At 70.6% G+C, this 55,752-nt stretch carries 52 protein-coding genes (2 of these 52 running past the window's edge); 22 read left to right on the plus strand and 30 right to left on the minus strand.

Annotation, left to right across the window (positions count from 1 at the left end):
• The 3 genes in view from RIC31_RS13610 to petA are tightly spaced (at most 16 nt apart) and all read right to left on the minus strand, a layout consistent with a single transcriptional unit that may run on beyond the window.
• Window positions 1-654 carry the 5' portion of a cytochrome c1 gene (locus RIC31_RS13610; RefSeq protein ID WP_350108232.1) on the minus strand. 126 nt of this gene lie to the left of the window's left edge, so only the first 654 of its 780 coding nucleotides appear in the window; it begins with the start codon at window positions 652-654; its stop codon lies off the left edge, out of view.
• Window positions 654-1,907, minus strand: a complete 1,254-nt coding sequence (locus RIC31_RS13615) for a cytochrome b (protein WP_350108235.1) — start codon at window positions 1,905-1,907, stop codon at window positions 654-656. Before RIC31_RS13615 ends, RIC31_RS13610 begins: the two co-directional genes overlap by 1 nt.
• Before the next feature lie 16 nt (window positions 1,908-1,923).
• Window positions 1,924-2,454: a ubiquinol-cytochrome c reductase iron-sulfur subunit gene (gene petA / locus RIC31_RS13620; RefSeq protein ID WP_350108238.1), complete on the minus strand. Its 531-nt coding sequence runs from the start codon at window positions 2,452-2,454 to the stop codon at window positions 1,924-1,926.
• 182 nt (window positions 2,455-2,636) lie between these two features.
• On the opposite strand from petA, the gene RIC31_RS13625 reads away from it, so the two are divergent.
• Window positions 2,637-3,104 (plus strand): tRNA (cytidine(34)-2'-O)-methyltransferase, encoded by a 468-nt coding sequence (locus RIC31_RS13625; RefSeq protein WP_350108241.1) that lies wholly within the window; start codon window positions 2,637-2,639, stop codon window positions 3,102-3,104.
• A 160-nt stretch (window positions 3,105-3,264) separates the two neighbouring features.
• Here RIC31_RS13625 and RIC31_RS13630 read toward each other — a convergent pair whose 3' ends face one another.
• The 4 genes from RIC31_RS13630 to soxR form a co-directional block, all read right to left on the minus strand.
• Entirely contained in the window at window positions 3,265-3,816 is a 552-nt protein-coding gene (locus RIC31_RS13630) for a cytidine deaminase (protein ID WP_350108244.1), read from the minus strand.
• Window positions 3,813-4,280: a phosphoribosyl-AMP cyclohydrolase gene (gene hisI / locus RIC31_RS13635; RefSeq protein WP_350108247.1), complete on the minus strand. Its 468-nt coding sequence runs from the start codon at window positions 4,278-4,280 to the stop codon at window positions 3,813-3,815. Before hisI ends, RIC31_RS13630 begins: the two co-directional genes overlap by 4 nt.
• Complete coding sequence (locus RIC31_RS13640; protein WP_350108250.1) at window positions 4,277-5,452, minus strand: M20 family metallopeptidase; 1,176 nt, start codon at window positions 5,450-5,452, stop codon at window positions 4,277-4,279. The genes hisI and RIC31_RS13640 overlap by 4 nt, the downstream gene beginning before the upstream one ends.
• Window positions 5,453-5,547: 95 nt before the next feature.
• On the minus strand, window positions 5,548-6,009 hold the full coding sequence (soxR, locus tag RIC31_RS13645) for a redox-sensitive transcriptional activator SoxR (RefSeq protein ID WP_350108253.1): 462 nt from the start codon (window positions 6,007-6,009) through the stop codon (window positions 5,548-5,550).
• A gap of 74 nt (window positions 6,010-6,083) precedes the next feature.
• On the opposite strand from soxR, the gene RIC31_RS13650 reads away from it, so the two are divergent.
• Window positions 6,084-6,662, plus strand: coding sequence for an NADPH-dependent FMN reductase (locus RIC31_RS13650; RefSeq protein ID WP_350108256.1), 579 nt, complete (start codon window positions 6,084-6,086; stop codon window positions 6,660-6,662).
• Window positions 6,659-7,507, plus strand: coding sequence for an arylamine N-acetyltransferase family protein (locus RIC31_RS13655; RefSeq protein ID WP_350108259.1), 849 nt, complete (start codon window positions 6,659-6,661; stop codon window positions 7,505-7,507). Before RIC31_RS13650 ends, RIC31_RS13655 begins: the two co-directional genes overlap by 4 nt.
• Before the next feature lie 3 nt (window positions 7,508-7,510).
• Here RIC31_RS13655 and RIC31_RS13660 read toward each other — a convergent pair whose 3' ends face one another.
• Window positions 7,511-8,512 (minus strand): apurinic/apyrimidinic endonuclease family protein, encoded by a 1,002-nt coding sequence (locus tag RIC31_RS13660; RefSeq protein WP_350108262.1) that lies wholly within the window; start codon window positions 8,510-8,512, stop codon window positions 7,511-7,513.
• A 5-nt stretch (window positions 8,513-8,517) separates the two neighbouring features.
• Window positions 8,518-9,468 (minus strand): phytanoyl-CoA dioxygenase family protein, encoded by a 951-nt coding sequence (locus RIC31_RS13665; RefSeq protein WP_350108265.1) that lies wholly within the window; start codon window positions 9,466-9,468, stop codon window positions 8,518-8,520.
• Window positions 9,469-9,778: 310 nt separating this feature from the next.
• Here RIC31_RS13665 and RIC31_RS13670 point away from each other — a divergent pair, with 310 nt between their 5' ends.
• Both RIC31_RS13670 and RIC31_RS13675 read left to right on the plus strand, forming a co-directional pair.
• Window positions 9,779-10,837, plus strand: a complete 1,059-nt coding sequence (locus RIC31_RS13670; RefSeq protein ID WP_350108268.1) for a LacI family DNA-binding transcriptional regulator — start codon at window positions 9,779-9,781, stop codon at window positions 10,835-10,837.
• A 158-nt stretch (window positions 10,838-10,995) separates the two neighbouring features.
• Window positions 10,996-11,871 (plus strand): HAD family acid phosphatase, encoded by an 876-nt coding sequence (locus RIC31_RS13675; RefSeq protein WP_350108272.1) that lies wholly within the window; start codon window positions 10,996-10,998, stop codon window positions 11,869-11,871.
• Between the two features lie 159 nt (window positions 11,872-12,030).
• Here RIC31_RS13675 and RIC31_RS13680 read toward each other — a convergent pair whose 3' ends face one another.
• From RIC31_RS13680 to RIC31_RS13690, 3 genes are all read right to left on the minus strand, one after another.
• A complete protein-coding gene (locus RIC31_RS13680) occupies window positions 12,031-13,233 on the minus strand; it encodes a CaiB/BaiF CoA transferase family protein (RefSeq protein WP_350108275.1) in 1,203 nt (400 codons plus the stop codon).
• Entirely contained in the window at window positions 13,230-14,189 is a 960-nt protein-coding gene (locus tag RIC31_RS13685) for a hydroxymethylglutaryl-CoA lyase (protein WP_350108278.1), read from the minus strand. The genes RIC31_RS13680 and RIC31_RS13685 overlap by 4 nt, the downstream gene beginning before the upstream one ends.
• A gap of 111 nt (window positions 14,190-14,300) precedes the next feature.
• Entirely contained in the window at window positions 14,301-14,999 is a 699-nt protein-coding gene (locus tag RIC31_RS13690; protein ID WP_350108281.1) for a putative 2OG-Fe(II) oxygenase, read from the minus strand.
• Window positions 15,000-15,258: 259 nt separating this feature from the next.
• On the opposite strand from RIC31_RS13690, the gene RIC31_RS13695 reads away from it, so the two are divergent.
• A complete protein-coding gene (locus RIC31_RS13695) occupies window positions 15,259-15,609 on the plus strand; it encodes a hypothetical protein (RefSeq protein WP_350108284.1) in 351 nt (116 codons plus the stop codon).
• Between the two features lie 15 nt (window positions 15,610-15,624).
• Here the strand turns inward: RIC31_RS13695 and RIC31_RS13700 are convergent, their stop codons facing one another.
• The 3 genes from RIC31_RS13700 to RIC31_RS13710 all read right to left on the minus strand — a co-directional run bounded on the left by RIC31_RS13700 (window position 15,625) and on the right by RIC31_RS13710 (window position 19,357).
• On the minus strand, window positions 15,625-16,584 hold the full coding sequence (locus tag RIC31_RS13700) for a D-2-hydroxyacid dehydrogenase (RefSeq protein ID WP_350108287.1): 960 nt from the start codon (window positions 16,582-16,584) through the stop codon (window positions 15,625-15,627).
• A gap of 110 nt (window positions 16,585-16,694) precedes the next feature.
• Window positions 16,695-18,506, minus strand: a complete 1,812-nt coding sequence (locus tag RIC31_RS13705; RefSeq protein ID WP_350108290.1) for an adenylate/guanylate cyclase domain-containing protein — start codon at window positions 18,504-18,506, stop codon at window positions 16,695-16,697.
• 11 nt (window positions 18,507-18,517) lie between these two features.
• Window positions 18,518-19,357, minus strand: coding sequence for a ferritin-like domain-containing protein (locus RIC31_RS13710; RefSeq protein WP_350108293.1), 840 nt, complete (start codon window positions 19,355-19,357; stop codon window positions 18,518-18,520).
• 189 nt (window positions 19,358-19,546) lie between these two features.
• On the opposite strand from RIC31_RS13710, the gene RIC31_RS13715 reads away from it, so the two are divergent.
• Window positions 19,547-19,945: a type II toxin-antitoxin system RelE/ParE family toxin gene (locus RIC31_RS13715; RefSeq protein ID WP_350108296.1), complete on the plus strand. Its 399-nt coding sequence runs from the start codon at window positions 19,547-19,549 to the stop codon at window positions 19,943-19,945.
• 19 nt (window positions 19,946-19,964) lie between these two features.
• Entirely contained in the window at window positions 19,965-20,306 is a 342-nt protein-coding gene (locus tag RIC31_RS13720) for a helix-turn-helix domain-containing protein (protein ID WP_350108299.1), read from the plus strand.
• Between the two features lie 17 nt (window positions 20,307-20,323).
• Here RIC31_RS13720 and RIC31_RS13725 read toward each other — a convergent pair whose 3' ends face one another.
• From RIC31_RS13725 to RIC31_RS13745, 5 genes are all read right to left on the minus strand, one after another.
• Complete coding sequence (locus tag RIC31_RS13725; protein ID WP_350108302.1) at window positions 20,324-22,468, minus strand: acetate--CoA ligase family protein; 2,145 nt, start codon at window positions 22,466-22,468, stop codon at window positions 20,324-20,326.
• 208 nt (window positions 22,469-22,676) lie between these two features.
• Entirely contained in the window at window positions 22,677-23,591 is a 915-nt protein-coding gene (locus RIC31_RS13730; protein WP_350108305.1) for an amidohydrolase family protein, read from the minus strand.
• Between the two features lie 286 nt (window positions 23,592-23,877).
• Window positions 23,878-25,203: an MFS transporter gene (locus tag RIC31_RS13735; protein ID WP_350108308.1), complete on the minus strand. Its 1,326-nt coding sequence runs from the start codon at window positions 25,201-25,203 to the stop codon at window positions 23,878-23,880.
• A gap of 77 nt (window positions 25,204-25,280) precedes the next feature.
• Window positions 25,281-25,559: a metal-sensing transcriptional repressor gene (locus RIC31_RS13740; protein WP_350108311.1), complete on the minus strand. Its 279-nt coding sequence runs from the start codon at window positions 25,557-25,559 to the stop codon at window positions 25,281-25,283.
• 135 nt (window positions 25,560-25,694) lie between these two features.
• Window positions 25,695-26,177, minus strand: a complete 483-nt coding sequence (locus RIC31_RS13745; RefSeq protein ID WP_350108314.1) for a YchJ family protein — start codon at window positions 26,175-26,177, stop codon at window positions 25,695-25,697.
• Between the two features lie 141 nt (window positions 26,178-26,318).
• On the opposite strand from RIC31_RS13745, the gene RIC31_RS13750 reads away from it, so the two are divergent.
• The 3 genes from RIC31_RS13750 to RIC31_RS13760 all read left to right on the plus strand — a co-directional run bounded on the left by RIC31_RS13750 (window position 26,319) and on the right by RIC31_RS13760 (window position 29,509).
• Complete coding sequence (locus tag RIC31_RS13750; protein ID WP_350108317.1) at window positions 26,319-27,158, plus strand: universal stress protein; 840 nt, start codon at window positions 26,319-26,321, stop codon at window positions 27,156-27,158.
• A gap of 304 nt (window positions 27,159-27,462) precedes the next feature.
• On the plus strand, window positions 27,463-28,869 hold the full coding sequence (locus tag RIC31_RS13755) for a M20/M25/M40 family metallo-hydrolase (RefSeq protein WP_350108321.1): 1,407 nt from the start codon (window positions 27,463-27,465) through the stop codon (window positions 28,867-28,869).
• A gap of 4 nt (window positions 28,870-28,873) precedes the next feature.
• Window positions 28,874-29,509: a 2'-5' RNA ligase family protein gene (locus RIC31_RS13760; protein ID WP_350108324.1), complete on the plus strand. Its 636-nt coding sequence runs from the start codon at window positions 28,874-28,876 to the stop codon at window positions 29,507-29,509.
• A gap of 6 nt (window positions 29,510-29,515) precedes the next feature.
• Here the strand turns inward: RIC31_RS13760 and RIC31_RS13765 are convergent, their stop codons facing one another.
• Window positions 29,516-30,514, minus strand: coding sequence for a hydroxyacid dehydrogenase (locus RIC31_RS13765; RefSeq protein ID WP_350108327.1), 999 nt, complete (start codon window positions 30,512-30,514; stop codon window positions 29,516-29,518).
• A gap of 156 nt (window positions 30,515-30,670) precedes the next feature.
• Between RIC31_RS13765 and RIC31_RS13770 the strand changes: the two genes are divergently transcribed.
• The 3 genes from RIC31_RS13770 (at window position 30,671) to RIC31_RS13780 (ending at window position 32,516) form a co-directional block, all read left to right on the plus strand.
• Window positions 30,671-31,444: an SDR family NAD(P)-dependent oxidoreductase gene (locus RIC31_RS13770; RefSeq protein ID WP_350108330.1), complete on the plus strand. Its 774-nt coding sequence runs from the start codon at window positions 30,671-30,673 to the stop codon at window positions 31,442-31,444.
• Window positions 31,445-31,642: 198 nt separating this feature from the next.
• Window positions 31,643-32,008 carry a hypothetical protein gene (locus RIC31_RS13775; RefSeq protein WP_350108333.1) on the plus strand — a complete coding sequence of 122 codons (366 nt, stop codon included), beginning with the start codon at window positions 31,643-31,645 and terminating at the stop codon, window positions 32,006-32,008.
• 4 nt (window positions 32,009-32,012) lie between these two features.
• Window positions 32,013-32,516, plus strand: coding sequence for a hypothetical protein (locus RIC31_RS13780; RefSeq protein WP_350108336.1), 504 nt, complete (start codon window positions 32,013-32,015; stop codon window positions 32,514-32,516).
• Here RIC31_RS13780 and RIC31_RS13785 read toward each other — a convergent pair.
• The 4 genes from RIC31_RS13785 to RIC31_RS13800 all read right to left on the minus strand — a co-directional run bounded on the left by RIC31_RS13785 (window position 32,397) and on the right by RIC31_RS13800 (window position 38,450).
• Entirely contained in the window at window positions 32,397-33,176 is a 780-nt protein-coding gene (locus tag RIC31_RS13785) for a hypothetical protein (RefSeq protein ID WP_350108339.1), read from the minus strand. The genes RIC31_RS13780 and RIC31_RS13785 overlap by 120 nt on opposite strands.
• 260 nt (window positions 33,177-33,436) lie before the next feature.
• A protein-coding gene (prfB, locus tag RIC31_RS13790) for a peptide chain release factor 2 (RefSeq protein WP_350108342.1) occupies window positions 33,437-34,571 on the minus strand; the annotation gives its coding sequence in 2 pieces (ribosomal slippage) (window positions 33,437-34,501 and window positions 34,503-34,571; 1,134 coding nt in all).
• 49 nt (window positions 34,572-34,620) lie between these two features.
• A complete protein-coding gene (locus RIC31_RS13795) occupies window positions 34,621-37,068 on the minus strand; it encodes a penicillin-binding protein 1A (protein ID WP_350108345.1) in 2,448 nt (815 codons plus the stop codon).
• Between the two features lie 164 nt (window positions 37,069-37,232).
• Window positions 37,233-38,450 (minus strand): N-acetylmuramoyl-L-alanine amidase, encoded by a 1,218-nt coding sequence (locus RIC31_RS13800; protein WP_350108348.1) that lies wholly within the window; start codon window positions 38,448-38,450, stop codon window positions 37,233-37,235.
• Between the two features lie 604 nt (window positions 38,451-39,054).
• Between RIC31_RS13800 and RIC31_RS13805 the strand changes: the two genes are divergently transcribed.
• Window positions 39,055-41,754 (plus strand): Rne/Rng family ribonuclease, encoded by a 2,700-nt coding sequence (locus RIC31_RS13805; RefSeq protein WP_350108351.1) that lies wholly within the window; start codon window positions 39,055-39,057, stop codon window positions 41,752-41,754.
• Between the two features lie 212 nt (window positions 41,755-41,966).
• Here RIC31_RS13805 and RIC31_RS13810 read toward each other — a convergent pair whose 3' ends face one another.
• Together RIC31_RS13810 and RIC31_RS13815 are read right to left on the minus strand one after the other, a co-directional pair.
• The gene (locus tag RIC31_RS13810; RefSeq protein WP_350108354.1) at window positions 41,967-43,127 is read right to left on the minus strand and encodes a pyridoxal phosphate-dependent aminotransferase; all 1,161 of its coding nucleotides are present in this window, start codon (window positions 43,125-43,127) and stop codon (window positions 41,967-41,969) included.
• A 4-nt stretch (window positions 43,128-43,131) separates the two neighbouring features.
• Complete coding sequence (locus RIC31_RS13815) at window positions 43,132-44,685, minus strand: gamma-glutamyltransferase (protein ID WP_350108357.1); 1,554 nt, start codon at window positions 44,683-44,685, stop codon at window positions 43,132-43,134.
• A 100-nt stretch (window positions 44,686-44,785) separates the two neighbouring features.
• Here RIC31_RS13815 and RIC31_RS13820 point away from each other — a divergent pair, with 100 nt between their 5' ends.
• The gene (locus RIC31_RS13820) at window positions 44,786-46,159 is read left to right on the plus strand and encodes a M48 family metalloprotease (RefSeq protein ID WP_350108359.1); all 1,374 of its coding nucleotides are present in this window, start codon (window positions 44,786-44,788) and stop codon (window positions 46,157-46,159) included.
• Between the two features lie 56 nt (window positions 46,160-46,215).
• Window positions 46,216-46,977 carry a DsbA family protein gene (locus RIC31_RS13825; RefSeq protein WP_350108362.1) on the plus strand — a complete coding sequence of 254 codons (762 nt, stop codon included), beginning with the start codon at window positions 46,216-46,218 and terminating at the stop codon, window positions 46,975-46,977.
• Between the two features lie 6 nt (window positions 46,978-46,983).
• Here RIC31_RS13825 and RIC31_RS13830 read toward each other — a convergent pair whose 3' ends face one another.
• Both RIC31_RS13830 and maiA read right to left on the minus strand, forming a co-directional pair.
• Window positions 46,984-48,255 (minus strand): MFS transporter, encoded by a 1,272-nt coding sequence (locus RIC31_RS13830; RefSeq protein ID WP_350108365.1) that lies wholly within the window; start codon window positions 48,253-48,255, stop codon window positions 46,984-46,986.
• A gap of 9 nt (window positions 48,256-48,264) precedes the next feature.
• Window positions 48,265-48,912, minus strand: a complete 648-nt coding sequence (gene maiA, locus RIC31_RS13835) for a maleylacetoacetate isomerase (protein WP_350108368.1) — start codon at window positions 48,910-48,912, stop codon at window positions 48,265-48,267.
• A 213-nt stretch (window positions 48,913-49,125) separates the two neighbouring features.
• On the opposite strand from maiA, the gene RIC31_RS13840 reads away from it, so the two are divergent.
• Entirely contained in the window at window positions 49,126-49,923 is a 798-nt protein-coding gene (locus RIC31_RS13840) for a sulfotransferase family protein (protein ID WP_350108372.1), read from the plus strand.
• On the opposite strand, the gene RIC31_RS13845 is transcribed toward RIC31_RS13840, so the two are convergent.
• Window positions 49,920-50,735, minus strand: coding sequence for a phytanoyl-CoA dioxygenase family protein (locus RIC31_RS13845; protein ID WP_350108375.1), 816 nt, complete (start codon window positions 50,733-50,735; stop codon window positions 49,920-49,922). The genes RIC31_RS13840 and RIC31_RS13845 overlap by 4 nt on opposite strands.
• A 196-nt stretch (window positions 50,736-50,931) precedes the next feature.
• Here RIC31_RS13845 and RIC31_RS13850 point away from each other — a divergent pair, with 196 nt between their 5' ends.
• The 4 genes from RIC31_RS13850 to RIC31_RS13865 form a co-directional block, all read left to right on the plus strand.
• Window positions 50,932-51,744, plus strand: a complete 813-nt coding sequence (locus RIC31_RS13850) for an FkbM family methyltransferase (RefSeq protein ID WP_350108378.1) — start codon at window positions 50,932-50,934, stop codon at window positions 51,742-51,744.
• A 160-nt stretch (window positions 51,745-51,904) separates the two neighbouring features.
• A complete protein-coding gene (locus tag RIC31_RS13855) occupies window positions 51,905-53,773 on the plus strand; it encodes a carbamoyltransferase C-terminal domain-containing protein (RefSeq protein WP_350108381.1) in 1,869 nt (622 codons plus the stop codon).
• A 25-nt stretch (window positions 53,774-53,798) separates the two neighbouring features.
• A complete protein-coding gene (locus tag RIC31_RS13860) occupies window positions 53,799-54,620 on the plus strand; it encodes an FkbM family methyltransferase (protein WP_350108384.1) in 822 nt (273 codons plus the stop codon).
• Window positions 54,621-54,754: 134 nt separating this feature from the next.
• A protein-coding gene (locus RIC31_RS13865) for a class I SAM-dependent methyltransferase (RefSeq protein ID WP_350108387.1) crosses the window boundary here: on the plus strand, window positions 54,755-55,752 show its 5' portion. 307 nt of this gene lie beyond the right edge of the window; the window shows 998 of its 1,305 coding nt (coding positions 1-998); the start codon lies at window positions 54,755-54,757; the stop codon falls past the right edge of the window.

Below are 55,752 nucleotides of genomic sequence, written 5' to 3' on the forward strand. Positions count from 1 at the left end.
CAGGAAGGCGGAGACGTCCTTGGCCTGCTGGGCGATGGTCGCCGGGGTGCCGTCGCCGTAGGTCACGCCGTCCGGGAACAGCGGCGGCGGCATGGCGATCTGGTGCCCGGCGAAGCCGGTATTGTAGTACATGCCGTCCGGGACCTTCATGTCGGCCGGCGCGTCCTTGTAGCCGGTCAGCAGGCCGTACAGGTAGTCGGCCCCGCCGACGCGGGCATCAACGATCAGCGACAGGTCCGGCGGCAATGCGCCCCCGTTCGCGGCCCGCGCCGCGTTGTCGTTGGCGAACGGGCTGACGAACCGGTCCGACGGCTTGCCCGGCCGCTCGAACATCTCGCCCTCGTCGTTCGGGCCGTCCGTCACCTGCTTCTCGGCCGCGATCGCCTTGATCTCGTCCTCGCCGTAGCCGAGGTCGGCGAGATTGCGGTAGGCGACGAACTTGAGCCCGTGGCAGCTCGCGCAGACGTTCTGATAGACCTGGAGACCGCGTTGCAGGGATGCCCGGTCGAAGGTTCCGAACACGCCCGAGAACGACCAGTCCTGCGCCTCGATGTGGAGTTCGCCGGCGGCCTGGGCGGGACCCGAGAGGGCCGCCACGGCCAGGGCGGAAGCGACCAGTCCGGCGCCCGCCAGCGTCTTGATGCGCGCGATCATCAGACCTTCTCCCTCGGGGCCGCGGTCGCGCCGGCGAACCCGGCGCCGCCGCCGGTTACCGGCTCGCTGATCGATTTCGGCAACTGCCGCGGGGTCTCGAACACCGAGAGCAGCGGCAGGATCACCAGGAAGTGGATGAAGTAGTAGGCCGTGGCCAGCCGGGAGGCGAGCACGTACCAGCCCTCCGGCGGCTTGCCGCCCAGATAGGTCAGCGCCACCACGTCGATCACCAGGATCCAGAAGAAGATCTTGAAGATCGGGCGGAACTGGCCGCTGCGGACCGGCGAGCGGTCGAGCCAGGGCAGGATGAACAGGACGGCGATGGCGCCGAACATGAACAGCACGCCGCCGAGCTTGTCCGGGATCGCCCGCAGGATCGCGTAGAACGGCAGGAAGTACCATTCCGGGACGATGTGCGCCGGGGTCACCAGCGGGTCGGCCGGGATGTAGTTGTCCGGATGGCCCATGAAGTTCGGCGCGAAGAACACGAAGGCCGCGAACGCGATCAGGAACACACCAAGGCCGAACGCGTCCTTCACCGTGTAGTACGGATGGAACGGGATCTGATCCTTCGGTCCCTTGACGTCGATGCCGAGCGGGTTGTTCGAGCCGAAGCGGTGCAGCGCCACCAGATGCAGCACGACCACGCCGACGATCACGAACGGCAGCAGGTAGTGCAGCGAGAAGAACCGGTTCAGGGTCGCGTTGTCGACCGCGAAGCCGCCCCACAGCCAGGTCACGATGCTTTCGCCGACCACCGGGATCGCCGAGAACAGGTTGGTGATGACGGTGGCGCCCCAGAAGCTCATCTGGCCCCACGGCAGCACGTAGCCCATGAACGCGGTCGCCATCATCAGCAGCATGATGACCACGCCCAGCATCCACAGCAGTTCGCGCGGCGCCTTGTAGGAGCCGTAGTACAGGCCGCGGAAGATGTGGATGTAGACCACGATGAAGAAGAAGCTGGCCCCGTTCATGTGGATGTAGCGGATCAGCCAGCCGTAGTTCACGTCGCGCATGATGCGTTCGACGGAATCGAAGGCGTAGTCCACATGCGGGGTGTAGTGCATCGCCAGCGTGATGCCGGACACCAGCATGATGACCAGGGCGATTCCGGCGAGCGACCCGAAGTTCCACCAGTAGTTCAGGTTCTTCGGGGTCGGGTACTCATGCAACTCGTGGTGCATGAAGCTGAAGATCGGCAGCCGGTGATCGATCCAGCGCACGATCGGATTGTCGAATTTCGCGGCCATGGTGCGTCGCCCTCCCTCAACCGATCCGGACGACGGAGTCGGAGATGTACTGGTACTCCGGCACCGGCAGGTTCAGCGGCGCGGGGCCCTTGCGGATCCGGCCCGAGGTGTCGTAGTGCGACCCGTGGCACGGGCAGAACCAGCCGCCGTAGTCGCCGCGCGGGTCGGAGGGCTTCTGGCCGAGCGGCACGCATCCCAGATGGGTGCAGACGCCGACCACGATCAGCTGCTCCGGCTTCAGCGCGCGGGCACCATCGGCCTGCGGGTCGCGCAACTCGGACAGCGGAACCGCCCGGGCCTCCTCGATCTCGGCCGGCGTGCGATGACGCACGAACACCGGCTTGCCGCGCCACTTGACGGTGACCGCCATGCCCTCGGCGACCGTCGAAGTGTCGAACTCGATCGACGCGAGCGCCAGCACATCGGCGGCCGGGTTCATCTGATCGATGAACGGCCAAGCCACGCACGCCGCCCCGACGGCGCCGACAGCGGTCGTCGCGACATACAGGAAGTCGCGTCGGGTATCGCCCTGATGGGTGTCAGCCATGGTCCTCCAACCCTCAAACGGTCGCCCCCGGACGACCCTGACTCTGTTCTGTATACGGACCGGAGGCCCGGACCAACGCGACGCGCTGTCGCAATCCGGTCGGCGCACCCGCCCCGTGCCGCTTCGCTATACCGCACGGCCCGGAGGTTTGCAAAGCGTCGCGCCACGGTTATTAGCGGCATATGCGCCTCGTGCTGTACGAACCCGACATCCCGCAGAACGCCGGCACCATCCTCCGGCTCGCCGCCTGCCTGGGCGTCGGCGTCGACGTCGTCGAGCCCTGCGGCTTCGTCTGGTCGGAGCCGCGCCTGCGGCGGGCCGGCATGGACTACCTGGAATTCGCCGAGGTCGTCCGGCACCGGTCGTGGGGCGCGTTCCTGACAGATCGGCAGCCCGGACGGCTGGTGCTGCTGACGACGCGCGGTGCCGTGCCGTTGCCGGCGGCACGCTTCGAGGCCGGCGACCACCTGGTACTCGGCCGCGAGAGTGCCGGCGTTCCGGACACCGTGCACGGGGCGGCGGACCTGGCGGTGAGGGTGCCGATGACGGCCGGGGCCCGGTCCCTGAACGTGGCGGTCACCGCCGGCATCGTGCTGGCCGAGGCCCTGCGCCAGACCGGGGGATGGCCGGGAACATGGCCGGGAACATAGCGGTTTCAGCCGAGGCGGCGGGTGGGTTCCGGATGAGCCGCGCCGGGCGCGTCTCTCCGGAATGACGAAAGGGGCTCTGAATCTGTCGTCATTCCGGAGCGGGTCGCCGCAGGCGGAGCGCATCCGGAACCCACCCGCCGCCGCTGCTTCCCAGGCCGGTCTACCGGTCCAGCCGGAACGGGTAGGGCAGCAGCCGCTCCAGGTCGAGGATCTCGCCGAGCGCGTCCTCGTCGCCGGAGTCGATCAGCACCAGCGACGGCGGCGCGTCGGTGGCGAACTCGGCGAAAACCTGCCGGCAGGCCCCGCAGGGCGAGCGGTCGGCGATCCGGGCGTGCAGGGCCTGCACGCACGACACCGCCAGCACCGAGATCCGCCGGAATCCGGCCGAGGCGGCCTGGGTGATGGCGGTACGCTCGGCGCAGATCGTCCCGCCATAGCTCGCGTTCTCCACGTTGGCGCCGGTGAAGACCCGGCGCTCGGGATCGTCGGCCATGACCAGGGCGGCCCCGACGGTGAAGCCGGAATACGGCGCGTGCGCCCGTGCCGCCGCCGCCCGCGCCATGTCGCGCAGATGCGCCAACTCCGCCGGGTCGACCGTCACCCGGCGCTCCGGGATCGCGCGCGACGGCACGGTCAGCCGGCCGAGCGGGGTCTCGGTCACCGCCGCCGTCCGCGCCACCGCCGGCAGGGTCAGCTCGATCTTCGCGCTCACGACCCGCTCCCGTACACCTTTCCGGGATCATACGCCTTCGGTTCCACAACCTCCAGCCGCACGCCGCCGGCCCCGTCCGATGCCACCCGCCGGAAGAAGCAGGCCCGGTAGCCGACATGGCAGGCCCCCGGCCCCTCCTGCTCGACCAGCAGCAGCACCGCGTCCTGATCGCAGTCCAGCCGCACCTCGCGGATCCGCTGGACATGGCCGCTGGTGCCGCCCTTGCGCCAGATCTCGCGGCGAGAGCGCGACCAGTAGTGCGCCTCGCCGGTCTCGATCGTGGCCTTCAGCGCCGCGGCGTTCATCCAGGCCATCATAAGCACGGTGCCGCTGTCGGCGTCGGCGGCGATCGCCGGGATCAGCCCGTCGGCGTCGAACTTCGGCGCCAGTGCCGTGCCTTCCTCGATCTCGGCATGGCTGCCGCGCGCCGCGAACTCGGCCTTCACCGCGGGCGGGGGCGTCATTTCAGTCCCGCCAGCAGTTCGACCCACATGCCGGCCCGCGGCGCCAGCGACGACAGGTAGATCTGCTCGTGCAGGGTATGCGCACCCTCGCCGTCGGCCCCGAGGCCGTCCAGGGTCGGGATCCCCAGCGCCGCGGTGAAGTTGCCGTCCGAGCCGCCGCCGGTGAGCGCGGTCGCCTGCAGGTCGAGGCCGCTCCTGGCGGCCAGCGCCCGGGCCTGCTCCAGCAGCGCGTCGATCGCCGGGGTGCGCTCATAGGGCGGGCGGTTCATGCCGCCGGTGGCGGTCACCGTCACGTCCGGGTCGCGCGCCACCCGGTCCAGGATCCTGGCGGTCATCTCCTCGCCGTCGGCGGCGGTGACCACCCGCAGGTCGATCTCGGCGCGGGCGTCGCGCGGCACCACGTTGACGCCGGTGCCGGCACTGACCAGGCCGACGTTCGTGGTGATGCCGCGGGCATAGTCGGTGTAGCCCTCGATCTCCAGGATGTGGTGGGCCAGTTCCCTGACCGCGCTGCGGCCGTCCTCGTGGCGGGCGCCGGCATGCGCCGGCCGGCCGGTGATCGTCAGCTCGAACCGGCCGACGCCCTTGCGGGCCGCCACCACCTTGCCGCCGTCGCGGGCCGGCTCGGTGACCAGCACGTATTTCGCCTTCAGCGCCTCGCGCTCGATGATCTCGCGGCTGGTCGGGCTGCCGACCTCCTCCTCGGAGACGTACAGGAAGCTCACCTGCATGCCGTGGGCGCGGCCGAGCCGCTTGAGGTGGCGCCAGGCGTAGTACGGCAGATAGGCGCCGGCCTTCATGTCGTAGATGCCGGGGCCGAACACCCGGTCGCCCTCGCGGCGGATCGGGTTGGTCTCGTCCTTGGTGCCGAACGGGTGCACGGTGTCCATGTGCGACAGCACCAGGATCGACGGCTCGCCCTCCTTCCAGTCCGGCGAGCGCACCAGCACATGGTCGCCGAAGCCGTCGCGGCCGGGGATCCGCTCGACCGTGCAGCCGACCTCGGACCACACCGCCTGCACCTTGTCGGCGAGCTTGTCGACGGCGTCGCCGTGATAGGTCGGGGTCTCGACCTCGACCCAGTCGAGGATGCCCTCGAGGATCTCCTCGGCGTCGATACGGGGCTCGTTCTCGCGGGCCAGGGAATCGCGGGGTTGGGCCGCGTCGGTCATCGGTGTGCTCCGGGTCGCATGGTCGATAGGAAGGAGCGGCATATTAGGGGCCGGCTTCCGGCATCGGCAAGGCGCCGGCCGGTGCAGCGCTGCGCTTACTTCGCCTCCAGCAGCCGAGGCCCCGGACCCTGTTCGGACAGCACGTCGTCGGGATTGCGCAGCGGGCAGGCGCCGACCGACAGGCAGCCGCAGCCGATGCAGAGGTCGAGCAGGTCGCGCAACCGGGTCAGGCCGCGGATGCGGGCGTCGAGATCGCCGCGCCAGCGGGTCGACAGAAGCTGCCAGTCCTCGGTGGTCGGGGTGCGGTCGTCCGGCAACTCGGCGAGCGCCGCCTTGATCTCGGCGAGCGGGATGCCGACTCGCTGGGCGGCCTTGATGACCGCGACCCGCCGCAGCACGCCGCGCGGATAGCGGCGCTGGTTGCCGGCGGTCCGCTCGGCGGCGATCAGCCCCCTGGCCTCGTAGAAGTGCAGCGCCGACACCGCCACGCCGCTGCGCGCCGCGACCTCGCCGACCGTCAGCGGCTTGCGGACCTGTTCGCCGGAAATTTTCCCCATGCCCCTTGACCTCAACTATGGTTGAGGATCCATATGCCTCGGCTCATGGCAAAGGACAACCGGGAGCACCATCCATGAGCCAGACCATCGACATCGCCCTGATCTACGGCAGCGCCCGCGAGGGGCGCCTCTGCGACAAGGTCGCCGGCTGGGCGGCGGCCCGGATCGAGCGGGCGGGCGGCTTCGCGGTCGACGTCCTCGACCCGATCGACGCCGACGTGGCCCGCGGCGTCGACGGCAGGGACCCGGACGCCCGCGCCGCGCTGCGCGCCCGCATCGGCCGGGCCGACGGTTTCGTCGTGGTCACGCCGGAATACAACCACTCCTATCCCGCGCCCCTGAAGGCGCTGATCGACGCCGGCAAGCAGGAGTGGGAGACCAAGCCCGTGGCCTTCGTGTCCTACGGCGGCGCCTCGGGCGGCCTGCGCGCGGTCGAGCACCTGCGCAACGTGTTCGCCGAGTTGCACGCGGTCGGCATCCGCGACGGCGTCGCCTTCGCCAATGCCTGGAGCCAGTTCGACGAGGCCGGCGCCCTGCGCGCGCCGGAGGGTGCCCAGAAGGCGGCGGCGCTGATGCTGGCCCGGCTCGGCTGGTGGTCCCGGTCGCTGCGCCGAGCCCGCGACGAAAGCCCCTATGCGGAGGCGGTGGCGTGAACGCCGGGCCGCAGACGCGGGAGTCCGTTGACCTCACCCGCTACTTTGCCCGGATCGGCTTCGCCCCGACCGGAGTCGACGGCAAGCCGCCGGCCGACACCGCGACCCTCGCGACGCTGCACGGGCTGCACACGGCGTCGATCCCGTTCGAGGCGATCGACGTGCTGCTCGGCCGCGGCGTCGACCTGACCCCACAGGCGGTCGACGCCAAGATCCTGGACGGCCGCCGCGGCGGCTACTGCTTCGAGCAGAACGGGCTGTTCCGGCGCGTGCTGGCTGCGATCGGCTACCGGGTCGAGCCGCTGATGGCCCGGGTGCTGTGGGGCCGGCCGGCCGGCGCGCCGGCCCAGCCGCGCACCCACATGGTGCTGCGGGTCGACCACGGCGGGACGCCCTGGCTGCTGGACGTCGGTTTCGGCAGCGTCGTCCCGACCGCCCCGCTGCGCCTGGACACCGTCACGCCGCAGGAAACCCCGCACGACAGCTTCCGCGTCGTGCCCTCGGCCAGCGAGCTGCTCCTGCAGGTGCGCCGTCACGGCGACTGGCTGCCGGTCTACCAGATGTCGCAGGACCGGCCCGAGGACGCCGATTTCGAGGCGGCCAACTGGTACACCTCGACCCATCCCTCCTCGCATTTCGCCCGCAGCCTGATCGTCGCCCGGGTCGACCGCGAGGCCCGCTTCACGCTGCTGAACGACCGCCTGACGGTCCGCCGGCCCGGCGCCGAGCCGGAGATAAGCCAGCTCGACGCCGACGGCATCGAACGGACGCTGGACGGGGTCTTCGGACTGCCGGTCGCGGCCGACTGGCGGCCGGTGATCGAGCGCGCCGCCCTCGCCGGGTAGGGCTCAGGGCGCCGCCGAGAGCTCCGCCCAGGTCGCGCGCAGCCACTCGGCGCAGGCGATCGACTGGTCGAACAGCGAGTAGCGGCAGCCCTCGCCGTAGTCGAGGTTGGGGATGAACTCGGTGCTGATCTGGCCGAGCCGGGCGTCCGGGTCGGCGGCGTGGTGGCGCATCAGCTGGCGGACCACCTGCTTCCAGGGCTCCAGCCGGGCGCCGTCCCAATCGGCGTGGTAGACGCCGGGGCCGGGGTCGGCGAACGGGTACTGGATGCCGCGGCCGGGCCTGCCGTCCGGGCCGGTGGCGGCGGTGTTGCGCGGGTTGTTCGGGACCGCGGCGCGGGCGTGGCAGTGCCGCACCCAGCCGGCCTCGATCCAGGTGCCGCAGACATGCCCCGGCTGGTACGGGTCGAGCACCAGCCGGCCGGCCTCGACGTCCTCGCGGATGCCGGAGACGTCCTGCTCGTCGGGATGATCGATCTTGAAGATCACATGGCTGTGGTCGAGGGTCATGCGGTACGGCAGGCCGCGCGCCTCGACCAGCCGGGCCACCGTCTCGACCCGGCGGAAATCCTCGGACCACATGTTCACGTGGATCTCGAAGCACGGCTCGACCCCGCGCGTCATGCCCTGCTCGTAGGCGAATGCGTAGAAGTCGGCGACCTCCTCGTCGGTGACCGGCCGGCCGTCGGCGCGCAGCGCCTTGACCTGCACGTTGTGGATGGTCGAGCCGAGCCGCCGGGCGGCCTCCAGGTTCCCGACCAGCAGCGGCTCGTCCTGGCCGAGCGCGTAGAACCAGCCGCCGCAACGCACCGGAATGCCGTACTTCTCGCTGGCCCGCGCGAAGTCGTCGATCTGGTCCGGGTCCGGGGTCTTGTCGACATAGTCGAACACCCCGGCGTCGCGCACCATGCGGAACCGGGTGTCGACGTCCGGCATCGGGTCGGCGTGGGTGTGCTTGATGCCGTTGGTCTGGATGCCGATCGGCAGGGCTCTCGCGGGGGCGGCCACCGCGGTCAGCCCATCATCCCGCCCGACGAGCCGCCTTTCGACCCAAATACGCTGCGCGCGCCGCCGGTCTTCTGCGTCTTGAAGATCGACCCGGCATCCGGCGCCGGCGGCAGCGGCACCCGGACCGGATTGGCGACCAGCCGCGGCTCGGTGGTCGGCCGGCCGCAGATCATGCGCTTGTGCAGGTCTTCCCACAGCTCGCGCTGCGGCAGCCGCTGGTAGTAGGAGGCACCGCCGACCAGCGGCCAGGCGTCGGCCGCCAGGCATTCGTAGAACAGGATCAGCCGGGCCCGGTCGCTGACGTTCGGGGCGGAGCCGTGCAGCATGCGGACATGATGCACGGTCATCGAGCCGGCCTTGCCGGTCAGCGTCACTGCCTTGTCGTGGTGGAAGTCCGGATGGTCCGGGTCGACCGCCCCGCAGAACACCCCGTCGGCGTTGGTGTGCGGCAGCACCGGGCCCCTGTGGCTGCCTGGGATCACCTGCAGCGGGCCGTTGGCCTCGTCCACGTCCTCCAGCATCAGGCCGACCGCCAGCAGGTCGTCGTTGGTGTGCGGGTAGAACGCCCAGTCCTGGTGCCACTCGACGGCCGCGCCGCCGCCCGGCGCCTTGGTGTTCAGCTTGGCGGTGCTGAGCGCCACGTTCGGGCCGAGCAGCGCCTTCAGCACCTCGGTGATGCGGCTGCCGACCAGGGTGTCCCAGTAGATCGGGTGCTGCTTGTGCGGCAGCTTGATGCGGGTCAGCCGCGGGTTCTCGGCTGAGTGCCCCTCGTCCAGGTCGAACACGTCGTCGCTGACGGTCACCGCCCGCGACCGGTCGATCAGGTCGTAGGTGACCTTGCGCATGGCGTCGAGCTCGGCCGGCGTGACGGCGTTCTCGACCATCAGGTAACCGTTCTCGCGATAGAACGCGATCTGCTCGTCGGTCAGCGCGCGGACGGGGGACTGGACGTTCATGGCGGCTCCTCCAGGTTCCGGGTCCTGCGCACCGATCCGGGCGCCCGGCTTCTCCAACCATGAGGATTATGTTATCGATACCATCGACGAGTCAACGCGGTATGTTATCGATGTCATTCTTGGGCCTCACAGTCCTGGGTTCCGGCTCCGTCCCGCCTTCGGCGATCCGGTCCGGAATGACGCCGAGGAAGAAGGTTCCCGGCGCCGCCCCTCCACTGCCGTCATTCCGGACGGATGCGCCGTCCTCGGCGCAGCCGAGCCGGAACCCACCCCCCGGTCCCATGCAGCCTGCCGGCCAAGGACGCCGCCCGTGAACGACGCCTCCTCCCCGCCGCACCGCTGGGTGACCATGCAGGACGTCGCCAGGACGGCCGGCGTCTCGACCATCACCGTCTCGCGGGTGCTGCGGACGCCGGAGAAGGTCAGGGCGGCGACCCGCGACCGGGTGCAGGCGGCGGTGCGCGATCTCGGCTACGTCCCGGACCAGGTGGCGGGATCGCTGTCGTCGCGCGAGAGCCGGCTGGTGGCCGCCCTGGTGTCGACCCTGTCCGGCTCGATCTTCGCCTCGACGGTCGACGGCCTGGCCCGGAGCCTGCGTGAGGCCGACCACCAGCTGCTGCTGGGCACCACCGAGTATTCGACCGCCAGCGAGCAGGCGCTGATCGCCACCGCGCTGAGCCGCCGGCCCGACGGCATCGTGCTGACCAGCGGGGAGCACACGCCGGCGGCGCGCGCCATGCTCGTCGGCGCCGGCATCCCGGTGGTCGAGGTCTGGGAGCTGCCGGAGGATCCGGTCGACATGGCGGTCGGATTCTCGAATTTCGAGGCCGGCCGCGCCATGACCCGGCACCTGCACGCCGTCGGGCGCCAGCGCATCGGCTTCGTCGGCGGCAGCCGGCCGGCCGCCGCAGGCGGCGACGAGGGCGCCACCGAGGGAGACCGCCGCGGGAGGCTGCGGCGCCAGGGCTACGCGGCGGCGCTCGCCGAGCTCGGCCTCGGCGAGCCGCGGGTGGTGCCGGACCCGGCCGGCGGTTCGATGGTCGAGCGCGGCGCCCGCGACCTGGCCGCCCTGCTGGAGCGCTGGCCAGACACCGACGCGGTGTTCTGCTCCAGCGACTCGGTCGCCCTGGGGGCGCTCAGCGAGGCCCGGCGCCGCGGCATCGCGGTCCCCGACCGGCTGGCGGTCGCCGGCTTCGGCGACTTCGAGTTCGCCGGCGACAGCGGCCTCGGCCTGACCACCGTCAGCATCCCCGGCCACGCCATCGGCGCCGAGGCTGGCCGCCTGCTGCTGGCCGCCAAGCGCGGCGAGAAGCCGACGGCCCGAATCCTCGACCTCGGCTTCGCGATCATCCGGCGGGCGACGGCATAGCGGATGCCGGCCCGCCTTCGCGGCGACGCGCGATTGCGCTTGGCCGGCGCTGTCCGCACCGGCAACATGTTCGAACCCGAACACGGCCTGCGGTGAGGGGCGCCTCGGGCCGCTGCGGACGACGCATTCGGGATCACAGGGAAACGGAGAGGCATACCATGTCCGACATCATGCACCGCCGCCCGCTCGCCGGGCTGGTCGCGGCGGGCCTGTTCGCGATGGCCGCGACAGGAATCGCGCCCGCCAACGCCGCGGATCCCGCGCCGAACGACGGGCTGAATGCCACCTACTGGACGCAGAATGCCGTCGAGTTCAAGGCCAATGCCTACGGCCTGTACATGCTGGCGCAGCTGCGCCTCGACCAGGCGCTGGCCGACAAGAGCTGGACCGCGCTGCCGGGCGAGCAGGCCGCCGGCTACGAGAGCCTGCCGACCGCGGTGATCCTCGACCTGGACGAGACCGTGATGGACAACTCCGGCTACCAGGCCTGGACCGTGAAGAGCGGCCAGGGCTTCAGCTCCAAGACCTGGACGGCCTACGTGAACACCGAGACCTCGGGGGCCATCCCGGGATCGATGGAGTTCATCAAGTACGCGCAGTCCAAGGGCGTGGCGATCTTCTACGTCTCGAACCGCAAGGACATCGAGGAGAAAGCCACCATCGCGAACCTGAAGGCGCTCGGCTATCCGGTCGCCGACGACGGCAGCGACGTGCTGGTGCGCGGCGAGAAGGAGGAGTGGAAGAAGTCGGCCAAGAGCCCGCGACGCTCGGCGGTCGGCGCCACCCACCGGGTGCTGCTGAATATCGGCGACAACCTCGGCGACTTCACCGACGAGTCCGACGGCACGCCGGAGGAGCGGGCCGCGGTCTACAAGAAGCACCAGGACATGTGGGGCAAGCAGTGGATCATGATCGCCAACCCGACCTACGGGTCGTGGGAAGGCGCCTCGTTCGGCTTCAACTGGAAGGCCTCGGACGGCGAGAAGCGGCAGATGAAGCTCGACAAGCTCAAGGCCTGGAAGGGCCCGGAGTGACCGGTTGATCTGCCTTCCAACCGGCTCCTGACAGGGCCTGTCAGGAGAGGAGATGACGCTAACCTCCCCGCATCGCTCCGATGCGGGGAGGTTTCGTTTGATGCCCAGACTGCTCGCGGTGATCGACCGGCGCGGTCCGCACCGGAACCCGCCCGCCGCTCAGCCCTCGACCACGACACCCGCATCGTACAGCGCGTCGATACCATCCGCGTCGAAGCCCGCGGCCGTGAGCACCTCGCGGTTATGCTCGCCGATGCGCGGCGGCTGGCGGACCAGCGGCGCGCGCGCGCGCTCGCTTCCGAACTCCAGCGGCAGGGCCGGCAGCGGCACCAGGTCGCCGCCGCCGATCGCGGCGATCGCGGTCGCCAGAAGCCCGCCGCCGGCGTGCAGATGCGGGTCGTCGAACATGTCGACCGGCCTGCCGACCGGCGCCCAGGAGATTCTAGCGGTGTCGCAGCACGTCCGGACATCCTCGAAGGCCATGGCGCCGATCAGCTCGCGCAGGCGCGGGATCAGGGTCGGGCGGGCCTTCGACCGATCGCCGTTGCTGGCGAGACCGGGATCGGCCGCCAGGTCGTCGAGCCCGAACGCCGTGCAGAACCGCTTCCACTGCTGGTCGCTGGTCACCCCGACGAACAACTGCCGGCGGTCGGCGGTCTCGAACAGGTCGTAGATGCCCCAGGCGCCGCGCCGCGCCGGCATCGGCGGCGGCGCCTCGCCGGTGGCGGCGGTGCCGGCCATGTGCGAACCGACCAGGAACACCGCCGACTCGAACAGGGCGCTGCCGACTCGCTGCCCCATGCCGGTCCGGTCGCGCTCGCGGAGCGCCGCCAGCACGCCAGTGACGCCGAACACCGCGCCCAGGATGTCGACGACCGAGGCGCCGGCGCGCAGCGGCTGTCCGGGCGGCCCGGTCATGTGGGCGAGGCCGGACTGGAACTGCACCACCTCGTCGAGCGCCGGGCGGTCCTCGTAGGGTCCCGCCAGGAAGCCCTTGAGGGCGAGGTAGACCAGCCGCGGGTTGATGGCGGACAGCTGTTCCCAGCCGCAGCCCAGCCGCTCCATGGTGCCGGGGCCGTAGTTCTCCAGCACCACGTCGGCATCGGCGACCAGGCGATGCACCGCCGCCTGCCCCGCCCGGCTCTTCAGGTCGATCGCCAGGCTGCGCTTGTTGCGGTTGAAGGTGGCGAAGAAGCCGGCGGCGAAGCCCGGAAGCCGGCGGGTATGGTCACCGCCCGGAGCCGGCTCGATCTTGATCACGTCGGCGCCCAGGTCGGCCAGGACCAGGCCGGCGCAGGGACCCATGATAGTGTGCGTGAACTCCAGGACCTTCAGGCCCTCGAGCGACCTCGCTGCGGTCATGCGGCGCGGCTCCGGAAACCGGCCAGGCTGCCGCCGCGCAGGGCGGCGCTCGGCAGCGGATGGCCGACGATGCGTTCCGCCAGGTGCCCGACCTCGATCATCGCGTCCAGGTCGATGCCGGTGGCGATGCCCATCTCCTCGCACAGCAGCACCAGTTCCTCCGTCGCGATGTTGCCGGGCGCGCCCTTGTGGGCGGCGAACGGACAGCCGCCGAGGCCGCCGACCGTGGTGTCGTAGCGCGCCACCCCCATGCGCAGCCCGGCATGGGCGTTGGCGATGCCCAGCCCGCGGGTATCGTGCAGGTGCAGGGTCAACCGCAGCTCCGGCCAGCGGTTCCGGACCGCGCCGACGACCCGCTCGATGCGCGCCGGGGTCGCCCAGCCCATGGTGTCGGCGAGCCCGAGGTCGACGATCGTCACGCCGCACCCGGCGGCGATCGCGAGGCCGTCCTGGACGGTCTCCACGACCCGTTCGACCGGGATGTCACCGGCGAAGTTGCAGCCGAAGGCCGCCATCACGCCGATCCGGGTGACCGGCACCCCGGCCGCGACATGCGCCTCGGTCTGCCGGCGCATCGCCTCGATGTTGCCCTGGCGGTCGCGGTTCAGGTTCTTCAGCGAGAACGCCTCGGAGGCGGCCAGCGCGATCGAGCCAGTGACGTGCAGCCGGTCGCGGAACGCCAGCGCCCGCTCCAGCCCCCTGGCGTTGAACCAGAGTGCGGTGTACTCGACGCCGTCCCGCGGCGCGAACCCGGCCACCACCGCCTCGGCGTCGGCCCAGCCCGGCACCAGTCGGGGCGACACGAAGGAGCAGGCCTGGATGTGCCGGACCCCGGTTCCGGACAGGGCGTCGATCAGCGCGATCTTGTCCTCGGTCCGGATCGGCCCGGGCTCGATCTGGAAGCCCTCGCGCGGGCCCTCCTCGTTGATATCGACACGAGCGGGCAGGTCGGACATGGCGGTGACCCTTTCGAGGAGACGGTTCGCCCCGGTGCGATCATTGCGGCTCGGGCGGCCGCCGTCACCTCAATCGAGCAGACGGTTGGCCGCGATCATGGGACGCCGCCCTCAGAAGCCCTCGGCGCTGCGCCAGTGGCGGACCGGGGGCATGACGTATTCGACGCCGGCCGCGTCCTTGAGGGCGACCACTACGTCGGCCGAGATCGACACCCGCGGCTGGTCGGTCTCGTTCGGCTCGGTGGCGTGGTAGGCCTTGGACGGGAAGATCACCACGTCGTCCTCGGCCACCGGCAGGTTCACCAGCTCGGAGTTCAGGATGTTGCTGGCGGTCAGCAGCCCCTCGGACAGGGAATGCGGCTCGAACAGGCCGGGGGTGAATTCGTTCGCCGGCTCGGCGTCGTGGAACACCAGGTTGCCGGTGCCCTCCGCCTTCAGCGGGTAGTAGACCAGCGAGATGTGCGACTGGTTGTGGCGGTGGCGCTGGATCTTCTGTCCGCGCTCGCTGAGCGTCCCCCAGGCCCGGGTGTAGAACAGCTCGAGCCGCCGGGCATCGACCGACAGAGCCGAGAGGTAGCGTTGCAGCCGTTCGCGCAATGCCCGGAACAGCTCCTGGAACTCGGGCTCGTGGTGCAGGCATTCGACGCCGTTGCGGTCGCCGGTCCAGGCGTTGCGGCGATCCTGGCCGGCCTTCGAGCTGGCCTCCCAGGCTTCGATCACGCACTCGCCCAGCCGGCGGCGATAGCCCGTCGGCAGGCCGAGCGTGTCCTTGAACACGGTCAACGGAAAACAGTTGAAGATCTCAGGCATGGCCACCCCCAGTCTCGCCCGAGGGTGCGGAATCCCGTCTCGCGACGCCCGGTCTGCCGCCGGCTGCGCCGTCGCCCGTGCCGGTTGCCCCGGCATCGGTGTCCTACCCCCAGGATATCGTGAGGCAACCCGGCCGGAATGGAAACCCGCGAACCGTCCGGCGACAACCGGCCGGTCCCGGGTCCCCGGAACCGGGTCCGGGTCGCGCCCGTTGATTCAGCGTCGACCCATTTGGCACTCTCACCTTACGGAACCGACCATGGCCCGCCCGCGTCTCCATCTTCTGTCTGCCCCGATGGCCGCTGCCGTCGCCATCGCCCTGATGCCGCTCGGCGGGGGACCGCTGGCACAGGCCCTTTGCAGCGCACCGGTCACGCCGATCTGCGCCACGGCCGTCCCGGCGACCGAGCCTAACGGCGCGACCGACAGTGAGATCGCACGCCGCCGCTGCGTCGACGACGCCGAGACCTATCGCGAGAAGCTGGTCGAGTACCGGCAATGCCTGGAAGGCGCGCTGCAGGAAACCACGGCCGCGGTCGAGGCGGCCGACCGGTTCATCGGATGCCTGCGGGACGGCGACGCGGAATGCCGCCTGCAGGAGGCTCGCTGACCGGGTGCCGCCGCCTCAGTACCCGGCGACGCGGTCGACGCTCTGGCTCAGCGTCTCGCCGGCCAGGAACCGCCGCAGGTTCTCGGCCAGCAGCTCGGCGACCAGGGCGTCGCGGTACGGGTGCAGCCCGCCGACATGCGGCCACACGCTGATGCCGGGCGTGGTCCAGAACGGGTGCTCGGCCGGCAGCGGCTCCTGCCGGAACACGTCCAGCACGGCGCCGGCGATGGTGCCGTCGCGCACCGCCGCCACCAGGTCCGCGTCGACCACCGCGTCGCCGCGCCCGAAGTTCAGCAGGTAGGCGTCCGGCCGCATCGCCGACAGGCGCCCGGCATTCATGAAGTCGCGGGTGTCCGGCGTCGACGGCAGCAGCAGCAGGACGAAGTCGGCGGCCGCCAGCACGTGGTCGGTGCGGTCCGGCGTGAACACCTCGTCGACGCCCGGCACCGCGACCCCGGACCGCCGGGTGCCGATCACCCGGACCTCCAGGGCGGCGGCCTTGCGCGCCAGCTCGGCCCCGATGGTCCCGATCCCCAGAATGCCGAGGGTCTTGCCGGCGAGCGGCACCGAGACCCGGCGGGTCCAGCGCGAGTCGCGCTGGTCGAGGGCGGCGTCGACGATCGGCTTGGTCAGGTGGAACAGGGCGGCCAGGATGTTCTCCGGCATCGACACCCGGTGCACGCCGCGCGCCGCCGTCAGGACCAGGTCGTCGCGCAGGTCCGGCCGGCCGAGCCACATCTCGACCCCGGCGCTCATCGCCTGCAGCCAGCGCAGCCTCGGCATGGCGGCGAGCGCGCCGGGGGGGCTCCGCCAGGCGACCAGCGCCGACACCCGCGCCGCCAGGTCGGCCGGCATCGGCTCGGCCATCGGCACCACGGCGACCTCGACCCGATCCGCCAGCCCGGCCTCGGCCAGGGCCTCCCGATACGGCTCGGCATTGTCGATCCACAGCACCAGCAACGGCTTGTCGGTCATCCGCTCACGCCCCCTGTCCCCGTCCGTCGGACCCCGCAGGGTCATGGGGAAAGGCTAGTCGATTCCACGCCGCCTGTTCCATCACCCCGAGGGTTCCGGCACGCGACGGCTCAGGCGGCGGTTTCCGCGGTCACGAACGGCCCGGACAGCCGCAGCACGTCGACCGCCCGCTCGACGCCCCGCACCGCCGCCGACTCGCGGGTGCCCGGTACCACGCCGGCCAGCACCTCGCGCACCTTCGGGTCGTCCGCCAGCACGCCCGACAGCAGCACCTCGCCGGAACGCGCCAACCCCTGCAGCCGGGCCGCCAGGTTCACCATCTGGCCGAAATAGTCGAGCCGGTCGTTCAGGGTCACGGCGATGCAGTGGCCGGCATGCACGCCCATCTTGATGGCGATACCCTCTCCGCCCTGCTGGCGGTTGAAGGCGGCGACCTCGGCCTGCACCGCGACGGCGGCGCGCACCGCGTCGGCCGGCTCCGCGAACGCCGCCATCACGGCGTCGCCGATGGTCTTCACGATCGCCCCGTCATGGGCCCGGATGGTGCGGGCCAGGAACGCGAAGTGCTCGCGCACCAGGCGGTAGGCGGCGGCGTCGCCGATCCGCTCGTACAGCGCGGTCGAGCCCGACAGGTCGGTGAACAGCAGGGCAATCTGGGCGATCGCCACCTCGTCGCCCGGCCGCAGCACGTCGCCGGCGAACAGGTCGCGGAACGCCTGCATGGTGGTGACCCGGTGGGCGGTCAGCGCGTCCTCGACCCAGCGCCGGGATTCCACCACCACGGTGCGCGGCCGGGAATCGCGGTTCTCCAGCACCAGCTCGCCGGCCGCCGGCGGCCCGGCCTCCACCCCTTCCGCACTCACGATCGCCGCCGGGATGCCGTCCGGCCCGATCGCCAGGTCGGCCTGGCCGCCCGGCTCCAGCGTGCGGTAGCGCCATGCCCCCGGGGCGAAGCCGGCCGGCAGGGCGCGCCGGGCGCCGGGCTCGACCCGCAGCTGAGCGAACACGTGAGGGGTCGACATCGGCCCGAACAGGCAGAACTCGCCCTCCGTCACCGGCCGCACGCTGGGTGCGGGATGGAAGCTGAGCTCGACATTCTGCGCGAAATCGCGGTCGTAGCCGATGTTGCAGCTCTCGCAATGCGCCGCGGTCGGCAGGCGGTCGAGCGAGGTCGCGGTTATCTGGGCGCCGCGGCAGCGCGGGCACAGGATGTCCCAGCGCGATTCCAGGATGCCGTCGCGCACCGCCTGCAGGCACAGCTCGATCGTATCGCGTTCCGGCACCGCCCAGCGCCGGGCCAGCGCCAGCGGCCGGATGCGCTCGACGTCGTTGTCCTGGCCGCCGCTGACCAGCGCCGCCAGCCGGCCGGTCAGCCCGTGGCCGTGGCCGCTCGCCTCGACGGTCTCGGCCAGCCGGTCCAGGCGCCGGCGGCGGGCCGCGTCGAGCGGCGGGCGCGGCGGCTCGAACGCCACCGGCCGGCGGCCGTCGAGATGCTCGCGCACCCCGTCGACCAGCCGGACGAGGCCCTTCTCCGACGCCCGCAGGAACCCGGCGGCCAGCAGCAGCCGGCCCGCCAGCCCGGACGGCTCGGCCTCCAGGGTGTAGCGGCAGATGGTGCCGGTCGGCGTCGGCCGCAGCTCGGCGGTCGCCGTCAGGGTCGCCAGCGGGCCGCGCGAGAACCGCCGCTCGTGCCGGAACCAGCGGTCGCCGACCCACTCGACCGGGATCTCCTCCCAGGCCAGCGCGAACGGCCCGATCCGCGACTCGGCGAAGAACCGCATCGAGCCGTCCGGCTGCTCCTCGCGGCGCACCGGGTATTTCGGCAGCCCCGCCGCCTCGTTCAGCCGGGCGGTGTCGGCCAGCAGCGGCCACACCGCGGCGGGCGGATGCGCGAACTCCCAGTCGACGGCATGCGTGGGCATGGCTTCCTCCGTCATGGGCGCCGCCGCGCCGCCTCGTATTCCTCTCCCAGCGGCCCGTAGAACGCCGCCGAGAAGCCGGCCGCCTCGCGCGCCGGGACGTTGAACGGCGGCTTGACCCCGCCGCGGAAGCGGGCGCGCACGATGTCCTGCCACGTTGATACGGGCTCCAGCCCGCGTTGGATGCACAGATGGTCGAACCAGCGCTTGCCGACCGCCACATGGCCGATCTCGTCGTCGTAGATCACCTGCAGGATGGCGGCGGATTCGTCGTCGCCGACGTCGCGCAGCCTGGCGATCATCGCCGGCGTGACGTCCAGCCCGCGGGCCTCCAGCACCAGCGGCACCACCGCGTGCCGGGCCAGCGGGTCGTCCATGGTCTCGGCGGCGGCCTGCCACAGCCCGTCATGGACCGGCAGCGCGCCGTAGCGCGCGCCGAGCGCCTCCAGCCGGTCGGCCAGCAGCAGGAAATGCTTGGACTCCTCGTCCGCCACCCGCACCCAGTCGTCGACGTACCCGCGCGGGAAGCCGGCATGGGGGAACCGCGCCACCGCGTCCCAGGACAGGTCGACGGCGTTCAGCTCGATATGCGCCAGCGCGTGCAGCAGCGCGATCCGGCCCCCCGGGGCGGCGGTGATCTTCCGCTTCTTCACCCCGCGCGGCGGCAGCAGCGGCGGCTCGTCCGGGCGGGCGGGACGGTCGGGGAGGTCGACGGCAACGGGCATCGCGAGTTCACCGGCCCGCCACGCGGCCGCCGCCGCGCGCCCGGCCGCCGCCTTGGCGCGGGCGTCGGCGGTCAGAAGCACGGCGCGGGCGGCGGTGGCGATGCTGAGAAGAGGATTGATTTTTGTCATGCGTACGTCAGTGCATCGCTCCAAGCGTCACCATCGATCTTGAGGATGTGTAGGTAGGTTGACTACCGCACGGTTTATGATACCCTACACGGTATCAATGAAGAGTGTTCAAACTAGAGAACGCCAGGCCCGAGTTATGAGGAGGAGAACCATGAGGATGAACGGGAAATCGATCCCAAAGAGGACAATATGTCAGAAAATAAAAAGGTTTACTGGATAAACTCTTCGTTGAATGACGTAAAAGACTTCCCAGGCAATGTTCGACGATCCATTGGATTCATGCTGTGGAAGCTACAGACCGGCAACACAGACCCGTCGATCAAACCACTGACCGGAGACCTGGCCTTCCGGGGTGCCAAGGTGCGGGAGATCATCGAGGACCACGCCACCGACACCTACCGGACCGTGGTCACCGTGGAGCACGAGGAAGCGATCTACGTGCTGCATGCCTTCAAGAAGAAATCGAAATCCGGCCGGGCGACACCCCAGGCAGAAATCGACCGGATCAAGGAACGCCTCAAGGCCGTGGACACCTTCCGGGCCAGCCCCGAGGGCATGGCACTGCGGCGCGCCAGGGGCTCGCCCTGATGTGCGAACGGAGAGAAATTTGACGAAACGCGAAGACGACACGACCGTCACCGCCTCCAGCGGCAACGTGTTCGCCGACCTCGGCTTCGCGAATGCCGAGCTGGAGCTGGCGAAGGCGCGGATGGTGCAGACCATCGCCGACGAGATCGCCCGCCGCGGCCTGTCGCAGCGCGATGCCGGGGCGGTCATCGGACTGCCGCAGCCGAAGCTGTCGACCCTGCTGCGCGGCCAGTGGGCGAGCTACAGCCTGGACCGGCTGGTGCGGTTCGCGACCCGGCTCGGCCTCGACGTGACGGTCAGGATCGAGCGGGCGGGCGGCGGCCCCGACGACAGGACCGGGCACCTGACGGTCGCCGCCTGACACCGACCCCGCCGGCATCAGCGCACCGTCATCAGCACGTCGACGACGGCGACCTCGCCGGATCCGGCGCTGACCATGACCGGGTTCAGGTCGCAGGAGGTGATCCGGTCGCCGAGGTCGCGCGCCAGCAGCGACAGGTTCGCGACCAGTTCGGCGAGCGGCCGCGTGTCGGTCCTGGCCACCAGGTTCCGGTAGCCGTCCAGGCGCCTGCCGAGCTTGGTCGAGGCGATGAGCGCCTGCGCGTTCGCCGGCGTCAGCGGCGCCAGCCCCATGGCCAGGTCGCCGGTCAGCTCGACCAGCGTCCCGCCGGTCCCGACCATGACCTTGACGCCGAACGGCGGCGAGGCGACGAAGCCGGCGACCGCCTCGAGGTCGCCGCGGACCTCGCGCTGCAGCTCGTAGCCGTCGATCACGGCTCCGGGGGCCGCCGCCGCGACGTTCCCGGCGATCCGGTCGACCGCCGCCCGGAGGCCGTCCGTGTCGGTGACGCCGAGCACGACGCCGCCCAGTTCCGAGCGATGCGCGATGTCCCGGGACGCGACCTTGACGACCAGCGGGAACCCGACCTCGGAGACCCGCTCCAGCGCCTCGGCAGCGTCCGCCACCACCAGCGACCGGGGTGTCGGTATCCCGTAGGCGGCCAGGATCTCCAGGCAGCTCTCCGGGGTCAGCTGGGACCTGCCGCGCTTCAGCTCGTCCTCGATCAGGCTCAGGGCCCGGGCCTTGCGGGCCGGCGTCCCTGGCGGTTCCGGCGTGTCGGCGAGGGCGCGCGGGCGCGGCCGCGAGATCGCAGCGATCCCGACGATGCCCTCGCGCAGGCCGCTGACGATCGGGATGCCGTGGCTCTCGAACTTCGCCCGGATGTCGGGGTGGATCGGCTCCGAAGTCGCCGAGATCGCGACGATCGGCTTCGACGTCCCGAGCGCGCTGCGGCAATAGGCGTCGATCGGCGTGGCGTAGGATTCCAGCGACTTCTCGTGCAGGCCGGCCTGGCAGTCCTGGATCACGACCAGCACGTCGGTGCCGTCGTCGTCGAGGACGGCCCCGATCGCGCCGGCGATGTCGCGGGCGGCCTCGTCGACCACCGAGCCGAAGTCGATCGGGTTCTGGGCCAGCGTGCCGGGCGAGACCTCGCCCATCCGCCGGACCACCGTGTCGCTGAATCGCGCGAGCTCGACGCCGGCGGCCGCGGCGACGTCGCAGGCGAGCGCGGTCTGCCCGCCCGAAATGCCGACGATCGCCAGCCTGCCCCCGCCCTGCCTGCCCGCGCCTTGCCTGCCCACACCGGACCGGTGGCCGGTGCGCGACAGGATCTCCAGCGCCGCGTTCAGCTCGTCGTAGTCGCCGACGGTGGCGATGCCGTTGGCCTCGAAGAACAGCCGGTAGGTGTCGGCGTCGCTGGTCATCGAGCCGGTGTGGGCGAGCGTGGCCGCCGATCCGACCTCGGAGTTGCCGACCTTCAGGACCGCGAGGGACTTGCCGTTCGCGTAGATCCGGTGCGCGGCGCGGGCGAAGGCGTCGGGGTCCTTGATCGCCTCCAGCACCACGCCGATCGCCGCCGTGTCGTCGTCGGTCGCCAGCCAGTCCAGGTAGTCGGCGGCGGTCAGCTGGAACTCGCTGCCGACGGTGACGATCTTCGAGATCCCGAACTCGGCGGAATTCATCAGCGTGATCGCCGCCGAGCCGGACTGCGCGATGAACGCGACCCTGCCGGCCCTGAGCTTGCTCGACGTCGTCGCCGGATACAGGAACAGCCCGTCGTTGAGGTTGATCAGGCCCATGCAGTTCGGCCCGTGGATGTTCATGACACTGGCGGCGGCGAGCGAGCGGAACGCGGCCTCGTCCTGCCGCGAGAACCCGGCGGCGAAGAAGATTGCCGACTTCACGCCGCGCGCCTGCAGCGCCCGCGCCGTCTCGGTCGCGGCGGTGGCGGGGACCGAGGCGATCGCGAGATCGACGCCGTCGGGCAGGTCCTCGACGGCGGCGACGGTCGCCAGGCCCTGGATGGTCCCGGCGCTGCGGTGGACCGGGATCACCCGGCTCGCGCAATCCCGGCTCAGCAGGTTGTCGATGACGGCGTTGCCCTGGGCCCTCTTCGTCGCGGACGCGCCGACGACGGCGATCGTCGCCGGCCTGATGAGAGACGAGACATCCCTGGTCATGCTGTGTCCTTGGTCATCCGGGTGTTCATGCAGTGGCGGCGGGTGGGTCCCGGAGCCGGCTGCTCGCGCAGCCCCTCCGGAATGACGAGACTGGGGAGGTGGACGGTCGGAACCCTTGGCTCCCGCCCCTCCTTTCGTCATTCCGGAGCGGATCGCCGCAGGCGGGACGCATCCGGAACCCACGAAGCGACGGGCGCAGTCGCCGGCCTCAGTCGCCTTCGAAGAACCGCTTGGCGTTGTGGTAGAACCACTTCTCCAGGACCTTCTCCTTGAGCGGAAGCCGGCTGTACTCCTCGATCAGTTCCTCGAAAGGGCAGCCGAACAGATAGCGCGACATCCCGATCATGATCTTGTCCTGCAGGCGGGTGTTGCCGAACTGCATGAACATCTCCCAGCCGGCCCCCGGCTGGGCGAAATAGCGCGGCCGGTGGGCCGAGGTGTCGCAGTAGAGATTCGGATGCCGGGCGAGCAGGCCGACCATGTCCGGGACCCACGGCCACCCCCCGAGGCCGGCGCAGATCTTCAGCTCCGGGAAGTCGATCGCGACCTGGTCCAGGTGGCGCGGATGGCCGAGGTCGTAGGGCCGGTCGTTGGCGTAGTTCATGCTGCTGTAGATCTTCACCGGCACGCCGAGCTCGACGCATTTGGCGTAGAGCGGGTAGTAGCGCCGGTCGCTGGCCGGCAGGCAGTTGCCGAGCGAGGTCACGCGGAAGCCGTTGGCGCCGTCCTCGCGCACCAGCCGCTCCAGCTCCCGCACCCCGCGCATGCCGTCCATCGGGTCGATCAGGGCGAACAGCTTGAAGCGGCCGGGATGCCTGCGGTGGATGTCGCCGATCTCGCTGTTCAGCATGTTGCACATGAAGCCGTATTCGATGTTCGCCCGGTCCATGTCCGCGACGATCGCCGCGAACCGGCGGTCGAGCTCGTCAGGGCCGAAGCCCTTGGTCGCCGACCCGGTCGAGCCGCCGCCGAAGACCGTGCCGTAGTTGGCGAACCCGTATCCCTCGGGCCGGTCCAGCGACTCTCCCATCGGCGTGCCGGGCCGGCCCTTGCCGATCTCCTGGGCGCGCAGCGCGGCCTCGGACAGCGGGGCCTCGATCTCCATGTCGATGATAGGGGGCATGTTCTCTCCCTTCCGGATGATCTCGAAGGGGCTGTGCCAGACAACCTGACCGGGAGGTTGCCTGGGACAGCCCCGTGAAGTTCCAAACTTTCTAAGGGCCCGATTTACGGAGATCGCTTTTCCGTTCAGAGCGGGTGCTCGCCCGGGGCGCTCTTGGATGAAAAATCAGGCCGAACGGCGTGGGTGAGGCGATGGTCTCACATTGCCGGCAAGCTGAGAATACCGGGGCAACCGGGCCGGCAGGACGTGCGCCCGACCCTGTTGCGGCGGCGACAGAAGGCGATGCTTAGGCCCGGTGCGGCCATTCCGGGTGGTGGCTGTCGATCACGTAGTCGTGGCTGTGGCGCAGGGTGGTCCCGATCCGGACCGCGTCGGCGACATGCGGGTGGTCCGGCGGCAGGTCCGGATGGTCATGCACGAGCACGGCGGGATCGGCTCCCGGCCACAGCATCGCGGCGACGATCACCGCGGCCCCGGCGACCGCGGACAGCACGAGGAACGCCGTCGGCATGCCGTAGGCGGCGCCGAGCCAGCCGGCGGCCGGATAGGTCACCAGCCAGCAGGCATGCGACAGCGCGAACTGCGCCGCGAACAGGGCCGGCCGGTCCTCCGGGTGCGACGAGCGGCGCAGCAGCCGGCCCGACGGCGTCTGGGTCACCGAGTATCCGAACCCCAGCAGCAGCCAGATCGCGAGCAAACCCTCGTAGCCGGGCAGGACTACGGCAGCCGCCAGCAGGCCGCCGGCCATGACCGTCCCGCCGGCCAGCATCGCGGCCCGGTCGGGCAGCGCGTCGAGCAGGCGGGGCAGGACCAGGGCCGCCGCCATCGACCCGCCGCCGAAGGCCGCCAGCGCCAGCGCCGTCGCCTGCTGGGTGAGCCCGAAGCCCGACTGAACGATGACCACGGTGTTGACGATCACCATGGCGCCGGCCGCCGAAACCGCCATGCTCAGCGCCAGCAACCCGCGCAGCCGCGGGGTGGCGAGATAGATCCTGAGACCCCGGGTTGTCCGGTCGTAGATGCCGCGCCGCCCGGCCGGCCGCGGGCTCGGCAGCAGCACCGACACCACCAGGGCGGCGGACGCCAGGAAGCCGACCACGGTGCCGGCGAACAGCGCGTGGAAGCTCATCACGGTCAGCAGGGCGGCCGCCAGCGCCGGGCTGATCAGGCTCTCCAGGTCGTAGGCGAGCCGCGACAGCGAGAGCGCGCGGGTGTACGCCGCCTCGTCCGGCAGCACGTCCGGGATCGTCGCCTGGAAGGTCGGCGTGAAGCCCGCGGACGCCGACTGCAGCACGAAGATCAGCACGTAGACCTGCCAGACCTCGGTCACGAAGGGCAGCGAGACCGCCACCGCCGCCCGCACCAGGTCGAGGCAGACCAGCACGCGACGCCGGGGCAGCTGCTCGGCGAAGGCCGACGCCACCGGGGCCACCCCGACATAGGCGATCATCTTCACCGCCAGCGCGGTGCCGAGCACGACGCCCGCATCCTCGCCGGCCAGGTCGTGGGCCAGGAGCCCGAGCGCGACGGTCGCGAGGCCGGTGCCGAGAAGTGCTATGACCTGGGCCAGGAACAGGTGGCGATAGGTGCGGTTGCCGAGGATCTTGAGCATGGGGCTGCCCGCCTCCCAGCGGGCCGGGGCGCCGGAGCCGGCGGCCCCGGGGGCCTGAACCGGCGGTCCGGGGGCCGTCACAGGTACTTGGTGATTTCCTTGTATTCGTCGATCGAGCGCCGCTGCTCGCGCGCCAGGGGACCGACGACGTCGTCGAGGCAGTGATCCAGGTGGTCCTGGATGAGCGTCCGCTTGGCCTGGGCGACGGCCTTCTCGACGGCATGGAGCTGCTGGGCGATGTCGAGGCAGGGCCGGCCGGACTCGATCATCTCGATCACGCTGCGCAGATGGCCGTCGGCGCGCTTGAGCCGCTTGACGATCGCGGGATGGGTCTGGTGCAGGTGGGTGTCGGCCATGGCTTGATTTTATCCTCTCCAGGAGGATAGGTCGAGCAACTCGATTGACCGCGACCTGGACCAGGCGGCCAGCACGCCGGCGCTCCGCGTCGCGTTGCCGCCAGCGGGCTCAGGAAATCCCCCGTAGCCGGGCGCTCACGCCCCGCAGCACTTCTTGAACTTCCTTCCGGAGCCGCAGGGACAGGGGTCGTTGCGCCCCACCTTCGCGGCCTTCGGCGCTGCCGCGACCGGGACCGGCAGGCCGTCGACATAGACCCAGCGCCCCTGCTCGCGCCGGAACCGGGAGACCTCGCGGAAGGCGCGGGCCTGCCCGCCCTCGCGGTAGCGGGCGGTGAACTCGACGGTTCCGGCGTCGTCCGACGCGCCGCCGGCGCCGGCGGCGTGGATCTCGAGGCCGAGCCACTCGACCCCGCCGGCCTGGCGCTCCGCCGCCGCGCGGTCGAAGCCGCCGCGGGTCTCGGGCGCGTGGGTCCGCTGCAGGTGGTCGAAGTCGCGCAGCACATGGGCGGCGTAGCGCGAGCGCATCAGCGCCTCGGCGGTCGGGGCCGCGGCGCCGCCGAGCACCGGTCCGCAACAGTCATCCAGGCTGGCACCGGAACCGCAGGGGCATGGTCGCATGGGGGCGGTCTCCTTGCGTGGCGGCCCTCGGGCCCGGGACTCTCCGACCACTTCCCCTGATTCATGTCAATGCAACGCTGCCGTGCGAGTGGTTGTTTCACGAGTGACGGATCCGGTCCGCGACGACGAAGGGAGAGCCCCATGGCATTCAAGAACCTGCTGGTCCACCTGGACCCCTCGAAATCCTCGGCGAAGCGCGCCGACGCGGCGATCGCGCTGGCGGCGAGGCACGGCGCGCACCTGACCGCGCTGGCCGCCGCCGCGATGCCGACGATCCCGTCCTATGTCGAGGCGCAGATCCCGGCCGCGGTGTTCGAGCAGGCGCGCGAGTCGACGATGGAGAGCCTTACGGCGGCCGTCGACGGCTTCGCGAAGAAGGCCGGGGCCGCCGGTATCGCCTTCGAGGTCCGCAAGGAACTGGCGAAGGGGCCGCTGGCCGAACTGATCTCGCAGCATGCGCGCTATTCCGACCTGGCGATCCTCGGTCAGTCCGACCCGGACGATCCGCTGTCGGGCGAGCCGGAGCTGAGCGAGGACGTCATCCTCGGCGGCGGCCGGCCGGTCCTGATGATCCCGTATATCGGCGCCATGCAGGAGCCCGGCCGCAAGGTCGTGGTGGCCTGGGATGCCGGCCGCGAGGCGGCGCGGGCGGTCAACGACGCCATGCCGCTGCTGGCGGCGGCCGAGCAGGTATCGGTGCTGATCGTCAACCCGAAGCGCGGCCCCGGCGCCCACGGCGACGAGCCGGGCGCCGACATCGCCACCCATCTCGCCCGCCACGGCGTCAAGGTCGACGTCAAGGTCTACACCCAGCGCGACCTGTCGATCGCCGATGTCATCCTGGCGCGGATCTCCGACGACGGCGCCGACCTGGTGGTGATGGGCGCCTACGGCCACGCCCGGCTGCGCGAGATGGTGCTGGGCGGCGTGACCCGCGAGATGTTCCGCCACATGACGGTGCCGCTGTTCATGTCGCACTGAGCGACGCGAGGCGGCGGGTGGTTTCCGGAGCCGGACGCTCGCGCGTCCCCTCCGGAATGACGAAGCTGGGGAGGATTCGGCCGGCTTCCCTCCCGGATCCAACCCTCATTTCGTCATCCCGGAGGGGCTGCGCGAGCAGCCGGCTCCGGGATCCACGTAGCGACGGGCATGAGCCGCCCCCCGGTCGCCGGGGCTTCCATCCGCCGGCGGATTTCGGCACTGTCCTGCTCTGAAATCCCGACGGGGCCGCGGCCGGATTCACGGCCGTCCTGCGCCCCGGCAGTCAGGCCATGAGGAGACGGCGATGAGCACCCGCGAGGCGGCGATCGAGGCGGTTGAACGGTACTTCGATTCCGGCGGCTTCCGCGAGGAACTGGCGGCGCGGGTCGCCGTGCAGAGTTCGTCGCGCGAGGAGGAGCACGGCAAGGACCTGATGGCCTATCAGGACCAGCTGATGCGCCCGCGCTTCGAGGCCATGGGCTTCGAGGTCTCGATCCATGCCAACCCGGGGCTGGCGCGGGCGCCGTTCCTGGTGGCCCGCCGGGTCGAGGACCCGCACCTGCCGACGCTGTTCTGCTACGGCCACGGCGACACCGTGCCGGGCGAGGAAGGGCGGTGGAAGGAAGGGCGCGACCCGTGGACCCTGGACGTGGCGCCCGACGAGCGCTGGGGCGAGCGCTGGTACGGCCGCGGCACCGCCGACAACAAGGGCCAGCACGCCATCAACATGGAGGCGATGCGCCACGTCATCGAGACCCGCGGCCGGCTCGGCTACAACGTCACCTTCCTGATCGAGATGGCCGAGGAGATGGGCTCGCCGGGCCTGCGCGAGTTCTGCTTCTCGCAGAAGGAACTGCTGAAGGCCGACCTGCTGATCGCCTCGGACGGCCCGCGGCTGGTCGCCGACAAGCCGGACATGAAGCTCGGCACCCGCGGCGTGATGAATTTCAGGCTGCGGCTGGAGTACCGCGAGGGCGGCCACCACTCCGGCAACTGGGGCGGGCTGCTGGCGAATCCCGCCGTCGTTCTCATGCACGCCATCACCTCGATCATCGACCGCGACGGCCATGTGAAGCTGCAGGCGATCAAGCCGGAGCGCATGCCGAACTCGGTGCGAGCGGCCCTCGGCGGCATCGAGGTGGTGCCGGGCCCGGACGACCCGTCGATCGACCCGTGGTGGGGCGAGCGCGGCTTCACCGCCGCCGAAAAGGTGTTCGGCTGGAACACCTTCGAGGTGCTGTCGTTCATCAGCGGCAACCCGGACAAGCCGCAGAACGCCGTCCCGCCGTTCGCCGAGGCGGTCTGCCAGATCCGCTTCGTGGTCGACACCGACCCCGACAGCTTCCTGCCGGCGATCCGCGAGCACCTGAAGGCCCAGGGCTACGAGGGCATCGAGATCGACGGCATGCGCCAGGAGATCATGCGGGCCTCGCGCCTCGACCCGGACCATCCGGCGGTCGACTGGGCCCGGAAGTCGATCGAGAAGTCGCTCGGCGTGAAGCCGGGGGTGATCCCGAACTCCGGCGGCTCGCTGCCGAACGACATCTTCCTCGACCTGCTCGGCATGCCGACCATCTGGGTCCCGCACAGCTATCCGGGCTGCTCCCAGCACGCCCCGGACGAGCATGTGCTGGCACCGCTGATGCGCGACGGCCTGCGCATGGCGACCGGTCTGTTCTGGGATCTCGGCGACGGCTTCCCGACGGGCTGACGCCATGGCCGCCGGGCCGCCCCCGATCGCGCGCCCGCCGACCCGCGAACTGGCGTTCGGCGACCCCTGCTTCGCGGTGAACCTGCAGATCCGGCCGCCGGACGACACCCGCGTCCGGCTTGACCGGCTGCGCACCCGGATGGCCGACGGCACCGGGCTGGCGATGCAGTTCGCGCCGGCCGTGACCCTGCACCTGACGGTGTTCTCGATCGTCTACGTGCGCGCGGTCTATCCGTCGGGACCGGAGGCGGTCTGGGCCGGCCTGCGGCGACCGGTCGACGCGGCCCTGCAACGGCTGGCCGGCACCACGCCGCCGTTCACGCTCGACTTCGTGCGGGCCGGGCTGCGCGGCGACGCAGTGCTGGTCGAGGCCGATCCCGACCCGCGCCTGGAAGCGATCCGCGACCAGGTCGCGGCGGCAATCGCCGGCATCGCGCCGGCGTTCCGCGCGCCAACGACGCATTCGACGCTCGCGCGCCTGGCGCAGCCGGTCGCGGAACCGCGGTTCCGGCCGCTGGCCGAATGGCTCGGCGAACCGGCGCTGGCATGGCCGGTCCACGAGCTCCGGCTGGTGGTCGAGACACGGTATCCGGCGCTCGAGGAATCGCCGGCCGGGCGATATCCCCTGACCGGCGGCTGAGCGGCCTCAGCCCATGGTCGCCAGCACCTCGGCGGTGACCCGGTGGCGCAGCGGCCGGCCGGCGGCCCAGGCCTCGTACTCTTCGATCGCGGTGTCGGCGAGCCGCACCACCTCGTCGCCGATGGTGCCGCCGATATGCGGGCTGATCACCAGGTTCGGCAGGTCCCAGAGCGGCGACCCCGGGGCCGGCGGCTCCGGCCAGGTGACGTCGACCAGGGCCGTCAGGTCGGGGCGCTCGCGCAGCACGGCGAGCAGGTCGTCCTCGACCACCTGGGCGCCGCGGCCGGTGTTCACGAAGGTGGCGCCGTCGGGCATGGCGCGGAAATGCTCGCCCCGCAGCATGCCCCGGGTGTCCGGCAGGTCGGGAATGTGGTTGCAGACCACCGCGGCGCGGCGGAACGCCTCCTCCAGTCCGACCGGCTCCACCCCCAGCGCGGCGGCGCGGCCGGCGGTCAGGAACGGGTCGTAGGCGATCACCCGTAGCGGATAGTCGCGCAGCAGCGCGGTCAGCCGGGTGCCGATCTTGCCCATGCCGAGCATGCCGACGGTGGCGCCGTTGACGCCCGGCCGCGGAAACCCCTTGGCCTCGTGGGTGCGCAGTTCGCGGTAGCGCCGGACCGAGCGGAAGTACCCGCGCAGCGACAGCAGGATCTGCGACAGGCACATCTCGGCGACCGGGATCGCGTTGGTCTCCCAGGCGCTGACCAGCACGATGCCGCGCTCGACCAGCGGGGTGGCGAACGCCTTGACGTTGCCGGCGGCGTAGAACACCGCGCGCAGCCTCGGCATGGCGGCGAAATGCCGGTCCTCGAAGCGGATCATGCCCCAGGTCGCGAAGATCACCTCGACCTCCGCCAGCGCCGCCGCATGCCGATCGAAATCGGCCGCGGTCACCACCGCCGGGTACAGGTCGGTCAGCTCGGCGATCCGCTCGCGCCGGCCGGCGCCGAACACGTCGCCGTCGCCCGGCGGATAGTCGTGGAACATCGCGGCCTTCGGGCGCATCGCATCCTCCCTGGTTGCGGGCGACCCTACCGGTCGCCGAGGGACCGCGTCGAGCCGGGGCGTCGCGTCGACCGGCGACGGGTGTCGTGCCGCCGGACCGGTTGGCTTGCGCCCCGGCCGCGCCTAGCGTTCCGGCAACGTCGACAGGAGGACTCCATGGATCTCAAGATCACCGGCAGGCGGGCGCTGGTCACCGGGGCCAGTACCGGAATCGGCCACGCCACCGCGCTGGCCCTGGCCGCCGAGGGCGTCAGGCTGGCCGTCAGCGCCCGCAACGAGGCCGCCCTGGCGGCCCTGCGCGACGAGATCGCCGCCACCGGTGCCGCCGCCCCCGAGATCGTCGTGGCCGACATCACGACCGCGGCCGGCTGCGCACAGGTGGTCGCGGAGACCCAGGCAAGGCTCGGCGGGGTCGACATTCTGGTCAACAACGCCGGCGGCTCGCGGCCGCGCGACGCCGGCAATGCGGACCAGACCGAGGACGACTGGTGGGAGGAGGCGTTCGCCCTCAACTTCACGGCGGCCCGCCGGATCACCGGCGGCCTCGTCCCCGGCATGACCGCCGCCGGCTGGGGCCGCATCGTCACCCTGACCGGCGCCATGACCCAGCCGGGCGTGAATGCCGCCGGTCCGGCCAAGGCCGCCCTGTGGAGCTGGTCGCGCAGCCTGTCGGCGCAGCTGGCGCCGCACGGCATCACGGTCAACTGCATCGCCCCCGGCCGGATCAGCACGCCGCAGATCGTCGGACGCCTGTTCCCGACCGAGGAGGCCCGGCGAACCGAGATCGCACAGCGGATCCCGATGGGCCGGTTCGGAGAGCCGGCGGAACTGGCCGCCCTGGTGGCGTTCCTGGCCTCCGACATCGCCGGCTACATCACCGGGACGCAGATCCCGGTGGACGGCGGGATGTTCCGGATGGCTCTTCCGTAGAAGGTTTATCAACCTTGTAGGGCGCCTCGCATTTCAGGACGTCGGAGATGCGGCCGTGGATGAGCCGCGTCGCGCCGGGTTTGACAATCCGGCACCGTCGGGGGAGGCTATTCACAACCAACGCTAGTCACCGCACAGGGGTCGAGTCCGGCCATGCCTTCGAACGTCGTTCCCCTCCGTCGGATCGAAGAGGTCCGGGTGAACTACCTTCGGATGGGTGCCGCCGGGCAGAGCCTGCAGGCGGCACTGGCGTCCTGGTTCGACCTGCGCCACAAGCGTTCGCCGGAGGATCGGGAGGCCTGCATTCTCGATATCCCCGAGATCGTGAACGGCCGCAGCGTCGTGTTCCCGCGCTGCGGATCGACGGTGTCGGAGGCGGCGGTCTACACGGGAGCCGACCTGACACGAACGCATGCCGCGATCGCCGCCGAGACGGTCCGGGAGGTGAGCCTGGCGACCCCGATCGCCTTCACCCATGAGTGGGACCGCGACCGGGCCGTCAACTCGCTGGTGCTGCCGTTCAGCCACCCCCACCAGGTGGTGGTGGTTCTGTTCGACTGGTGAGGCGATGTCGGTACGCGTCTACTCAGGCCTGGGCGAGGTCACCCGGGCCCACTTCATGGGAACCGACGGGTTCGTGGTCGGACCGGACACCCCGCTGATCCGGCTGTTCAGAACCTGGGAGGAGCGCCGCCGCGGGCCGCTGCTGTACGAGCGGCAGGTTCTGCTGACCGACGCCCTGCTGGCCGAGCTGGTCGGCTACATGCACATCGTCGACGTCCAGTCGGACGCCCCGGACCGCTTCTTCTTCCAGAGCTACGGGTTCCGGGCCAGGGTTGCCGAGGCGGCGAACTTCACCGGCCGCCGCCTCGATGAGATCCCGTGCCCGGGCTACCGGTCCTTCGTGCAGGATTCCTACGCGATGGTGAAGACCTCGGGCACCGCCGTGCTGTCACGCATCGCCACCACCCATCTGGACTACACGGGAACGTACCACCGGCTCGTGTATCCGCTGACTGACGATGGTCGCCACGTCACGCATCTGGGGGTCGCCGTCTGTCATCCGGACTAGGTCATCCTCGAACTGCGCGGCGATCTGGTCGCGGTCGATGTGGATGACGAACACCCGGGCGTCACCGCGGACCGGCGGGAAATAACCCTCCACCACAATGTGCGATTCCGGGAAGCCGTAGGCCTGGGCCGAGAGGCCGGAATCGTGGATGCCCTCGAAGACCAGGCCGCAATGCCGGTCGACGCTCCAGTTCATGATCGACAGCGCCCGGACCAGGCGCGGCAGCAGCCAGGACAACCCGTCCTTGCGGCGCCGCGGATGGACCCACAGGCCACCGGCGTGGCCGACCCGGCCGCTGTAGCGGCCGATCGGGGCGGACGGCAGCAGCGCCGGCCGGTCGCCGGCGCCGGGACGCGCATACCACAGCTTGCCCGACGCCAGCTCCCGGGCCACGAAGTCGTCGGTGGTGAACAGCCGGTCGGCGATGCAGGCGACGACCCCGGAGTCGTCGTTGAGCTGCAGCCAGAACGCCTCGTTCGGCTTCAGGTCGCTGTGCGCCGGGTCGAAGGTCGGGTTGACGATGCCGATGCTCGGGGCCGAGCGCAGCAACGCCGCCCACCCGTTCAGGTCGAAGTTCAGCGACAGGCGGTAGCCCGAGCGCTGCAGCAGGCCGACCGACTCCGTCATGTATCTCTGTGCAAGCTCAAGGTGACTGGACATATCCGATCTCCCCACAAGGTGTTGTACGTTAATACATCATATACCACCCGATATTGCCGATGCTGGCATTTACAACGGTTGGTCGGGACAGGCGGATCGGGCGGCTCTCCCAAGGCCGTCGCCCGATGGGTCAATGAAAGATTAACCAATATTTCGGCGCGACTCGGAGTTGAAAGTATTCGGACGCAGAACGACGAAGGCCGGGCGCTGGGCCCGGCCTTCGAGAAATGCCGTGTCGAGAGGGTCCGGCGTTCGCCGGCTCAGGAGGCGGCGGCGGATCCGCTGTGGTCTCGGGTCATGCCGACCTTGGCGGCCAGAGACGCTTCGAGGAAGGCGTCGATGTCGCCGTCGAGCACGGCCGACGGGTTGCCCGACTCCACGCCGGTCCTCAGGTCCTTCACCATCTGGTAGGGCTGCAGGACGTAGGACCGGATCTGGTGGCCCCAGCCGATGTCGGACTTGGTGGCCTCGGTGGCGCTGGCCTCTTCCTCGCGGCGCTGCAGTTCGGCCTCGTACAGCCGGGCCTTCAGCATTCCCATGGCGGTGGCGCGGTTGCGGTGCTGCGAGCGGTCGGCCTGGCACTGCACGACGATCCCGGACGGCATGTGCGTGATCCGGATGGCGGAATCGGTCCGGTTCACGTGCTGGCCGCCGGCGCCCGAGGCCCGGTAGGTGTCGACCTTCAGGTCCTTGTCCTCGATCACGATGTCGATCGAGTCGTCGATCACCGGATACACCCACGTACTGGAGAAACTGGTGTGGCGACGCGCCTGGCTGTCATAGGGCGAGATCCGCACCAGCCGATGCACCCCGCTCTCGGTCTTCAGCCAGCCATAGGCGTTGTGCCCGGTGATCTTGATGGTCGCCGACTTGAGGCCGGCCTCTTCGCCGGCACTCTCCTCGAGCCACTCGACCTTGTAGCCGCGGCGCTCGGACCAGCGGGTGTACATGCGCAGCAGCATCTCGGCCCAATCCTGGGCCTCGGTACCGCCGGCCCCGGCATGCACCTCGAGATAACAGTCGTTGGAGTCGGCCTCGCCGGACAGCAGGCTCTCGATCTGCATCGATTCCGCCTTGGCGCGGATCGCCTCGAGGTCCTTGTCGGCCTCGGCGACGATCGCGTCGTCGCCCTCGGCCTCGCCCAGCTCGATCAGCATCAGGGCGTCGTCCATGCCCTGGATCAGCGCCTTGACCTCGCCCAGCTGCTTCTCCAGCCGGGTGCGCTCCTGCATCAGCTTCTGGGCCCGGTCCGGGTCGTCCCAGAGCGACTGGTCCTGGGTCAGGGCATCCAGTTCGGACAGTCGGGTAACCGCGGCATCCCAGTCAAAGATGCCTCCTCAGCAGCTCGATCGACTGCTTGATCTCTTCGGCGGTCGCGGTGGTCTCGGCGCGCATTGCGCTCTCCGTCACGCGGGTGAAAGGTCCGAGGGTGCTCGGGCAGGACTTAATAGAGGCCGGAACCGCTGGTCGCAACAGGCGGCCGCGGACCCGCACCGGCGCTCGACTCGCCGCCGCCCGCATCCGGCACACCGCCGTCCAGCACGGTGCGGGTGCCGGTCGGCTCGGTGCCCGGCTTGAACGCCTCCAGGATGGCGCCGCGGGCGCCGGGCGTCGCGCGCACGCCGGTGTCGTGGTCCACCCAGACCATCCGGACTCCCTGCGGGATCCGAAAGTCGACGACCGGGCGGTTCTTCAGGGCCTCGCCCATGAACAGCTTGAAGATCGGCGCGGCGACGCTGGAGCCGGTGTCGTGCGATCCCAGCGTGCGCGGCTGGTCGAAGCCGACGAACACCCCGACCGCCAGGTTCGGCGAGAACCCGACGAACCAGGTGTCGAAGTTCTCGTTCGTCGTGCCGGTCTTGCCGGCCAGCGGCCGCCCGAGCTCGGCGATCCGCCGGCCGGTACCGCGCTGCACCACGCCCTCCAGCATCGAGACGATCTGATAGGCCGAAGCCGGGTCGACGAGCTGCGCCCGGGTGTCCGGGATCGCCGGCGGCGCTCCGCCGTCCCAGGCTGCCCGGTCGCATCCCTCGCACGGCCGCTCGTCGTGCTGCCAGAGCGTGCGCCCGTGGCGGTCGACCACCCGGTCGATCAGGCTCGGCTCGATCTTCTTCCCGCCGTTCACCAGCATGCCGTAGGCGGCGGTCATCTGCATCAGCGTGGTCTCGCCCGCCCCGAGAGCATAGGACAGGTGCGGCTGCATGCCCTCGACCACGCCGAACCGCTCGGCATAGTCGACCACCTTCTCCATCCCGATGGTCTGCGCCAGGCGCACGGTCATCAGGTTGCGCGAATGCTCGATGCCGATCCGCATCGGGGTCGGACCGTAGAACTTGTTGGTGTAGTTCGACGGCTTCCACTTGCCGAGCCCGGCGCCCTGGTCGATCACGAAGGGGGCGTCGAGAATCTGGGTGGTCGGGGCATAGCCGGAGTCCAGCGCCGCGAGGTAGACGAACGGCTTGAACGCCGAGCCCGGCTGCCGCCTGGCCTGGGTGGCGCGGTTGAACTCGCTGATCTTGGCGTCGTAGCCACCGCTCATCGCCAGCACCCGCCCGGTATGCGGGTCGAGCGCGACGATGGCGCCGCCGACGTCCGGGATCTGCCGCAGCGCGTAGGTGCCGGCCGGATAGGCCTTGCCGTCGCCATCCTTCTCGACCGCCTCGACCGGCACCACGTCGCCGGGCGCCAGAACATCCTCGACACTCTTCGGCGTGTCCCCGAAACGCTGGTCCTCCAGCCATTTGCGGGCCCATTTCACCTCGGCATAGGGAAGGGTCGCGAGGCTGCCGTCGGCGAAGCCGATGCGGGCCTCCTTGGCGCCCACCTGCAGGACCAGCGCCAGCTTCCAGGTCCCCAGCCCCTTCGGCGGCTCGATCGCGGCCAAGGTGTCGCCCCAGCCGGCGACCACCGGCACGGTCGCCACCGGACCGCGCCAGCCGTGCCGGCGGTCATAGTCCTCCAACCCGGCGCGCAACGACTGCTCGGCGATCACCTGCATCTGCGGGTCGATGCTGGTGCGCACCGACAGGCCGCCCTCGTACAGCGCCGTGTCGCCGAACCGGCGGGCCAGGTCGCGGCGGACCTCCTCGGCGAAATAGTCGGCCGAGGCGACGTCGCTGGCCGAGCTGCCGTGGGTGACCAGCGGCTCGTCCTGCGCGGCGCCCGCCTCCGCCTGGCCGATGAAGCCGTTGCGGCGCATCTGCTCGATCACCCAGTTGCGGCGTTCTACCGCCGCGGCGTGCCGGCGCACCGGGTGGTAGTTGTTCGGTGCCTTCGGCAGCGCCGCCAGGTAGGCCGCCTCGCCGACCGTCAGCGACGACAGCGGCTTGTCGAAGTAGTTGAGCGCCGCCGCCGCCACGCCGTAGGAGCCGTAGCCGAGATAGATCTCGTTCAGGTACAGTTCGAGGATGCGGTCCTTGCTGAGCGAACGCTCGATCCGGAACGCCAGGATCGCCTCCTTGGCCTTGCGGTCGAGCGAGACCTCGTTGGTCAGCAGGAAGTTCTTGGCGACCTGCTGGGTGATGGTCGACGCGCCGACCGGGCGGCGGCCGGTGCCGTAGTTGCGGACGTTGATCGCCACCGCCGCCAGCAGGCTGACGAAGTCGACCCCCGGGTGCTCGTAGAAGTTCTTGTCCTCGGCGGCCAGGAAGGCCTTGATCACCCGCTTCGGGATCGCCTCGATCGGGACGAACACCCGCTCGTTGCGGGCATATTCGGCCAGCAGCCGGCCGTCGCCGGCATGCACGCGGGTTACCACCGGCGGCTCGTAGTCCGCCAGATAGTCGTAGTCCGGCAGGCCGCGGCCGAAGTGGTAGAAGCCGTAGAGAACGGCCCCGGCACCGGCAATCGCCAGGATGAAGACCGCCGCCAGGAGTCCGAGGAGCCACCGCATTCTGCGTCACATCCCTATGCCGGTTCGTCAGTACCGGAATGCCGTTCCCCGCCTGCCGTTCCCGATCGGGCAAATCTAGCAGATCGCAGACACAGCCGCATGGCTATCCCGGGAATGTGACGGAGCTGTGGTCGATGTCACCGGGACGGGACGCCGCAGGGCGATCAGCGAAACGCCGCCTGCATGCCCTGGAAGTAGCCGTCGACGGCCCGCGCCAGGCCCTCGGCGATCTTGTCCCGGAACGGCGCGCTGTGCAGGTTCTTGAGGTCGGTCGAGTTCGACAGGAAGCCGAGCTCGACCAGCACGGACGGCACGTCCGGGGCCTTCAGCACGGCAAATCCCGCGAATCGGTGCGGCCGCTTCAGCAGCGGCGTGACGTCGCTCATCTCCTGCACGACATAGGCGGCCAGCCGCGCCGACAGGTTCTTGGTCCGGCGCTGGGCCAGGTCGATCAGGATGTCGGTGACCTCAGGCGCCTGGTCCGACAGGTCGATCCCGGCGATGATGTCGACCTTGTTCTCGCTGGCGGCCAGCGCCGCGGCCTCGTCGTCGGAAGCGGTCTCCGACAGCGTGTACACCGACAGCCCGCGCAGCGACTTGTCGTCGATCGAATCGGCATGCAGCGACATGAACAGGTCGGCTCCGGCCTTGCGCGCGATCGCGATGCGGTCGCGCAGGCGCACGAACACGTCGCGGTCGCGGGTCATCACCACCTTGTAGCGGCCGGTCTGCTCGAGCCGGCGCGCCAGCGTCCGGGCCGCCGCCAGCACGATATCCTTCTCGTGGTCGCTGTGCCCGAGGGCGCCCGGGTCGACACCGCCGTGCCCCGGGTCGATGACGATGACCCGGCGGGGATCCAGGTTGCGGCCCGGCGCCGGGGCTGCGCCCGGCGCCTCGATGGACGGCGCCCGCAGCGCCACGCGCTTGGCGACCGACTCGTTGGACGACGCCAGGAACGAGTCGCGGTCGGTCGGCACCAGATCGACCACCAGCCGGTGGCCGTTGCTGCCGGAGGGCGGCAGGATGAACGAGGACTTCACCGCCATCGGCGAGGACGCGTCGATCACCACCCGCGAGGTGCCCGGCTCGAACAGCCCGTAGCGCCAGCCGGTGATCGCACCGACCCTTCGGGAATGGCCGTCTTCCGGCAGATCGAAGCTGACCTGCGGCAGATCGATCACCACCCGGTAAGGATCCGGCAGCTGGAAGATGAAGAAATCGATGCGATCGCTGAGATCGAGAACGAACCGGACCTTGTCGGGGTGCAGGCCGACGCGCAGGTCGGTCACCCCCGGAGCGGCCCGCGCCGGCGAGGCGAGCATCGTGGCCGCGAGACATGCCGCGACCGCGAACACCGCGAGAATCCGGCCGACAACCGCCACCCGTCCGCTCCTCCGTCTGAAACTCGCCGCATTCTAATCGATACAAACCGCTCGACGCAACGAAAAGAGTTCAGTTTCATTGGATTAACGGATGTCCTTTCGAACGCACTTCAACCGGCGGCCATGGCCGCATCGGACCGGCGCGGCTGGCGGCTTTGCGGCGACCGCGAAAGAAAACATTGTTCGCATGCACGCGTAACAGTATGTTGAGTCCGCTTCGGCAGGCTGCGAGACCTGGGTTGCCCACCCACAACAGGTGACCTGGCGGGTTGGTCGGGACACGGAGCGACCGAGAGATCTTTTCGAACACCGTCTGGACGGCTTGGCCGTTCGGCCGGCGCAGGGCCAAACCACGTGACACCTGCACTTCCGAGCGGAATGGCGACGGCCTCAACCCCGTCGCCCGCGCCGAAACCGACGAGCCTGATCGATCTCGATCTCGGCGCGCGGAACGGTGCGCGTGTTCCGGTTCGGACCCGGCATGCCGCCGGAACGCCTTCAACCCTATGCACCGCGCCCGCGGCCGCGCGTTCACGCGCCGCCGCGCCCCTCCGCCCCGGGTTCATTCGCCCCGGGCGGCGGCGCGCCACGGAGATTCGCGTCAATGACCAAACGCATGCTCATCGATGCCACCCACCCGGAAGAGACCCGGGTCGTGGTGGTCGACGGGAACCGCCTCGAAGACTTCGACTTCGAAACCGCGACCAAGAAGCAGCTCAAGGGTAACATCTACCTCGCCCGGGTCACCCGGGTGGAGCCGTCGCTGCAGGCCGCCTTCGTAGAGTATGGCGGCAATCGTCACGGGTTCCTGGCGTTCTCGGAGATTCATCCGGACTACTACCGCATCCCGATCGAGGATCGCGAGGCGCTGCTGCGCGAGGAAAGGGCGCGCGCCTCGGAGGAGCTCGACGAGGACGTCGATGAACCCGAGGTTCCGGACGAGCCGGCGGAGTCCGCCGACGGCGGCGAGGCCGCCGGCGAGGCGCAGGACCGCCCCGAGACGGTCGGCGGCGATCCGGTCGAGGAGGTTCGGCGCAAGCGCAAGTCGCACGTCAACCGGCGCTACAAGATCCAGGAAGTGGTGGCCCGCCGGCAGATCATGCTGGTGCAGGTCGTCAAGGAGGAGCGCGGCAACAAGGGTGCGGCGCTGACCACCTACCTGTCATTGGCCGGCCGCTACTGCGTGCTGATGCCGAACACCGCCCGCGGCGGCGGCGTCAGCCGCAAGATCACCCATGCCGGCGACCGCAAGCGTCTGAAGCAGATCGTCGAGGGCCTGGACGTGCCGGACGGCATGGCGGTGATCGTGCGGACCGCCGGCAGCGAGCGCACCAAGACCGAGATCAAGCGCGACTACGAGTATCTGCTGCGGCTGTGGGACGACATCCGCGAGACCACGCTGAAATCGACCGCGCCGTGCCTGATCTACGAGGAAGCCAACCTCATCAAGCGCTCGATCCGCGACCTCTACGCCCGCGATATCGACGAGGTCCAGGTCGAGGGCGAGGACGGCTACCGGATCGCCAAGGACTTCATGAAGGCCCTGGTGCCGAGCCACGCCAAGCGCGTGCAGCCGTACCGCGACCCGCACACCCCGCTGCTGCACCGCTTCCAGGTGGAGAGTCAGCTCGACGCCATCCACAGCCCGGTCGTGGAGCTGAAGTCCGGCGGCTACATCGTGCTGAACCAGACCGAGGCGCTGGTCGCGATCGACGTCAACTCGGGCCGCGCCACCAGCGAGCGGAACATCGAGGAGACCGCCCTCAAGACCAACATGGAGGCGGCCGACGAGGTGGCCCGCCAGCTGCGGCTGCGCGACCTCGCCGGGCTCATCGTGATCGACTTCATCGACATGGAGGAGTCGCGCAACCAGCATGCGGTCGAACGCCGCATGAAGGAGGCGATGAAGTCCGACCGGGCGCGCATCCAGATCGGGCGGATCAGCCATTTCGGCCTGATGGAGCTGTCGCGCCAGCGGCTGCGCCCGTCGCTGTTCGAGGCCAGCACCCAGGTCTGCCCGCACTGCAAGGGCACCGGCCATGTGCGCTCGACCGAATCCTCGGCCCTGCACGTGCTGCGGGTCATCGAGGAGGAAGGGCTGCGTAACCGCTCTGCCGAACTGGTGGTCTACGTGCCGGCGAGCATCGCCCTCTACATCCTCAACCACAAGCGCGAGCGGCTGGCCGAGATCGAGCAGCGCTACGGCTTCACCGTCATGCTCGAGCAGGACGAGTCGCTGACCCCGCCGGATCACCGGATGGACCGTCGCCGGCCGAAGACCGCCGAGGAGCGCGCCGCGTTCCAGAGCGCCGCATCGGCCCTGCCGCCGCCGGTGGTCGAGGAGGACGACGATCTGGTCGACGAGGTCGACGAGGACGAGGACGAGCGGCCTGCCGGCGACCGGAGCGCCGCCGCCGAGCGGTCGTCGGGCGACGACGAGCGCGGGGGCCGGCGGTCGCGCCGACGCCGGCGCGGCGGTCGCCGCCGCGGCGGTGAGGGCGCCGAGGACCGCGCGGCCGAGGACCGTCCGCTCGAGGACCGGCCGATGGAGGCCGGTTCCGAGGACGACGAGGGCGACGCCGATCAGGCCGAGCATCCGGGCAGCGACGAGCGGGCCGGCGAGTCCGAGGAGGACGAGAACGCCCGCAAGCGGCGTCGGCGCGGACGGCGCGGCGGCCGTCGCCGGTCGCGGCGGCGCGAGGACGAGACCTCGACGGGCGAGTCCGAGTCCGGTGAGGCCGGGTCCGACGAGACCGACTCCGACGAGCCGGACGGCGACCGGGACGAGGGCGAGGCGACCGATGCCGGCGAGACGGAGCGGCAGGACGCCGAGCCGGTTGCCGCCGCCGGGAGCGAGGCCGCCCCCGAGCCGGTGATCGAAGCGGTGGCCGAGCCCGTGACCGAGCCGGCGACTGAGATCGCCGAACCGCCGGTGACGGCGGCCGCGGTCGAGGCGACGCCGGCCGAGGCGGTTGCCGAGGCTCCGGCCGAGGTGGCCGAGAAGCCGGCGAAGCCGAAGCGCGCACCGCGTCGCCGCAAGAAGGTCGAGGCGGAGGAGCCCGCCGCCGCCGAGCCGGTCACCGAGGCCGCGCCGGAACCGGCGGCTGTCGAGGAGGCGGCTGCTCCGGCCGAGGCTGCCGCGGTCGAGGATCGCCCGATCACCGGCCAGGAAGGTCACGACCAGACCGTCGGGACCGAAGCCGACTCCACGGTCGAGGAGCCGGACGTGGCATCGTCGCCGGTCGCCGTGAAGACCATCGACGCCCCGGTCGAGAAGCCGAAGAAGGGCTGGTGGCGCCGCTAGAGCAGATCGCGATCGGATGGGATCATCCGGTCGCGTGAATCTGCTCTAGATACAAATGATTAGAGACTGATTCACCGATCGAATCGATTCGATGCGATCGGATCAGGCTCTAGGACACGGTTCGCATTTGCGGATACGAGAACCCCGGCCGGATGCCTCCGGCCGGGGTTTTTCGTGCGGGCTGCTCGCCCGATGCCGGGGAACGCGGCCGCTCAGCGCAGCCAGTCGCCGATGCGGCGGCAGGCTTCGACCATGGTGTCGGTCGATCCGGCGAACGAGAACCGGATCGTGGCGTGCCCGCGCGACGGATCGAAGTCGACCCCGGGCGTGCAGGCGACGCCGGTCTCGGCCAGCAGCCGGCGGCAGAACTCGACGCTGTCGTTGGTGTGGGCCGCGACGTTGGCATAGACGTAGAACGCACCGTCGGCCGGCGCCAGGTCGCCGAGACCCGCCTTCGGCAGCTCGTTCAGCAGGACCTCGCGGTTGGCGGCATAGCGCACCAGGTTGGCCTGCAGCTCGTCCTCGCAGTCGAAGGCCGCCTCGGCAGCGATCTGCGACAGGGTCGGGGCCGAGATGAAGAAGTTCTGCGCCAGGCACTCGACCGAGCGCAGCAGGTCCGGCGGCACCACCATCCAGCCGATCCGCCAGCCGGTCATCGAGTAGTATTTCGAGAAGCTGTTGATCACCACCGCGTCCGGGTCGGCCTCCAGCGCCGTCACCGGCCGCATGCCGTAGCCGATGCCGTGGTAGATCTCGTCCGACACCAGCCGCACGCCCTGCTCCCGGCACCAGCCGGCGAGCCGGCCCATGGCCGGGCCGTCCAGCATGGTTCCGGTCGGATTCGACGGGCTGGCGACGATCACGCCGTCGATCCGGCCGGCGGCCGCCAGCCGCTCCACGGTCGGCTGGTAGCGGTCGGCCCGCTCGGTCGGCAGGTCGACGACCTCGATGTTCAGGGCCTGCAGGATGTTGCGGTAGGCGGGATAGCCGGGCGATGCCAGCGCCACCCGGGCGCCGGCCTCGAACGCCGCCAGGAAGGCGAGCTGGAAGCCGGCCGACGAGCCGGTGGTGACCGCGATCCGCTCGGCCGGCACCGTCAAGCCGTAGGCGTCGCGGTAGTGCCGGGCGATGCGCTCGCGCAGGCTCGCGATGCCGAGTGCCACCGTGTAGCCGATGCGGTCGGACTCGAGCGCGCGCCGCGCCGCCTCCAGCACCCCCTTGGGTGCCGGCGTCGAGGGCTGCCCGACCTCCAGGTGCAGGACGTCGCCGCCGGCCGCCTCGCGGGCCGCCGCCGCCGACATGACGTCCATCACGATGAACGGGGCGACCTGCCCCCGGGTCGAGGGGCGGAGGCGGGGATGGCTCGGGGTCATGGCATCACTTCCCGCGCTCGAAGAACCCCAGCCCGCGCGATCGCGGATCGACCGCGGCCTCGCAGCGCAGCTCGCGTCGCGGAATGCCCTCGACGCAGCGGAACCCGCTGACCCGCCCGAGTTCGGCCTGCTCGCCCAGCTTGTAGCCGACGGCCTCGAGCGCGCGGCGCTGCTCGGCCGGCACGGTCGGCTCGGCGACCAGGGTATCGCTGCCCCCGGCATAGTGGGTGCGCGGTGCGGCGATCGTCACGTCCAGGTGCTCATTCAGCTCCCAGTGGTCGAGCGCGCCGGCCAGCAGCGCCGACAGTGCCGGGCGCCCGCCGGAGCCGGCCATGGCGAGGTGCAGCTGGCCGGTGTTGGTGTTGCCGACCACCAGCGCCGCCGCGCCCGGTCCGTCGCCGCCGGTCGTCGCCGGCCGGCCGAGCAGGAAGCCGAAACCGGGCGCCATCCTGCCGGTTCCGAACGGCGCGCCCAGGCCGACGGCGCAGCCGACCGCCATGCCGGACCGGTCGACCATGTAGAAGCCGGTGGCACCGGACCGTCCGGCGCCGGTCTCGCCCAGCGTGTCCGCCAGCCGGGCCCGCGAGGACAGCAGGCCGCGGCGCTGCGGGTCGTAGCCGGCCATGGCGTCCTCGGCCGCGTCGCCGGTCAGCGAACGCGTGCCCGTCGCCACCACCCCGCTCGCCCGGCTCATCGCCTCGGCCAGCAGGTGCCGGCGCTGGGCGGCGTCGCCGTCCTCCCAGTCGGCGCCGTCGAAGGCCAGCGCCAGTGTCACCTCGGCCAGGGCGGTGTCGCGCGGATCCTGGCCGGCCGCCGCCCACAGATGGTTGTCGTGCTCCAGGCCCTGCACAGTGGACCACTTCGGCAGGGCGTCGCGCAGCAGCGCCGGGTCGACGGCGAAGCCGGCGCGCGCCGCCGCCTCGACGAAGTCCCGGGACATCGGCCCGGCATACAGCGCGCCGATGCCCTCGCCCCGCAGCCGGCCGAGCGTGGCCGACAGGTCGAGCTGGACCAGGCTGTCCTGCTGGCCGACCGGCCGACCGCCCGGCAAAAACACCCGGGCCGCCGCCGGATCGCCCTTGAGCGCCGCACCGTCCGCCGCGAGGTCGATCGCCAGCGCCCGACTCACCGGCTCGCCGAAGCGCGCGAGCCGCTCGGCCGCGATCAGCAGCTCCTCGAACTTGGTACGGCCGTAGCGCGCGTTCAGCGCGAACATCGCCCGCGGCCCGCTCGGCAGCGCTACCGTCGGGCCGCCGGCCGATGCCGGCGTCGGGTAGAACTCCAGGCGCTCGAAGCGTGGCGCCTTGGCCGGCTCGAACACGACGCAGGATCCGGTGGCGCCGAGCCCGCCGGACGACGGCAGGGTGGCGGCCAGCGCGAAATAGGCGATCACCGCCGCGTCCGCGGCACTTCCGCCGTTGACCAGCACGTCGCGCGCCAGCAGCGCCGCCCTCGGCTCCTCGACCGCCATGGACCCGAAGAATCCCTCAGGCACGTCCCGGGTGTCATTGCCGGCGCAGCCGCCGAGGGCGACCACCGCGATTGCGGCCATCGCCATGCTGATGACACGATCCCGCACAAGGATGCGATTTTGGGCGGCGCGGGTTTGCTGACATACAGGCCGGCGGTAAGGTGCCCCGGCAATGAGGCGGGCAATCATGGACATGCGCGGAACCGGTCGGTGGATATTGAGTGTCGCGGTCGCGGCATTACTGGCCTTCTCGAGTTCCTCGGCGGCATACGCCCAGGGCCGCAGTCTCATCCGCGACGCGGAAATCGAAGCTACCATCCGGGATTTCGCGACGCCACTGTTCCACGCGGCCGGCCTCGACCCGGACGCGATCGACATCTACATCGTCAAGGACGACAGCCTGAACGCCTTCGTGGCGGGCGGCCAGAACCTGTTCATCCACACCGGCCTGCTGATCCGGACCCGAGACCCGCTGGAACTGATCGGGGTGATCGCCCACGAGACCGGCCACATCGCCGGCGGCCATCTGGCGCGGACCGCCGACGCCATCGCCTCGGCCTCCAACATGGCGCTGGTCGCGACCATCCTCGGGCTCGCCGCCGGAATCGCCGCCGGCAATGCCGGCGCCGGGGCGGCGATCGCGCTCGGCGGCAGCAACACGGCGCAGCGCTCCTTCCTGGAGTACAGCCGGACCCAGGAGTCGGCCGCCGACCAGGCCGCCCTCACCTATCTCGACCAGACCGGGCAGTCGTCCAAGGGCCTCGACGAGTTCCTGCGCACCCTGTCGGGCCAGGAGCTGCTCTCCGCCGGCCGGCGCGATCCCTATCTGAATACCCATCCGATGAGCCAGGACCGGATCGCGGCGGTCGGAGCGCACATGGACCGATCGGAGTATCGCGACCGCCCTGCCACCGAGGACCAGATCCGCCGGCACGCCCGGATGGTCGCCAAGCTCTACGCCTTCCTGAAGCCGCCGGCGCAGACCTTCCGCAAGTACCCGGAAGCCGACACCAGCGTGCCGGCGCGCTATGCCCGCGCGGTGGCCTACTACGATCAGCTGCACGAGTTGGACAAGGGTCTGGAGATCGTCCGCGGGCTCATCAAGGAGTTCCCCGACGATCCGTACTTCCACGAGCTCGAGGGTCAGATCCTGTTCGAGAACGGCCGCCCGGCCGAGGCGCTGCCCGGGTACGAGGCGGCGCATCGCCTGGATCCGAAGAGCGGGCAGATCGAGATCCTGCTGGCGCGTTGCCTGCTGGCGCTCAACACGCCGGAAGCCGACCAGCGCGCCCTGCGGCACATGGAATCGGCGATCCAGACCGAGGACGACTGGTCGTCGGCCTGGCGCGAGCTGGCGATCGCCTACGGCCGCGTCGGCCGGCTCGGCGACAGCGCCCTGGCGCTGGCCGAGCAGTTCGCCCGCCAGGGCAAGTGGCGCGAAGCCGAAGGCCAGGCCAAGCGCGCCCAGGCCCAGCTGCCCAAAGGCTCGCCGGCGGCGCTGCGCGCGCTCGACGTCGAAGAGCAGGCCCGGCGCGAATACGAGAGACAGAAGAACGGATGACCGCCTCCCAGCTCCGGTCCCCCAGCGGGACCGCCCCGAACCGGAGAACCCACACGATGCCTTTCGCCCGCCGTCTGTCCGCCGCCGCGCTCCTGGCGGTCGGCCTCGCCACCGCCGGCCCGCTGGTCCGGCCGGCCGCCGCCGAACCCTTCACGCCCGAGCAGAAGGCGGCGATCGAGGCGATCGTCCAGGACTACATCGCACGCAACCCCGAGCTGGTGCTGGAGGCGATCGCCGCGATCGAGGCCAGGCAGAAGACCGAGAAGGAGCAGGCCGCGCAGGCTGCCCTGACCGCGCATCGCAACGTGCTGGAACGCAACCCCGCGGACCCGGTGCTCGGCAATCCCGACGGCGATGTCACCATCGTCGAGTTCTTCGACTACCAGTGCGGCTACTGCAAGACCATGGTCGGGCCGATGCGCGAGCTGGTGAACGGCGACGGCAAGGTCCGCTGGGTGATGAAGGAGTTCCCGATCCTCGGCCCGGAGTCGATGGTGGCGGCGCGCGCCTCGCTGGCGGCCAAGCGCCAGGACAAGTACGAGGCCTTCCACTTCACGCTGATGGGCGTGCGCGGCCGATTGAGCGAGGCCGCGATCTGGCAGGCGGCGGCCGAGACCGGCCTCGACCTCGAGCGCCTTCGCAAGGACATGGCGGATCCCGACATCGAGGCCCAGATCAACGCCAACTACCAGCTCGCCCAGGCGCTGCGGATCGAGGGCACGCCGGCCTTCACGATCGGCAGCACCCTGATCCCGGGCGCCGCCCCGAAGGAGCACCTGGCCGAGTTGCTGAAGAAGGTCCGCGAAGGCAAGGGCTGACGCGGGTCAGGCCTGATTGACCGGGCCTTCCGACTGCCCGGCGTAGACCACGCCCGTCACCACCAGCACCGCCATCACCGTGGCGAACACCAGCCGGTAGCCGGTCTCAGGCGTGCCGCCGGCCACCTGCACCATGTCGATCAGCGCGCCGGTGCCGGTCTGCAGCACGAACACCCCGGTCAGCCCCATCAGGCTGATGCAGGTGATCGCCCGGCCGGCCCGCCGCTGCGGCACGAAGCGCCGGGCATGGGCGGCCAGGATGACGAACAGCGGCGCCGCGCAGCTGAACACGAACAGCAGCAGCCCCGCGACCGGCAGGGGGGCCGCCGGCCAGGCCGCCAGCACGCCGAGGCACACCACCTCGATCGCCACGCCGGTCAGCACCACACGCCGCCGCGACCGGGCGATCCGGTCGAGCACGCCGTAGCCGTAGGTGCCCAGATGCAGGGCGATCACCAGCAGCAGCAGGGCGATCGACGCCTCGGCACGGCTGAGGCCCTGGACCTCGGCGAAATACGGGCCGGCCCACAGCCCGCCGATGGTCATGAACGGGGCGGTGAAGCAGATGCCCATGACGAAGATGCGTCGCAGCTCCGGCATCCGCATGACCTCGAACAGCCCGCGGATCGATTCGCCAAGGGTCTCGCGCGGTCCGGTCTCGCCGCCGCCGGCCGCCGCCACCGGCCCGTCGCGCACCAGCAGCCGGATCGCCACCATCAGCAGCGCGGTCATGGCCGCCAGCGCCAGGAAACTGCCCTGAATCCCGATGTGCTCCAGCGCCATCGCCAGCGGCGTGGTGGCCAGCACGCCGCCGATGCCGCCGGCCACCCCGACCAGGGTGGCGGTCGCCTGGCCGACCCGGTCGGACGGCGCCCAGCCCATGGCGATCAGGTAGACCGCGGTGATGATGCCGCCGTGGCCCAGCCCGATCGCTACCCGGCCGGCGACCAGCGACCAGGTCTCGGTCGCCAGCGCGAACACCACGATCCCGGCGAGCGCCACCAGCCCGGACACCAGCAGGGTCCGGGTCGGGCCGATCCGGTCGAACAGGATCCCGGTCGGCAGCTGGGCCGCCGCCGAGGCGAAGAACATCGCGCCCATGACCGTGCCGATGTCGGTCGGCGACAGCCCGCGCTCCGCCCCGAGATAGCCCGCCAGCACGCCGCCGCCGGAGCGGTTGACCTGCACGAACACGAAGAACACGCCGAGGATCAGCAGGATCCGCCGCAGGCCGCGGCGGCGGTCGGCCCGCTCGGCTTCCGTCAGGCCGTCACTCATCGGGGGGTCTCACTCGGCGTCGGGCTGGCGCGACGGATGGGCGGCCTGGAACGCCGGCAGGGCGTCGCAGGCCTCCGCGATGCGCCGGATCGTCGGATACGGCGCCAGGTCGAGGGCGTGGCGCTGGCTGTTGACGACCTGCGGCACCAGGCAGACGTCGGCCAGGCCGGGGGCGTCGCCGTGGCAGAACCGGCCGGTGCGCGGGTCGTCCGCCAGCATCCGCTCGAGCGCGCCGAATCCCTCGGCGATCCAATGATTGTACCAGGCGACCATGGCGTCCTGGGAGCAGCCGAGCGGACCCTGGACGTACTTCAGCACCCGCAGATTGTTGATCGGGTGGATGTCGCAGGCGACCGCCGCGGCCAGCGCCCTTACCCGCGCCCGGTCGACTGGCAATCCGGGCAGCAGCCGCGGCGTGTCGGGGTAGGCCTCGTCGAGATACTCCAGGATCGCCGGCGACTGGGTCAGCACGGCGTCGCCGTCGACCAGGGCCGGCACCATGCCCTGCGGGTTCAGCGCCAGGAACGCCTCGGCCCGCTGCTCGCCCTTGCGCAGATGCACCGACACCGGTTCGTAGTCGAGGCCCTTCAGGTTCAGCGCGATCCGCACCCGGTAGGCGGCGGACGAGCGGAAATAGCCGTGCAGGACGCGGGTCATCGGGAGTCCCTCGGGGTGGTTTCCTCGGATCGGTGCGGCGGCGGGCCGTCTTGGCGCCAGACTAGCGCAAATTCGCCGGTCCGGCACAACGGGGCGCAGCAAGCAGAACCCCGGACGAAGCGCCCTTTCGGGGTTGACTCGACAGCGGCACGGATTGATAGGTAAACGTATTGATACTTCGTATATCGATTAAGTTCAACTGATGGCATTGGCATGAGCGTCACCCTGAAGCCATGGATGCACGACCTTCGGGACACCAGTGCGCCGGTCTTCATCGGGGCACCCGTGGGGCGCAGCGGCACGACCGCCCTGCAGCGCCTGCTCTCGACCGACCCCTCCATCGCGGTCTACGCCGAAGACAACACGCTCATCAACACAGCCGTGATGGCCGCGACCGGGCTCAGAGAGCTCGCACATCGCCGGGACGATCACGTGCGGCGGCGCAGCAGGATTCGCGACAACACATGGCATCAGGCCGTCCTGCCCCACCCGGATGCCTATATGCATGTCCACCTCGAGACGATCTACGGCCTACTCGGCTTGTACCAGCGCGATGCCGAGGAACTCGGGAGCCGGCGATGGGGGATGAAGCGGCCGCTACGGTCGGTCTCGGATCTTCTGCTCTTCAAGCACTTCCTGCCCGAGACCAGGGTCATCTACGTCATCCGGGACATCAAGGATTGCCTTCGGTCGTACAAATCCTACGTCGACGGCCGCCAGCACGATCTCGGGGCGGTTGCGGCGACCTGGGTCCGAAACATCCGCGATTGGCGGAAATACCGGGATCGCTGCCTGGCGATCGACTTTCGCCGGCTCGCTTCGGAACCCGAGAGCGTCAGCCGTGAAGTCGCCGAGTATCTCGCCCTGAGGCTCGACAGCTCGCCGCTGGACCTGCAGATAAACACCGCTTCCGGGTACGTTCCGCCTGCCGACCTGACCAACGAGGAACTGAACCTGGTCCGAGAGGCTCGGGCCGCAGCGCAATGGCACGGATCGGTCGAGGAGGATTAGCCCCGCACCACCGGGAAGTCCTCGCCGCGCAGCGGGTCGCCATGCGCCAGCGTGACCTCCGGGAACGGCGGCGACACCTCGCCCTGGCGGCGCGCGAAGGTCACGTCGTCGCCGCAGTAGCGGGCCGCGAAGGCCCGGCGGCGGGAACCGCTCTGCAGGTTGCCTGGCGCGCCGTGCACGGTCAGGAACGAGAACGCGACGGCGTCGCCGGGCTCCAGGTCCCAGCCGAGGATCCGGTAGTCGTCGCGCTTCGCATCGATGTCCGGCAGCGGCTCCAGGTCGGGGTCGGCCCGGTCGTAGGCCTGGCCCTTGAACTTGGTCGGCATGAACCGCCTGCCCCAGTCGTGCGAGCCGGCCACGAACTCGACGCAGGTCGCACGCGGCACCGGGTCGAGCGGGACCCACAGCGACACCGTCTGCCGGCCCTCGACGCAGTAGTAGGGCAGGTCGTGGTGCCAGGGCGTACGCTCCTCGGTGGCCGGCTCCTTGACCAGCACATGCTCGTGGAACAGCACCACGGTGCGCGACCCCATGAGCTCGGCCGCCAGCTCCGGGGCCGGCGAGTTCTTCAGGAAGTCCTCGTATTCCGGGATGCGCCGCCAGTTGCAGTAGTCGCCGAAGAAGCCGCCGGGCTTGCCCTCGGGCGTGTAGCCCTTCGCATAGGGTCCGGGCTCGGCCATGTTGCGGGCCACCCCGTCGCGCAGCGCCGCCACCCATTCGGGCCCGAACACCCCGCGCAGCGCGACCGCCCCGTCGCGCCGGAAAGCCTTGACCGTGGCGGCGTCGAGCCGTGTCGCGTCCTGAACCGTCATGCCATTCCTCCGCCGAACGTCGCGGCAATCGTAGCCGGGCCGCCGGCCGCCGTCACTGCCGACGGAGCCGGACCGAAGCTGCCGCTTCCACGATCCGGCTTTGCAATCGCCGGGGCTGCTGGCAGTGTCCGGGCGGACATCCCGCGGGCGGCTCCCGCGGTCGATCGACGGACGGCCGGAGCGGATACCAAGCCCCATGCAGATCGAGCAGGCCGAGACCCTCTGGGGACCGATGTACGTGTTCGGCAACGACACCGGGGTGTCGCAGGCGCTGCGCGACTTCGGCGAATACGGGGCCGTCGAGGTCGCCACCTATCTGCGGCTGCTGGAGCCGGGCGACGTGTTCATCGACGTCGGCGCCAACATCGGCACGATCTCCCGGGCGATCGCGTCGGCCGGCCGCAACCTGACCGTCATCGGTTTCGAGCCGCAGCCCGAGTTCCATCGCCTCGCCTGCGCCAACCTGATCGGCTGCGAGCGGGCGGCCGTCTACCCGCTGGCGGTGTCCGACCGGGCCGGCGAGATCCGGATCAACGAGGTCGACCTCCGGCAGGTCGGCAACTACGGCCATCGCGAAATCGAGGGACAGCGGCCGTCGCGCCGGATGGTGCCGTGCCCGGCGATCCGGCTCGACGAGTTCCTGGTACCGCGCGCGCCGAGGCCACGGCTGGTGAAGATCGACGTCGAGGGCATGGAGGCCGCCGTGCTTCGCGGCCTGAGCGGCCTGGTCCACGAGCGGCTGGTGCTCTCGGTCGAGGCCGACCGCCCGGAGAACGTGCCGGCGATCCTCGACCAGCTCCCCGAATTCGCGCTGTTCGCCGCCTTCTTCCGGATGATCCGCAGCGCCAACCCGAAGTTCGACCCGGAGAACAAGGACTGCCGCAGCCGCCACGTCCAACTGCTCGGCTTCGCCGGTGAGCCGCCGGAGTGGATCCACAGCCCCGGCTACTGGCCGGTCCGCCGGATCGAGGACTTCGAGGCGGCCTGGGCACGCCACATCGCCATTTGAGCGCGCTTCTCCGGCGCGCCGGAAGGACGGCGCGGACGACCGCCGGCGATGCTTCCAACCGGGCGGGATATTCGATAAGAGACCCTTCGACATACGGCAACTCTGCGATCGGTATGCCCTCGTGCTGATAGTTGGTCTGCAATGCGGCCACGATGCCTCTGTGGCCGTGGTGGCGGACGGCAAGATCCTGCTTCACCTGGAGCGAGAGCGGGACAGTCGCGAGCGGCACGCTCACTGGATGTCCGCCGACCTGATTCACGACGCTCTCGCATATTGCGGCCTTACCGCCGCCGACGTGGACCTGTTCGCGCTCTCCGCGACCCAGTCGACCGGCTACGGCACCGATACGCCCGAGCGCCTCAGATTCGACTACGCCTGGCAGACCGCCGAGCAGCTCGGGACGGAAGCGTTCCATCGGCCGCATTTCGAGAGGGCGACCGCGGCGGCGGTCCAGGAGCCCCACGCCGACGAGCCGGCCCTGTCGCGGCTTCGCAACTCGGAATGTCCCGAGATGCCCGACGCCTGGTTGACCGGGCGCGGCATGCTGGCGATCGACGACGTCGACGGCCGGTTGCTCGAACGGCTGTTTTCCTCGCCGGTGCTGGCGTCGTCCCACGCCCTGCCCATGACCGTCACCCTGGACGGCCGGGTCTTTCCGGCAGTCGGCGTGCTGCATCAGGCGGCGCACGCGGCGGCGGCGTTCTTCCAGTCGCCGTTCGGAACGGCACCGGTCCTCGCCTTCGACAACGGCATGCCGATCCGCTCGAAGAGCGGGTTCTACGGCGGCGGAATGCTGTTCTACGGCGACGGCTCGACGATCCGGCCGGTGTGGAGCGCCCCTCTCGCCGCCGGCGTGATCTACAGTCAGTCGAGCCGGAAACTGAACCTCGGCGCGTTCAGCGGTCCCGGCAAGCTGATGGGGCTGTCGGCCTATGGCACTCCCCGGTTCCACGACCCGGCCTTCGTCGGCGACATCGCCGCCCTGGCCGGTCGGTACCTCCACCCGGAACCGGGGAACAGCGTCATCTATGGCTGGCTGAAAGCCGTCGAGGACCGGGCGAACGCCCTCGGGTACCGGTTCGACGGCGAGCCGTTCGGCCCGTTCGGCAAGGACCTGGCCGCCAGCGCCCAGAAGAGCTTCGAGGACCTGGTCCTGTACGCGCTCGACCGCCTGCGCGTCCTGCTCGAGAAGACCGGCCGGATGGGGCCGGAGCTGTGCCTCAGCGGCGGCTGCGCCCTGAACTGCCCGACCAACAGCCGGATCGTCGAGGACACGCCGTTCTCGTCGGTGTTCGTCCCGCCGTCCTGCGACGACGGCGGCCTGTCGATCGGCGCGGCACTCTACCTTCATCACCACATTCTCGGACACGAGCGGACCGGCTCCGCCGACCTTGGCCGGAACATCGCGGCCCTTGGCCGGGCGGCGTCGCCGGCCGCAGTGGCCCGGGCACTCGAGGGCTGCGCCGGGGACTTCCGGATCGACCGCGACGTCGACCTCGCCGAGCGGGCTGCCGAGGATCTGGCGGCCGACCGGGTCGTCGCCCTGTTCCAGGGTCGCAGCGAAAGCGGGCCGCGCGCCCTCGGCCACCGGTCGCTGCTCGCCGATCCGCGCCGCGCCGGGAACTGGGAGCGGGTCAACCACCTGAAGTCCCGGGAACTGTGGCGGCCGTTCGCTCCCGCATGCCTCGCCGAGCGCATGCACCAGCACTTCGAGGGCGGTCCGCAGCACTCCCCCCACATGCTGTTCAACTACCGGGTCAGATCCCGCGATCTCGGCGCGGTGACCCATGTCGACGGATCCGCGCGCGTCCAGACCGTGGCGCCGGGCAGCGGCGCGTTCCGCGATATCCTGGAAGCGTTCGAACGGCGCACGGGCACCCCCGTGGTGCTCAACACGTCGCTGAACGGTCCGGGCGAGCCGATCGTCGAAACCCCGGAACAGGCGATCGACCTGGTCCGGCGTACCGGCATCGACGTGCTCTACATCGAAGGAAACCGCCTCCAGATACGGCGCCCGCCCGAAGGCTGAGGCGCCCCGGCGGACGAGGGAGACCATGCGGACCGACCAGGTCGCGACCCTGTGGGGACCGATGCACGTTTTCCCCAACGACACCGGCGTGTCGCGGGCGCTCGCCGTGTACGGGGAATACGCCGCGGCCGAGGTCGAGGCCTACGGTCGGCTGCTGGCGCCGGGCGAGGTGTTCGTCGACGTCGGCGCCAACATCGGCGCGATTGCGCGCGGCGTCGCGTCGGCCCCGGGCCGGCCGGCGGTCGTCGGTTTCGAGCCGCAGCCGGAGTTCCATCGCCTGGCATGCGCCAACCTGGTCGGCCGGGCCACGGTGTACCCGCTGGCCGTGTCCGACCGGAGCGGCACGCTGTCGGTGAACGAGATCGATCTGTCGCGGGCGGCCAACTACGGCCGGCGCGAGATCGGCGAGGCCCGCCGGTCTCCGCGGCAGGTCCCCTGCCCGACGGTGCGGCTGGACGAGTTCCTGCCGCCGCGGGCACCCCGGCCGCGGCTGGTCAAGATCGACGTCGAGGGCATGGAAGCCGCCGTGCTGCGCGGCCTGCGCGGGCTGATCCACGACCGGCTGGTGGTGTCGGTCGAGGCCGACCGGCGCGAGACGTTGCCGGAGATCCTGGACGAACTGCGGGACTTCACGGTGTTCGCCGCGTTCTTCCGGATGATTCGCGGCGCCAATCCGAAGTTCGACCCGGTGGTCAAGGATTGCCGGATCCGGCACGTCCAGCTGATCGGCTTCGCCGGCCCACCGCCGGACTGGATCCCCTCGCCCGGCTACTGGCCGGTTCGCGGGGTAGAAGACTTCGACGAGATCGCTGCGAAGTACCTCGCCGGGAAGCCGGCGGCGCAATAGGTCGTCACAGGGGTCGGCGACCGGGCGCCGTCGCGCCAGTCCCACCCAGCCCTCTCGACCACCGTCACGCCATGGACCCGCGTTCCCCGGCCATGGCAGTATCCCGACGCGTCGACCGTCTGAAGGCCTGACCCATGCCGAACATCACCGAGGATACGCGGTTTCAGGACTTCATCGCGCGCGCGTCAGAGCCGTTCCGCAAGATCTGCCAGGCCGTCGTGCAGGAACTGCATTACGGCGACCCGGCCAAGGCCTACGCCCTGGTCGACGAGGTGACCCGCACCAAGCGGATGGGGCCGGTCGACCGCCGCTGCATGATCTCGCTGCGCATCGCGTTGCGGGCAGTGGTCAACCTGCGGGCGGCCGGCCTGCCGCCGCGCGTGGACATCGCGCATCACCTCGCCATGGACGGGCCGTCGATCAACGGAATGGCCTTCGAGCGACGGCATATTTCCGACCTGCAGGCGGCTCTGGCGGCGGAAGTGCAGGCCCGGACCGCGACGCCGGCGCCCTGCCCGAACTGCGGGTCGGCCGGGCGCGGGGTGGGATGGGTCAACCTGGTCCGGGAGGGTGGCGTCCCGCACGGCCGGTTCTACATCGATCCCGCCGCGGCGGTGGCGGCCGCGATACCGGACGCGACGGTCGATCCGGAGCACGCCCACCTGATGGTCACGCAACTGCTGCTCGACATGGATGCCCGGGCGCCGGTCCTGGCATGCGAAGGCTGCGGGCTGCGCTTCATGTCCTGGCTGCGCGACGACGCCGTGGACGAGCGCTATCTGGCGCCGCCGTTCAAGGGCTTCGACCTGAACGGCGTGGACACCTTCGGGCGCGCCCATGTGCTGACCCACACCTACTGGAAGGCGGCGCTGCCGCTGTACATCGAGAAGCTGCTCGGCGGCGTCGAGGGACTGGCGATCTACGACTTCGGCTGCGCCGAGGGCGTCATGGCCTCGGTGCTCGCCGATCTCGGGGCGCAGGCCACCGGCAGCGACCTCGACCGCCCCAAGGTCAGCTACGGACGGAACATTCTCGGCCTGTCCCAGCTGTCCGACGACGGCGACTACTTCTGGTCGCTGCCGGACCGCAGCCTGGACTGCCTGTATGCCTCGCACTCGGTCGAGCACGTGCT

It is taken from the genome of Thalassobaculum sp., assembly GCF_040219615.1.
Taxonomy (GTDB): domain Bacteria; phylum Pseudomonadota; class Alphaproteobacteria; order Thalassobaculales; family Thalassobaculaceae; genus Thalassobaculum_A.

Coding starts and splice junctions, on each gene's coding strand:
- RIC31_RS13830 (WP_350108365.1), bottom strand. CDS start 48,255: ATGAGTGACGGCCTGACGGAAGCCGAGCGGGCCGACCGCCGCCGCGGC.
- RIC31_RS13735 (WP_350108308.1), bottom strand. CDS start 25,203: ATGCTCAAGATCCTCGGCAACCGCACCTATCGCCACCTGTTCCTGGCC.
- RIC31_RS13685 (WP_350108278.1), bottom strand. CDS start 14,189: ATGTCCGACCTGCCCGCTCGTGTCGATATCAACGAGGAGGGCCCGCGC.
- RIC31_RS13680 (WP_350108275.1), bottom strand. CDS start 13,233: ATGACCGCAGCGAGGTCGCTCGAGGGCCTGAAGGTCCTGGAGTTCACG.
- RIC31_RS13805 (WP_350108351.1), top strand. CDS start 39,055: ATGACCAAACGCATGCTCATCGATGCCACCCACCCGGAAGAGACCCGG.
- RIC31_RS13730 (WP_350108305.1), bottom strand. CDS start 23,591: ATGCCCCCTATCATCGACATGGAGATCGAGGCCCCGCTGTCCGAGGCC.
- RIC31_RS13715 (WP_350108296.1), top strand. CDS start 19,547: ATGTCAGAAAATAAAAAGGTTTACTGGATAAACTCTTCGTTGAATGAC.
- RIC31_RS13765 (WP_350108327.1), bottom strand. CDS start 30,514: ATGCGCCCGAAGGCCGCGATGTTCCACGACTATCCGCCGGGCGACGGC.
- RIC31_RS13675 (WP_350108272.1), top strand. CDS start 10,996: ATGTCCGACATCATGCACCGCCGCCCGCTCGCCGGGCTGGTCGCGGCG.
- RIC31_RS13705 (WP_350108290.1), bottom strand. CDS start 18,506: ATGCCCACGCATGCCGTCGACTGGGAGTTCGCGCATCCGCCCGCCGCG.
- RIC31_RS13710 (WP_350108293.1), bottom strand. CDS start 19,357: ATGACAAAAATCAATCCTCTTCTCAGCATCGCCACCGCCGCCCGCGCC.
- RIC31_RS13825 (WP_350108362.1), top strand. CDS start 46,216: ATGCCTTTCGCCCGCCGTCTGTCCGCCGCCGCGCTCCTGGCGGTCGGC.
- RIC31_RS13785 (WP_350108339.1), bottom strand. CDS start 33,176: ATGTCCAGTCACCTTGAGCTTGCACAGAGATACATGACGGAGTCGGTC.
- RIC31_RS13615 (WP_350108235.1), bottom strand. CDS start 1,907: ATGGCCGCGAAATTCGACAATCCGATCGTGCGCTGGATCGATCACCGG.
- RIC31_RS13815 (WP_350108357.1), bottom strand. CDS start 44,685: ATGGCGATGGCCGCAATCGCGGTGGTCGCCCTCGGCGGCTGCGCCGGC.
- RIC31_RS13650 (WP_350108256.1), top strand. CDS start 6,084: ATGAGCCAGACCATCGACATCGCCCTGATCTACGGCAGCGCCCGCGAG.
- RIC31_RS13745 (WP_350108314.1), bottom strand. CDS start 26,177: ATGCGACCATGCCCCTGCGGTTCCGGTGCCAGCCTGGATGACTGTTGC.
- RIC31_RS13760 (WP_350108324.1), top strand. CDS start 28,874: ATGGCCGCCGGGCCGCCCCCGATCGCGCGCCCGCCGACCCGCGAACTG.
- RIC31_RS13640 (WP_350108250.1), bottom strand. CDS start 5,452: ATGACCGACGCGGCCCAACCCCGCGATTCCCTGGCCCGCGAGAACGAG.
- RIC31_RS13780 (WP_350108336.1), top strand. CDS start 32,013: ATGTCGGTACGCGTCTACTCAGGCCTGGGCGAGGTCACCCGGGCCCAC.
- RIC31_RS13845 (WP_350108375.1), bottom strand. CDS start 50,735: ATGACGGTTCAGGACGCGACACGGCTCGACGCCGCCACGGTCAAGGCT.
- RIC31_RS13725 (WP_350108302.1), bottom strand. CDS start 22,468: ATGACCAGGGATGTCTCGTCTCTCATCAGGCCGGCGACGATCGCCGTC.
- maiA (WP_350108368.1), bottom strand. CDS start 48,912: ATGACCCGCGTCCTGCACGGCTATTTCCGCTCGTCCGCCGCCTACCGG.
- RIC31_RS13690 (WP_350108281.1), bottom strand. CDS start 14,999: ATGCCTGAGATCTTCAACTGTTTTCCGTTGACCGTGTTCAAGGACACG.
- RIC31_RS13665 (WP_350108265.1), bottom strand. CDS start 9,468: ATGAACGTCCAGTCCCCCGTCCGCGCGCTGACCGACGAGCAGATCGCG.
- soxR (WP_350108253.1), bottom strand. CDS start 6,009: ATGGGGAAAATTTCCGGCGAACAGGTCCGCAAGCCGCTGACGGTCGGC.
- RIC31_RS13840 (WP_350108372.1), top strand. CDS start 49,126: ATGAGCGTCACCCTGAAGCCATGGATGCACGACCTTCGGGACACCAGT.
- RIC31_RS13810 (WP_350108354.1), bottom strand. CDS start 43,127: ATGACCCCGAGCCATCCCCGCCTCCGCCCCTCGACCCGGGGGCAGGTC.
- RIC31_RS13750 (WP_350108317.1), top strand. CDS start 26,319: ATGGCATTCAAGAACCTGCTGGTCCACCTGGACCCCTCGAAATCCTCG.
- RIC31_RS13850 (WP_350108378.1), top strand. CDS start 50,932: ATGCAGATCGAGCAGGCCGAGACCCTCTGGGGACCGATGTACGTGTTC.
- RIC31_RS13795 (WP_350108345.1), bottom strand. CDS start 37,068: ATGCGGTGGCTCCTCGGACTCCTGGCGGCGGTCTTCATCCTGGCGATT.
- RIC31_RS13860 (WP_350108384.1), top strand. CDS start 53,799: ATGCGGACCGACCAGGTCGCGACCCTGTGGGGACCGATGCACGTTTTC.
- petA (WP_350108238.1), bottom strand. CDS start 2,454: ATGGCTGACACCCATCAGGGCGATACCCGACGCGACTTCCTGTATGTC.
- hisI (WP_350108247.1), bottom strand. CDS start 4,280: ATGACGCCCCCGCCCGCGGTGAAGGCCGAGTTCGCGGCGCGCGGCAGC.
- RIC31_RS13700 (WP_350108287.1), bottom strand. CDS start 16,584: ATGACCGACAAGCCGTTGCTGGTGCTGTGGATCGACAATGCCGAGCCG.
- RIC31_RS13625 (WP_350108241.1), top strand. CDS start 2,637: ATGCGCCTCGTGCTGTACGAACCCGACATCCCGCAGAACGCCGGCACC.
- RIC31_RS13740 (WP_350108311.1), bottom strand. CDS start 25,559: ATGGCCGACACCCACCTGCACCAGACCCATCCCGCGATCGTCAAGCGG.
- RIC31_RS13770 (WP_350108330.1), top strand. CDS start 30,671: ATGGATCTCAAGATCACCGGCAGGCGGGCGCTGGTCACCGGGGCCAGT.
- RIC31_RS13755 (WP_350108321.1), top strand. CDS start 27,463: ATGAGCACCCGCGAGGCGGCGATCGAGGCGGTTGAACGGTACTTCGAT.
- RIC31_RS13820 (WP_350108359.1), top strand. CDS start 44,786: ATGGACATGCGCGGAACCGGTCGGTGGATATTGAGTGTCGCGGTCGCG.
- RIC31_RS13695 (WP_350108284.1), top strand. CDS start 15,259: ATGGCCCGCCCGCGTCTCCATCTTCTGTCTGCCCCGATGGCCGCTGCC.